Annotated in this window: 42 protein-coding genes and 1 pseudogene (1 of these 43 running past the window's edge); 21 read left to right on the forward strand and 22 right to left on the reverse strand. The window is 41.8% G+C overall.

Annotated elements, in window-relative coordinates; all coding sequences use genetic code 11:
- Positions 1-123 precede the first annotated feature (123 nt).
- Positions 124-348, forward strand: coding sequence for a DUF4926 domain-containing protein (locus JMX48_RS09900; protein ID WP_201537242.1), 225 nt, complete (start codon positions 124-126; stop codon positions 346-348).
- Positions 349-496: 148 nt separating this feature from the next.
- On the opposite strand, the gene JMX48_RS09905 is transcribed toward JMX48_RS09900, so the two are convergent.
- Complete coding sequence (locus tag JMX48_RS09905; RefSeq protein WP_201537245.1) at positions 497-928, reverse strand: Lrp/AsnC family transcriptional regulator; 432 nt, start codon at positions 926-928, stop codon at positions 497-499.
- A 165-nt stretch (positions 929-1,093) separates the two neighbouring features.
- On the opposite strand from JMX48_RS09905, the gene JMX48_RS09910 reads away from it, so the two are divergent.
- The 3 genes from JMX48_RS09910 to JMX48_RS09920 all read left to right on the forward strand — a co-directional run bounded on the left by JMX48_RS09910 (position 1,094) and on the right by JMX48_RS09920 (position 4,830).
- Entirely contained in the window at positions 1,094-2,164 is a 1,071-nt protein-coding gene (locus tag JMX48_RS09910) for an ornithine cyclodeaminase (protein WP_201537248.1), read from the forward strand.
- 190 nt (positions 2,165-2,354) lie between these two features.
- Complete coding sequence (locus JMX48_RS09915; RefSeq protein WP_201537251.1) at positions 2,355-3,314, forward strand: arginase; 960 nt, start codon at positions 2,355-2,357, stop codon at positions 3,312-3,314.
- Positions 3,315-3,414: 100 nt separating this feature from the next.
- Positions 3,415-4,830: a YjiH family protein gene (locus JMX48_RS09920; RefSeq protein WP_201537254.1), complete on the forward strand. Its 1,416-nt coding sequence runs from the start codon at positions 3,415-3,417 to the stop codon at positions 4,828-4,830.
- Between the two features lie 330 nt (positions 4,831-5,160).
- On the opposite strand, the gene JMX48_RS09925 is transcribed toward JMX48_RS09920, so the two are convergent.
- Together JMX48_RS09925 and JMX48_RS09930 are read right to left on the reverse strand one after the other, a co-directional pair.
- The gene (locus tag JMX48_RS09925; protein WP_201537257.1) at positions 5,161-6,438 is read right to left on the reverse strand and encodes a tyrosine-type recombinase/integrase; all 1,278 of its coding nucleotides are present in this window, start codon (positions 6,436-6,438) and stop codon (positions 5,161-5,163) included.
- Between the two features lie 1,299 nt (positions 6,439-7,737).
- Positions 7,738-8,235, reverse strand: a complete 498-nt coding sequence (locus tag JMX48_RS09930; protein WP_201537260.1) for a hypothetical protein — start codon at positions 8,233-8,235, stop codon at positions 7,738-7,740.
- 200 nt (positions 8,236-8,435) lie between these two features.
- Here JMX48_RS09930 and JMX48_RS09935 point away from each other — a divergent pair, with 200 nt between their 5' ends.
- Positions 8,436-9,107, forward strand: a complete 672-nt coding sequence (locus tag JMX48_RS09935; RefSeq protein ID WP_201537263.1) for a hypothetical protein — start codon at positions 8,436-8,438, stop codon at positions 9,105-9,107.
- 127 nt (positions 9,108-9,234) lie between these two features.
- Here the strand turns inward: JMX48_RS09935 and JMX48_RS09940 are convergent, their stop codons facing one another.
- The 4 genes from JMX48_RS09940 to JMX48_RS09955 all read right to left on the reverse strand — a co-directional run bounded on the left by JMX48_RS09940 (position 9,235) and on the right by JMX48_RS09955 (position 13,660).
- Positions 9,235-9,990, reverse strand: a complete 756-nt coding sequence (locus JMX48_RS09940) for a zinc-dependent peptidase (RefSeq protein ID WP_201537266.1) — start codon at positions 9,988-9,990, stop codon at positions 9,235-9,237.
- Positions 9,991-10,152: 162 nt separating this feature from the next.
- Positions 10,153-12,204, reverse strand: a complete 2,052-nt coding sequence (locus JMX48_RS09945) for an autotransporter domain-containing protein (protein WP_201537268.1) — start codon at positions 12,202-12,204, stop codon at positions 10,153-10,155.
- A 95-nt stretch (positions 12,205-12,299) separates the two neighbouring features.
- A complete protein-coding gene (gene rhuM / locus JMX48_RS09950; RefSeq protein ID WP_201537271.1) occupies positions 12,300-13,298 on the reverse strand; it encodes a RhuM family protein in 999 nt (332 codons plus the stop codon).
- 155 nt (positions 13,299-13,453) lie between these two features.
- Positions 13,454-13,660, reverse strand: a complete 207-nt coding sequence (locus tag JMX48_RS09955) for a GDSL-type esterase/lipase family protein (protein ID WP_265088782.1) — start codon at positions 13,658-13,660, stop codon at positions 13,454-13,456.
- A gap of 159 nt (positions 13,661-13,819) precedes the next feature.
- On the opposite strand from JMX48_RS09955, the pseudogene JMX48_RS09960 reads away from it, so the two are divergent.
- The 4 genes and pseudogenes from JMX48_RS09960 to JMX48_RS09970 all read left to right on the forward strand — a co-directional run.
- A pseudogene (locus tag JMX48_RS09960) lies at positions 13,820-15,466 on the forward strand (circularly permuted type 2 ATP-grasp protein); the annotation flags it as partial.
- A 135-nt stretch (positions 15,467-15,601) separates the two neighbouring features.
- Complete coding sequence (locus JMX48_RS14250) at positions 15,602-16,234, forward strand: alpha-E domain-containing protein (RefSeq protein ID WP_413786359.1); 633 nt, start codon at positions 15,602-15,604, stop codon at positions 16,232-16,234.
- A gap of 76 nt (positions 16,235-16,310) precedes the next feature.
- Entirely contained in the window at positions 16,311-17,096 is a 786-nt protein-coding gene (locus JMX48_RS09965; RefSeq protein ID WP_201537277.1) for a transglutaminase family protein, read from the forward strand.
- Positions 17,097-17,137: 41 nt separating this feature from the next.
- On the forward strand, positions 17,138-17,878 hold the full coding sequence (locus JMX48_RS09970) for a peptidase (protein WP_201537280.1): 741 nt from the start codon (positions 17,138-17,140) through the stop codon (positions 17,876-17,878).
- 39 nt (positions 17,879-17,917) lie between these two features.
- Here JMX48_RS09970 and uvrA read toward each other — a convergent pair whose 3' ends face one another.
- From uvrA to yghU, 5 genes are all read right to left on the reverse strand, one after another.
- Entirely contained in the window at positions 17,918-20,473 is a 2,556-nt protein-coding gene (gene uvrA / locus JMX48_RS09975) for an excinuclease ABC subunit UvrA (RefSeq protein WP_201537282.1), read from the reverse strand.
- 250 nt (positions 20,474-20,723) lie between these two features.
- Positions 20,724-21,968: a DUF819 domain-containing protein gene (locus JMX48_RS09980; RefSeq protein ID WP_201537284.1), complete on the reverse strand. Its 1,245-nt coding sequence runs from the start codon at positions 21,966-21,968 to the stop codon at positions 20,724-20,726.
- A 400-nt stretch (positions 21,969-22,368) separates the two neighbouring features.
- Positions 22,369-24,033, reverse strand: a complete 1,665-nt coding sequence (locus JMX48_RS09985) for a DEAD/DEAH box helicase (RefSeq protein WP_201537286.1) — start codon at positions 24,031-24,033, stop codon at positions 22,369-22,371.
- Positions 24,034-24,607: 574 nt separating this feature from the next.
- Positions 24,608-25,873, reverse strand: coding sequence for a DUF1176 domain-containing protein (locus tag JMX48_RS09990; protein ID WP_227687976.1), 1,266 nt, complete (start codon positions 25,871-25,873; stop codon positions 24,608-24,610).
- A 258-nt stretch (positions 25,874-26,131) separates the two neighbouring features.
- A complete protein-coding gene (gene yghU / locus JMX48_RS09995; protein WP_201537288.1) occupies positions 26,132-27,013 on the reverse strand; it encodes a glutathione-dependent disulfide-bond oxidoreductase in 882 nt (293 codons plus the stop codon).
- 310 nt (positions 27,014-27,323) lie between these two features.
- Between yghU and JMX48_RS10000 the strand changes: the two genes are divergently transcribed.
- Positions 27,324-28,700, forward strand: coding sequence for a DHA2 family efflux MFS transporter permease subunit (locus tag JMX48_RS10000; protein WP_201537290.1), 1,377 nt, complete (start codon positions 27,324-27,326; stop codon positions 28,698-28,700).
- 138 nt (positions 28,701-28,838) lie between these two features.
- On the opposite strand, the gene bfr (JMX48_RS10005) is transcribed toward JMX48_RS10000, so the two are convergent.
- The 3 genes from bfr (JMX48_RS10005) to JMX48_RS10015 all read right to left on the reverse strand — a co-directional run bounded on the left by bfr (JMX48_RS10005) (position 28,839) and on the right by JMX48_RS10015 (position 30,493).
- Entirely contained in the window at positions 28,839-29,321 is a 483-nt protein-coding gene (gene bfr / locus JMX48_RS10005) for a bacterioferritin (protein WP_201537292.1), read from the reverse strand.
- 65 nt (positions 29,322-29,386) lie between these two features.
- Complete coding sequence (gene bfr, locus JMX48_RS10010) at positions 29,387-29,875, reverse strand: bacterioferritin (RefSeq protein WP_201537295.1); 489 nt, start codon at positions 29,873-29,875, stop codon at positions 29,387-29,389.
- A gap of 426 nt (positions 29,876-30,301) precedes the next feature.
- Positions 30,302-30,493, reverse strand: a complete 192-nt coding sequence (locus JMX48_RS10015; protein WP_201537298.1) for a bacterioferritin-associated ferredoxin — start codon at positions 30,491-30,493, stop codon at positions 30,302-30,304.
- A gap of 370 nt (positions 30,494-30,863) precedes the next feature.
- Here JMX48_RS10015 and JMX48_RS10020 point away from each other — a divergent pair, with 370 nt between their 5' ends.
- Positions 30,864-31,187 carry an ArsR/SmtB family transcription factor gene (locus tag JMX48_RS10020; protein WP_201537301.1) on the forward strand — a complete coding sequence of 108 codons (324 nt, stop codon included), beginning with the start codon at positions 30,864-30,866 and terminating at the stop codon, positions 31,185-31,187.
- A 119-nt stretch (positions 31,188-31,306) separates the two neighbouring features.
- Here JMX48_RS10020 and JMX48_RS10025 read toward each other — a convergent pair whose 3' ends face one another.
- The 4 genes from JMX48_RS10025 to JMX48_RS10040 all read right to left on the reverse strand — a co-directional run bounded on the left by JMX48_RS10025 (position 31,307) and on the right by JMX48_RS10040 (position 35,254).
- A complete protein-coding gene (locus JMX48_RS10025) occupies positions 31,307-32,029 on the reverse strand; it encodes a sulfate/molybdate ABC transporter ATP-binding protein (RefSeq protein WP_201537304.1) in 723 nt (240 codons plus the stop codon).
- Positions 32,030-32,141: 112 nt separating this feature from the next.
- Entirely contained in the window at positions 32,142-33,074 is a 933-nt protein-coding gene (gene cysW / locus JMX48_RS10030; RefSeq protein WP_201537308.1) for a sulfate ABC transporter permease subunit CysW, read from the reverse strand.
- 1 nt (position 33,075) lies between these two features.
- Entirely contained in the window at positions 33,076-33,960 is an 885-nt protein-coding gene (cysT, locus tag JMX48_RS10035; protein ID WP_201537310.1) for a sulfate ABC transporter permease subunit CysT, read from the reverse strand.
- A gap of 193 nt (positions 33,961-34,153) precedes the next feature.
- The gene (locus JMX48_RS10040) at positions 34,154-35,254 is read right to left on the reverse strand and encodes a sulfate ABC transporter substrate-binding protein (RefSeq protein WP_201537313.1); all 1,101 of its coding nucleotides are present in this window, start codon (positions 35,252-35,254) and stop codon (positions 34,154-34,156) included.
- Positions 35,255-35,492: 238 nt separating this feature from the next.
- Between JMX48_RS10040 and JMX48_RS10045 the strand changes: the two genes are divergently transcribed.
- Positions 35,493-36,083, forward strand: coding sequence for a hypothetical protein (locus JMX48_RS10045; RefSeq protein WP_201537316.1), 591 nt, complete (start codon positions 35,493-35,495; stop codon positions 36,081-36,083).
- Here the strand turns inward: JMX48_RS10045 and JMX48_RS10050 are convergent.
- Both JMX48_RS10050 and sat read right to left on the reverse strand, forming a co-directional pair.
- Positions 36,080-37,141, reverse strand: coding sequence for a sulfate ABC transporter substrate-binding protein (locus JMX48_RS10050; RefSeq protein ID WP_227687978.1), 1,062 nt, complete (start codon positions 37,139-37,141; stop codon positions 36,080-36,082). The two genes, JMX48_RS10045 and JMX48_RS10050, sit on opposite strands and share 4 nt — an antisense overlap.
- A gap of 482 nt (positions 37,142-37,623) precedes the next feature.
- Complete coding sequence (gene sat, locus JMX48_RS10055) at positions 37,624-38,862, reverse strand: sulfate adenylyltransferase (RefSeq protein ID WP_201537322.1); 1,239 nt, start codon at positions 38,860-38,862, stop codon at positions 37,624-37,626.
- A gap of 302 nt (positions 38,863-39,164) precedes the next feature.
- On the opposite strand from sat, the gene JMX48_RS10060 reads away from it, so the two are divergent.
- From JMX48_RS10060 to JMX48_RS10095, 8 genes are all read left to right on the forward strand, one after another.
- On the forward strand, positions 39,165-40,850 hold the full coding sequence (locus JMX48_RS10060; protein ID WP_201537325.1) for a nitrite/sulfite reductase: 1,686 nt from the start codon (positions 39,165-39,167) through the stop codon (positions 40,848-40,850).
- Entirely contained in the window at positions 40,843-41,439 is a 597-nt protein-coding gene (locus tag JMX48_RS10065; RefSeq protein ID WP_201537328.1) for a DUF934 domain-containing protein, read from the forward strand. Before JMX48_RS10060 ends, JMX48_RS10065 begins: the two co-directional genes overlap by 8 nt.
- 63 nt (positions 41,440-41,502) lie before the next feature.
- On the forward strand, positions 41,503-42,141 hold the full coding sequence (locus tag JMX48_RS10070; protein ID WP_201537331.1) for a phosphoadenosine phosphosulfate reductase family protein: 639 nt from the start codon (positions 41,503-41,505) through the stop codon (positions 42,139-42,141).
- A 345-nt stretch (positions 42,142-42,486) separates the two neighbouring features.
- Positions 42,487-43,437 carry an acetyltransferase gene (locus JMX48_RS10075; RefSeq protein ID WP_201537334.1) on the forward strand — a complete coding sequence of 317 codons (951 nt, stop codon included), beginning with the start codon at positions 42,487-42,489 and terminating at the stop codon, positions 43,435-43,437.
- 278 nt (positions 43,438-43,715) lie between these two features.
- Entirely contained in the window at positions 43,716-45,311 is a 1,596-nt protein-coding gene (gene cysG / locus JMX48_RS10080; protein WP_201537337.1) for a siroheme synthase CysG, read from the forward strand.
- A 362-nt stretch (positions 45,312-45,673) separates the two neighbouring features.
- On the forward strand, positions 45,674-45,955 hold the full coding sequence (locus JMX48_RS10085; RefSeq protein ID WP_201537340.1) for an SH3 domain-containing protein: 282 nt from the start codon (positions 45,674-45,676) through the stop codon (positions 45,953-45,955).
- A 76-nt stretch (positions 45,956-46,031) separates the two neighbouring features.
- Complete coding sequence (locus JMX48_RS10090) at positions 46,032-47,642, forward strand: exonuclease SbcCD subunit D C-terminal domain-containing protein (RefSeq protein WP_201537343.1); 1,611 nt, start codon at positions 46,032-46,034, stop codon at positions 47,640-47,642.
- An 84-nt stretch (positions 47,643-47,726) separates the two neighbouring features.
- Positions 47,727-51,572 carry an AAA family ATPase gene (locus tag JMX48_RS10095; RefSeq protein ID WP_201537345.1) on the forward strand — a complete coding sequence of 1,282 codons (3,846 nt, stop codon included), beginning with the start codon at positions 47,727-47,729 and terminating at the stop codon, positions 51,570-51,572.
- 89 nt (positions 51,573-51,661) lie between these two features.
- Here JMX48_RS10095 and JMX48_RS10100 read toward each other — a convergent pair whose 3' ends face one another.
- Positions 51,662-56,509 (reverse strand): NAD-glutamate dehydrogenase, encoded by a 4,848-nt coding sequence (locus tag JMX48_RS10100; RefSeq protein ID WP_201537347.1) that lies wholly within the window; start codon positions 56,507-56,509, stop codon positions 51,662-51,664.
- Between the two features lie 455 nt (positions 56,510-56,964).
- Here JMX48_RS10100 and purD point away from each other — a divergent pair, with 455 nt between their 5' ends.
- Positions 56,965-57,671 carry the 5' portion of a phosphoribosylamine--glycine ligase gene (purD, locus tag JMX48_RS10105; RefSeq protein ID WP_201537406.1) on the forward strand. The gene runs 634 nt beyond the window's last position, so only the first 707 of its 1,341 coding nucleotides appear in the window; it begins with the start codon at positions 56,965-56,967; the stop codon falls past the right edge of the window.

The raw sequence follows: 57,671 nt of genomic DNA on the forward strand, positions 1-57,671 counted from the left end.
CTGCGACCATTTCATAAATTTGAAACCGTTGATAATTCTAGCCTACAGCCAAGGATTCAAGTCCTCACTAGGGTACCACCTTGTTCCGATAAAAACATATTATGAAAAATAAGGCTTAGCACTATGTTAAACATAAATGATGTTATCAAAGTTAGAAAAAATCAAGATTACATCAAAGTAGGCGATGTGGGAACTGTGGGAACTGTGGTACACATATTCGATGAAATTCCTTTTGTATACTTAATTGAGTTTATTGATAGTGAAGGCCGTACAACTGAAATGGCATCTCTAAAAGAAGAAGACATGAGCCTTTATTGGGTTGCCAGCACTGAAACATATTTCGAATAGTTAACCCGATCATTAAACACATTCAGATATATACTAATTCAATCTAAAAGCCCATAAGCATAAAAATCAATTAGCCAAAGGTTCAAGTCCTCACTAAAGAGTTGCATCCTTATATTGTGCTGAACATATTTTCCTGAGTACAGTTATATTAAAAACTCGAAAGTAAGACACTCGTTTCACTATTTAGAATACCTTCAACCTCTCGCACTTGACGAAGCACTTCATCAAACTCACTTAGGGTCGGCGTGTTTATTTCAGCAATAAGGTCCCATGCACCATTGGTTGTGTGCAACTTTACCAGTTCTGGTATGCCTCGTAGTTTTCTGATGACTTTAGATGTGGAGTGTCCAGATATTTCGATCATCATGAGCGCTTTTACAGTTTCTTGATCTAAAGTTTCATGCACTCGAATAGTAAAGCCAAGAATTGCACCGTTAGAGATCAGTCTATCGAGCCGATTTTGTATCGTGGCACGAGATACTTTCAGCCTTTCAGCGAGATGCGAAATAGTGGCTCGACCATCTCCTCTCAACTCTGAGATAAGCTCGCTATCTAAACTATCGTAAATATACCTTCTCATTATATTTCTGACCTACCGTGGATTGTATTTAGCAAAATGTACAGTATGTATTAGCAAAATGCAAAATAATCGTGCTTATTTAGTGAGTTTTTTGCATTTTAACTAACACTCAGCCTTGCTAAGATATTTCAAGTCAGTTACAAAAACTATCAAGGAGCAAAATTAATGTCTAAATTTATCGTATCACCCAAGGAAGGCGTTCCATTCGTTAGTGTACAAGCGATGGCTAAAATGATTCACGATTATGGTGTTGAACAATGTATTACGGATCTAGTAGCTGCTTTAGAGCAAGATTTTCTCCGTTGGGATCAATTTGAAAAATCTTCTCGCTTTGCTTCGCATTCTAAAGACGGTGTTATCGAGTTGATGCCAGTAAGCGATGGAGATATGTTTGCTTGTAAATATGTCAATGGTCATCCAATTAATACCAAACGAAATCTACAGACCGTGGCGGCTATGGGTATCTTGTCTGACGTCGAAACTGGCTATCCTATTTTGCTGACAGAAATGTGTATCCTTACGGCATTACGTACTGCTGCCACATCCGCTATGTTGGCCAAACATTGTGCGCCAAAAGGCGCTAAAAAATTGGCGTTAATAGGAAACGGCGCTCAGTCTGAATTTCAAGCATTAGGTATGAAAGCCATAGTAGGTATTTCAGAAGTTCGTTTGTATGATATTGACTCAGCGGCATCGCAGAAAACGGCTGATAACCTTTCAGACTCAGGTTTAAAAGTCATTGTTTGTCGCACGTTAGAAGAAGCTGTTTTAGGTGCAGAGATCATTACTACCTGTACAGCTGATAAGACAAATGCCACTATTTTACGAGACGATATCATTGAAAAAGGTGTTTATATTAATGCGATAGGCGGTGATTGTCCCGGTAAGACAGAGCTGGATAGCAATATATTAATGCGAGCAGATCGTGTGATTGTAGAGTTTGAGCCTCAAACACGCATTGAAGGTGAGATCCAAAATTTATCAAGCGACTTTCCTGTTACTGAATTTCATCGCATTCTTAAAGGTGAAGTGCAAGCCCGAGAGTCAGCTAATGATCTCATAGTATTTGATGGTGTTGGTTTTGCATCAGAAGATTTTACGGCCTTGGTCTTTTTAAGAGACTTAATCAGAGAGCAAGAAGGGTATGAGATTTTAGATTTGATACCTCAGCAAGCTGATCCTAAAAATCTATATTCGGTAGTGAAAGAACATAGCATGGCGACGAATGAAGCTTAACATAGCGACGAACGAAGCTTAGCACAGTGAAGCATGAAGCTATGGCTATGTCATAAGTGATTGGTGCAACCTTATGTTTCTTATATTAAATCTCTTTGCTATTTTTGCAAGAGATCTAATATAAGAAAAAACTAATTTAATTACTAATTCAAATAATATAGAAAATTTGTTTTCTTTAATGGAGAAAAAAATGACTGATACGATGAAAAATATAAGAATAGTAGAAGTTTATTCGGATATTGCAGGATATAAAAAAGGCGCCTCTTTAGGTATTCAGGCATTGAAAGCGTCATCGAAGGAACTCAATGCAGATTATTTTGAAAAACTGCAATTTGAAAGTATCGAAGATGATAGTAATAGTGAAGGGGAATCACAATTTTCACATGCAAAATATGCTGATGTAATTGAACCAATCATATCTAAGTTAGCACATAAAGTAAAAGATATAAGAAATGAGAATAAATTTCCAATCATTTTAGCTGGAGATCATTCTAGTTGTGCAGGAACGATGCATGGTCTCAAGATGGCGCACCCTGATTCTGAGATTGGTGTAATTTATATAGATGCCCATGCTGACTTTCATTCACCCTATACCAGTGGATCAGGAAATATGCACGGAATGCCTTTAGCAATGGCTTGTGCAATTGATAATTTAGAATGTAAGCGTAATGACCTCTCTGAGAAAGAAAAAGAGTATTGGGAGAAGTTAAAATTTATAGCTTCTGATGAGCCATCAATTAAACCAGAAAATATAGTTTTTTGCGCCGTTAGAGATTACCAAGAAGAAGAAATGGCATTAATTAAAAAACATAAAATTCCTTTATATTCCGTTGCTGAAATAACTCAAAAAGGAATCAGTTCTACCGTAGAAGAAATCTTCAAAAAATTAGAATATTGCGACCATATTTATGTTTCATTCGATGTTGATAGTGTTGATCCTTTATATGTACCAGGAACAGGCACTCCTGCAATGAATGGTCTTTCATATGAGCAAGCGATGCAACTTAATATAGAATTAATTAAAAATGAGAAAGTATGTTGTTGGGAAATGGCAGAAATCAATCCTTTATATAATAACTCAAAAGATGATTCAACTAGAATATTCAAAATTTTAGAAAAAGTCACGCAGTCTCTTTTAAATCATTATTAGTATGGACCATTTAAAACGAGTTAGGATATTCAATATATAGAAATTTATTATATAACATTTTATATGTTGAATAAAAAAGGGACAGGGAGTCAAAAATAATATGGAAATTATTAAAGCTAATACGTCAAGTCAAGATGTTACCAGTGTCAGTAAAAGTACCAGCATCAGAGGTTTTTTAAAATTCTTTATACCATCTATCATAGGTTTAATGGTCTTCGTACTTCCCATTCCCTATGTAGATGGTAAGTTTGTATCATATGCAGAAGGGTTTACCATTCCTATATCTGTACTAAAGGATTATATACAAGGTTACATGAATGAGCTTTTGCCATTATTAGTCGTAATTTCAATTATGACTACATTGATTTGTACTTTATATACTAAAATCATGAAACCTTCATTAATTTTAAATAATGCGTTTCTAAATAATTTGTTGAATGTTACAACACCTTGGCTTGTTATTAGAATGCTTGGTGCATTTTTTGTTGCAGTTACCTATTTTAAGTATGGTTATGAATTTATATATTCAGACAATATTGGGGGTTTGATATTATATGAATTAATGCCAATACTTTTTATCGTGTTTTTTTTGGCTGGATTGTTGCTACCACTATTACTTGATTTTGGCTTGCTAGAGTTTTTTGGTGTTTTATTAAGTAAAGTAATGAGACCTTTATTTGGTTTACCAGGTAGATCATCTGTTGATTGTTTAACATCATGGTTAGGTGATGGAACTATCGGCGTACTATTAACTGATAAACAATTGACAGGCGGATTTTATACTAAAAAAGAAGCAGCAGTTATTGCCACCAGTTTTTCAGCAGTTTCTATTACATTCTGTTTGGTTGTAATTTCTCAGGTTAAACTAGAAAGCTACTTTATCAATATGATTGGAGTCGTTGCTTTATGCGGAATTGTTTGTGCTTTAATAGTACCAAGGTTATTACCTTTATCTAAAATTGAAAATACATATGTAATAGAAAACAGTGATAGAGACCATGAAACCATTCCTAAAGGAGAAACATTATTTACCCACAGTTTACATAAAGCCGTTCAAAAAGCAGAAAAGAGTCCAAGCTTTTTTACGTTCTTAAAAGATGGATTAAAAAACATTTTGGATATGTGGATCGGGATATTGCCTGTCGTTATGGCAATCGGGACTATAGGCTTAATCGTTGCAGAAGAAACCCCTGTATTTGATTATTTAGGTATGCCATTTATTCCATTCTTAGAGTTATTGAATATACCTTTTGCAGCAGAAATGTCAAAAACTATTATGGTAGGTTTTGCAGATATGTTTTTACCTGCTATTATTGGTTCTTCAATAGAGTCAGAGTTAACTCGATTTGTCATCGCTTGCTTGTCAGTTTCTCAATTAATCTATATGTCGGAAGTAGGAGGATTAATTTTAGGAACAAAAATTCCCGTCAGCTTTTTTCAATTATTAATAATTTTTCTATTAAGAACTATTATTTCATTACCAATTATTGCATTATGTGCTCATATGATTTTTTAATAACGTTAAACTATAAATTTAGCTTGGTAAAATAATTTTTTAAATAGAATTTTCTGAAAGCTACCAGCACCATGTCTTAACAAAAAATCAGCAGCAAAAAACCACCTATTAAGGCGGTTTTTTGCTATTAACATTGAGCTAATCACAATAGCATTCACAGCACATCAGTATTTTTTGTTAAACACCAAAGTTACTATAGTCGATCCACTATAAAACAAACACAGTGCTACTGGGATAAGTGTTGCGCCGCCTCTGTCTACGAAGGCACAGCAAGCAAGCAAAATTTGTAAAAGTCACGCGTGATAATATTTGACCTTATTTTATTTAGGATTAACTATATTGAGATAAATTTCGGAGCTTATCTATATAATTCGCCCAAACTTGCATCATTTCTACTCTAATATCTATTTCATCCAGTCGATTATAAGCACCGCCATGCGTGTCCTTTATTCTATGACCCAGCTGTAACTCTGTTACGATATCCGAATAACGTAACTCAGGTTGTTCCATAAGCAAAGTTTTAGCCGATGCTCGAAATCCATGCGCACATTGCACATCTTTGTATCCAAGCCGATGAAATATTTGTACTAGCGTGGCTTTACTAATATAGGGATTGCTTGAAGCGCGCATCGATGCAAATACATACTCTTTGTGGCCCGTGATTGATTGTATTTCTCGTAAGCGCGCGATAACCTGAGTGGCTAATGGAACGACCAAATGCGATACCATATCATCACGACCTTCGCCTTTAGTAGGGGAGAACGCCCATATTTTATTATCCCAATCTATGTCCTGCCAGCGCATAGAACGTAAATCGACACTACGTACAAACAAATAAGGCAGCAAATTCATTGCTTCTCTTGTAATTTTACTTGCGCCTTTAAAATTGGACATGTCGTTTAGGAGAGTGGCAAACTGATCAGGTTTAGTAATCGCTGGTAAATGCTTGCCTGAATTGGCGGGTGCAAGCTCTCCACGAGTATCCACAGCCACATTCTTCTCACAGAGTCCTCTCGCTACAGCGAATGAAAATACCTTTTCAGTATAAAGTCGAGTGCTGGCTCCAACGAATGCTGCTTGATTTTCATTGTTTTGAATAGCTTCACACACAGTCAATATAATCTCGCTGGTAATATCATTCATCCTTAAATCGCCAATCTCACGACACATATATCCTAGACACAAATCCCAAAATTTGAGTGTTGATTCACTAAAAGAAGACTTTTTAGATTTACCTTGATGATAACTCGCTATCTTATTATCTCTCCAGGCTTGTGCAACTTCAGCAAACGTTGCATTTTTTAAGTGAGCATATTTATTCACTTTTTCTTGTTGATGTATAGCCTTGGGGTCAACACCTTTGGCCAGCATGCTCAGTATAGAGTCTGCTTTATACTTAACCTCATGGAGACTAATCTCATCAGCTCGGCCCAGCATCATTCTAGGGCGTTTACCTTCCATGTGTGGATGCGAATAACGGAAGTAATATTCCTTTTTACCATTTGGATAAATACGAACACTTAAACCCGAAATGTCTGAAATACTGACTGAATAGTCTTTATCTCGGCACTCAAGTTTATTGATCTCATTTATATTGTTGACAGCCATTATCTATACCCTAACTATTACATGTAAGATAAATTAAAAATATTCATCTATTAACTTGGAGCTATATTTGTCAAAATAACTATCGTTCATCAAAAGCATTTTATTTATAAACCAGATATACCATTGGACACCAGGGTGGACACTGATATTTTAACATATATACCAAAAGCCCTTTATTTCATAGATACCAAAGACTAATTATCCCCAAGGTTCACTTGGGGATAATTATAGTATAAGGGAAAGAGAGGGAGTAAGCCATGTGTTCATTGATATATATGGCGTTTGAGGTAATAAACCTCAGACAGATTAAAAGCAATCATACTGTTTGTGATCGTTGATAGCGTTGTTCGGTTTATTTACACAAAAAACCATGCTCCTGTACGTGCACAGAATATAAAAATCAGGGTCATAGTACTGTTCTGTGCAAATTTGGAGGGTATCGATTTAGCTCTTTATATCAAAATTTCTTGCAGGAAGTATAGGCGTTAGAAAATACTCATGAGTAATTCAGTAATTTGGAAAGCTTTCAGGTTAATCGAAGTAAAAAGATATTACGACGTGGTTAGGCATGATGATCGCAATGATAAAATATATCGAAACTAGACTTACAGTCAAACTAAATAAAACTATCAGTATTAAAGCCTATATGCGCTCTTAGCCGTAATATAGGGTAAGAAGCATCAAATAGGATTTTAATATTCAATACCAGCTATCAATCTATGGGTAACGGTATTCTACATATAAGCACGTGAAGGCGGACTGTGGTTCAAAGGTATTCACACTAAAGATCCAATCAGCTATCAACGAATACATAATAGCCGATTGGTTTACTAGGTAACGGTTATAGCGATTGAGGTGAAATACCAAATAAACAGCTGATTATAGCTTTTCGCAGAGGCAGATAATACGATGATAAGCAGAACAATTTTATATAAAAGCTTTCTGGGATAGATTAAAGCAAACTAGCATCCAAAAGGACGCCACATTAAATTGACAGGAGAGATAGATTAATAATTAGCTTAGTGATGATTAAAACGATTGCTTGAACAGGCGACACATATTATTTTGAAGCAGTTACCAGTTAATCCGAATAGTATTTTATTAGGCAGTTATAATCCCATAAATATATTAATAGGTACTGTCTATTTAACATAATATACATTATGCGAAAACAAACCAATGGTTTTAGTAGTTAAGTGAATAGCCATTTGTGTCATAGAATTTATATATTTGACCAAGTATTTTTGTTTGCAAAATTATCTTCGCTTAGATATTTTTAAGATCAGTTTCAGCTTTCTACTAACGACAAGTCTCAAGTAAATACTTACGCAAAGTTCTGCCATCTTGATCTAAGATTACATCTGAAATTTGGCAATTAGAACGCTCATCGTCAGAATCACATGACAAATCATAATAGATATCACTCCCTTGCACCAAGCTGACTTGAACCAATCCTTGCTCAGTCATCGAGAATTTTTTGTCTTGGGTGTAATCAGGATCCTGAGAATCCCACAGCACATCATAATCAAGATTGCAGGACATTTGATTTTTATCAAAATAATCCTGTGCTAGCTGCATCGCTGCTTGTAAGTCAGCGTTGGCATATTGCTGTAGCACCGCAGGATTACTCATACCTTGGTCATCGATGTTTTGTTGGTACATCTTTGTAATAGTTGCGATCTTTATATCAGCCATGGCATCTTGCTTCTGAGATGCATTTATCACATCTGCTGTAGCATTACCGACGGTCGTCAGTCCTATGATCAATAACAATGTCAGCGATTTATATATTGGCATGTCGTTCTCTACGAACTTTTATACTATTAATATTAAGGTCTATTACATCATAGCCATATTAGGACTCTGCTGTAATATCGTATCATTCAGGTTTTCCTATCGAAATTGCGCTAGCTTAACGATTTCATGGTATGTTCTTATTTATTCATATTATGCTTCTTTCATCCATACTTAATAACCACTTTGACAAGGATGTGTTTATGACGCTATTTTCTAATTATTTTCAAGAAAAACCATCAAAATCGATTTCCATAAGTCTTTTTGTGTTGCTCGCTTTAACCGTGACTGGTTGCCAATCTGTTTCCAATGCCAGTGATATCATGATATCTCAGTCAACTAGAAGCGCAGTAAACACTGTTTATACGGATATCAATCAGCAAACCCTTAGCCAACAAGCGTTACATATACAGCGCGCACTGGCTAATAAGGATTTTTCTAGAATCACTGATGATATTCATCCCACACGTGGTGTGCGTTTTTCAATGTATGCCTACGTGCGTCCTGAGTCTGATAAAGTCTTTAGCCGTGCGCAATACACACAGTATTTAGAGCAATCCAATATTCGCTTCACATGGGGCGAAAAAGACGGCACTGGTGATTTATTAATCACGCCGCTACCGACATACTTGGATACTTGGGTGGATGGCGAGAAATTCAATGATACGAATATCAGCGCCAACAAGCTTACCAATAATGGTAATTCAATCAATAATTTAAAAGACGTATATCAAAAATCAGAGGTGGTTGAGTTTTATTATAAAGGCACTGAGCAATACGCTGGTATGGATTGGCGTGTACTGCGATTGGTGTTTGATGAGTATCAGGGCAAGCGTTATCTCGTCGCTGTCATTAACGATCAGTGGACGGTTTAAGTAAAAGTGTAAGCATCTGAATGGTCATATAAAGTATGTTGAAAAAGGGCAATGCTTCGTGTATGAAGCACTGCCCTTTTTGTTTCTTTATTTTCTTATATTTATTTTTTAATATGTAATTTTGAATTTATGGTTGTGGCTGAAGTGGACTTTGTTTAAAAAACTTCACCATAATCTCATAAATATCTGGATATGCGTCAACCAACTTTTGCGGCGTCTCAAAAAATACTTCACTGAGCACGGCAAAAAATTCCGCTGGATTGGTGGCGCCATAACGATCTAAACCTGACTTTCGGTGCGTTTGAAAATCTTCAAAATCGCGCGTCATAATTTCTGTCCAACGCGTAGGGTCCATATCAGGCTGCATTGGCGGAAAACCATTAGCACGGCCATTCATCATGTCGAGCTTATGCACAAACTCATGAATAACGACATTGTGGCCATCACGCTCTCCTGAATGTTTGGCATCCTGCCATGACAATATGACGGGTCCACGTTGCCATGCTTCGCCGCTACGGTGCTGACTGCCTTCGTGGACGATACCAAACTCATCTACAGTGGTGCTGTCGCTTTTATATGAACCAGGATAAATGATAATTGACGACCAGCCAGCGTACCATTCAAGACTTAGGTTTAAGATAGGCAAACATGCTTGTAGCGCAATTGATTGTCTGACAGCATCAGTAATTTCAAAACCTTGTGCGCCTACAATCGACTTATCATCCAAAAACAAGGTCGCCAAATCAAACAAGTGGCTTAGCTCGTCTTCATTCAACCTATCCAATATCACGATACGCTCAGCAGCTCGCATCCAGTCTTCATGGGTGAATTCACTACTATCCAGTATGCGCTGCTCACGCCAGTCTTTTATGATGTCAAACATACACTTTATCCCTATTTTTCTTAGTATATAGGCCAGCTGTCCTACACATATTATAGAGATAATCAGTAGTACGCCATTATAATTACTATACTAAAATGTATAAAAAACGCGGCTCATAAATGAATCATGGAGCGGCGCAGGCTGTCATCCATACATTACTTTTTAAAATTGATATTGTAAGCCTAACTGTATTGAGCTGTCTTTATCGTCACGTGCAAAGGTGGTATCGCCATTCAGATAAGCGTAGACATTGTTATGAACCTTGTTGCTAACACTCAGCTCAAAACGTCCATAGTCATCATCTTTGTCTACTTGGGTAATACTAATATCTCTTTTTTGCCCGTCAGCGAAAGAGGTTGTCGATAAACGATCTACTAAACCATCTTCGATGACATGCACATAAGCAAGTTTGCTTTGAAGCTTGGCGGGCGTACCCATTAAATCAAAACCATACTGCAACTGGTAACCGAGCTCTGAGTCCCATGCCTCACTAGATGTGCTGTCAATTTTGAGGGCTGTGCGAGAGTTGGCATCGCCACTCGTGTAGCCGTCTATGTCGGTATCACTGTAGTTCAAACCTAAAAAAGCGCCATGAGCGACATTTTTCTTGATAAGAAAATTGTAGCCAAGCTCATTGTAAGCACTAAATACATCTGCATCAGCATTACCGCGTTCGCTATTATTAATAATGTTGATACCATCATTGCCATCTAGTCTGACGGTGCTATTAACATCTAAATCATGTTTAGATAAGCTTATAGAAGTCGTATTCCACCAAGCCTTATTTTTACCACCCAGTAACGAGTAGGCTTGAACGCCATAGCTGGTGTCTTTTTTAATACCGTTTTCTATAGTTTTATTGTTTTGATTGGCCGCTTGTAGACCAGCACCAACACGCCAGCTAGGTTGCACAACGTATTCACCATAGATGCCAATATTGGCGCGAGTACCTTCTTGCACGTTATCAGAATCAACATAGCTTTGAGAGCCGTCTACCCAAACCTGAGTACGCGAAGCATCAAAGGCATCATTGTTATCAGCGGCAGGTAAAGCCAAAGCATTGGCACGCTCAAGAACCGCTGAGTGCGAATCAGCAGCACTGTCCTTTAAGGCTGCACCCATCCTGTTTTGTAGGTTAAGCGCGCTTTTGTTTGCGGCAATGATGTCAGCATTGGTTTGCTCAACAATCAATTTGCTAATGATACGCGAATAGTCACGCATTCTTTGTGCTATGCGTTCTTCACCGAATGCAGAAGTAAGCACGTCCTCATTGTCTAATTCGGGATTATGCCACGTATAGCCATCTGGGATATTCGGATTTTCCGTTTGTGTGTAACCATCATAATCAGGCCCAAGACCCCAGTTGGTCGCCTCAAATCCGACGACGGGCATCACATTATCAAAAGACTCCTGATCGCTACAACAGCCAACGCCATAAGGTTCATAGGGTTCTGTCGCGCCTGGTGCAATGATGGCTGGATTGACGTCGAGTGTGATACCAAGCTCTTTTGCAATACGCAGCGCATTTTCACGCAGTCCTACATTGGCAGCCACTTCATTGCCGCCATCGTCGTAAGCATTTCGTCCTGCATTGGCATACATCTTATCGCCTGTAATCAAGCTATCTAAGTTAATCATACCCAGTGCTGTCGATTTTTCTGCGTTAGTGAGCTGATCAACAAACGCCTTTGAACCATTGAGACCGCCCTCCTCTGCACCAAATGCCACAAACTGAATATCATGTTCTGTGTCAATGCCACTCAGGTTATTGGTCAACTCAGTCAAAACGCCAGACCCAGAAGCATTATCGTCCAATGCCTCTAGATTTTCATAGTTTGGATAGGCTACTGCAGAATCATAATGTGCGCCGACAAATAGCGTTTTATTGGTATCAGCAATACCTTTTTGGGTCACGATAATGTTATTACTCGTTAATGTTTGACCACTAAATAAACCGCGAGGTGCGACAAAATTAAACGTTTGACGATCGACTTGATTGTTACTGCCATCGATGGTCATACGTTGCTGCATATAGTTAGCAGCTTGGAATTCTTTATCAGATCCGGTATAGCGACCAGCATAGTCGCGCGCAAGCGTTAACGCCGTTTCTTTACCATAATCACCGTATTGGGCTTCTGCAAATGTTTGTGAGCCTGTAAGTAGTGTCAGCGCAGTGACAACTGAAATCGTGAGCGGTGATAATCTATTATGCAAACTGTTTCTCCTTGGTTAATGAAATGTAATCGACACTAAAAAATAACTCAATTAAATGTGATTTACAAGAAAAAGAAACAACGCATTTTTTAAAATCAAACCTCCAACGACAACATATTCATAATCAACTTGATCAAGGTTTCTTTTTGATTCGGGTCAGACTCAGCGACTAACAAGGTCAAAGCAGCAAGACCTGTGTTATTGATCACCATTTCACCTTTATCATTGAGTAAGCGTCCGTTACGATGTAAAAAATCTACAAACAAAAAAGCCCCACTGCGCTTATTACCATCAGTAAAGGGATGGTTTTTCACCATAAAATACAATAAATGCGCCGCTTTACTCTCGATAGTTGGATAAGCAGGCTCCCCAAACACCGTTTGCTCTAGATTACCAAGTACGCTACTCAAACCGTCACCACGAGGCTTAGCAAACAACTCAGTCGCCGCGCCTCTACCGATTAGCTGTGATTTTAGGTTATTGAGTGCGTCCATTGCTTCAGTTGGGCTGGGTAATATGCCGCCTTCCTGCCCTGCTGGATCATCCAATAGACCCTCGTCATAGCGCTGCAACCATAAAAACGTCTGTGTATAGCGACTGATTATTTCAATCAAGCCGCGCCCTTCATCGGTATTCAGCTCAGGGCTTTGCGCTGTTTTTCTGATAAGGTTTAACGCTTGCTGCAATTCATTGGAGTTTTTATCAAAGCGTTGTTGGTTGAGCGTATATCCTTGCACCAAGTATTCACGTAAGCGCTGGGTTGCCCAAATGCGGAACTGAGTGCCTTTTTTGGAGTTGACACGGTAGCCCACAGAAATAATGGCATCTAGATTATAAAATCGAATATTACGACGGACTTGTCGCTTACCCTCCTGACGAACTACCGAGGATTGCTCGGTAGTTGCTTCCGAGTCCAACTCACCTTCTTTATAGATGTTTTTTAGGTGCAAACCAATCGTATCAGAGTCTTTTTCAAACAGCGTGGACAATTGTGCTTGCGAGAGCCACAAAGTATCATGCTCTAAGCGAATCTCAATCTGTGTCTGTCCATCTGCACTTTCGTATATCTCTACTTTTACCGCATCATCATTCATAAAAAGCTCTCGTCCCGTAATATCATACTGTGATCTATAGACTATTGTTGTCTTCATAATTTATATTACGGATGCTTGTCCGTTATCACAAAACCTGTCTTTTAATAAACCAATAAAAATAACGATATCTTAAGTTATCTGAATTTTAATTATATTTATAATGATAGAGACAATACCAAATCAGGTGATTGTTTGATAATGTCATCTACTCGGGCCAGCACATCGGCGGATGTATCACCATTAACTCCTGCATTCATCACTTTCCACTGACTCAAATCGGCAAGGACCGCAGGATAAGCAGTCTCTATGCTAGCGCTATAGCCATACGTCAGCGAATCCCCCAGTGCTTTAAAGTTATTCAATACCTATTATCTAACTCTTGTTGTATATTGTTTCATATACGTTGTATAGTTAATTAAGAGATACATTACCTGTTGGGCGAAATACAAGTGTTACCCTGCTTAGTATAGACAGAGTATTTATCATAAAGTATAACTTTAACAAGGATGCGTGAGGTACTTATGAATAAAAAATCATCTCAATCCCAGTCTCAGAGCCAAAATCAATCTCAAGAAGACCAGTCAATAGGTCAAATCAAAGACCAAAGTCAGAATCAAAATAAGGATATAGCTACCTCCGAGGCGAGTATAAAAGACAAGGATAGCGATTCAGAACAATCGCAAAGCCAATCGCAGAGCCAATCACAAAATCAGTCGCAGGATACGCCCGCCAAAGATTTAGCAGACACGCCTCCATCACGAGCACCAAGCTTTGATGAGCTCCAAACGGATAAAGGCCAGTATCGTCCAGTTGCACAAGCCGTTGGCAATTGGCTTGATAACATCAACATGGATGCGCTCAATTATCTAAACGAACAAGCAGAAAACATCTTTTACCGCAAAGGGGTCACCTTTACAGTCTATAGCGATGCCAAAAACATCGAGCGTATGATTCCGTTTGATATTATTCCACGCATTATTGCCGCGAGCGAATGGAAACAAATAGAGGCAGGCTGTAAACAGCGTATCACCGCTCTCAATGCTTTTTTGCATGATATCTACCATGACCAAGCCATCATGAAGGCAAATATTGTACCTGCCAGCTACGTCTATGCCAGTGGCTGCTATGAACCGTGGATGATGGGTATTGAGCTTGATAAGCCCATTTATTCGCATATCAGCGGTATTGACTTGATTCGAGATGAGACCGGTAGATTTTGTGTCTTAGAAGACAATCTACGCACCCCATCAGGTGTCTCATATATGCTTGAGAGCCGCAATATATCAGAGACACTATTATCAGATATATTTGCTGACACTCCGATTATGGGCATCAGTGATTATCCCAACCGTCTCAAAGCCTGTCTTGCCAGCTCAACATCCAAATATGATCCACAAGTCGTCATTTTAACCCCAGGACGTTTTAACAGCGCCTATTATGAGCATGCCTTTTTAGCACATGAGATGAATGTGCCACTCGTCCATGGTTATGATTTGGTCGTTGAGGACAGCAAAGTCTACATGCAAGGCATTCGCGGCAAGGTACAAGTCGACATTATTTATCGCCGCATTGATGATCCATATCTTGACCCGTTAGCCTTTCAGTCTGACTCTATATTGGGTGTGTCGGGGCTAATGAGTGCTTATCGTGCGGGCAACGTGGTTATCGTTAACGCCCCAGGTACGGGCATGGCTGATGATAAAAGCTTATATCCTTTCGTACCAGATATGATTAAGTTCTACTTAAATGAAGAGCCTATCTTACCTAATATCAAAACCTATCAGTGCCGTAAGCCCGACGAGCTCAAATATGTGCTCGATAATCTAGGCAAGCTTGTGGTAAAAGAAACGCAAGGCTCAGGTGGCTACGGGATGCTGATTGGTCCAACGTCGACTAAAAAAGAGATCGAAGAATATCGCTTACGCTTGCTTGAAAACCCAGCGGGCTTTATTGCCCAACCGACTATCTCACTATCTACCAACCCTACTGCCGTGAGCGACGGTATCGCGCCGCGTCATATTGACTTGCGTCCCTTTATTCTCAGTCATGGTGATGGCACCGTAGACATTGTACCCGGTGGTCTGACACGCGTGGCAATGGTTGAAGGCTCTTTGGTCGTCAACTCATCACAAGGCGGCGGCATCAAAGACACTTGGATCATTGATGACAGTGATTTAGACAGCCAGCCAGCTGGTAAGGGCGCGTCTTTATCATCAGTAGAGGTCAATGCTTCAGGTCATGCGAACTACTATAATCGCGTACAGCCCTTAGAAACAGGCTATGAGAGTTTAGATGATGCTCCCATGATACTGCTACTATCTACCGCCAGTCACTTAATATGGCTAGGTCGATATAGTGAGCGCCTGTATTACTATGACGATGTCATGAAACAACTCATCAAAGGTGATCTCAAAAAATCACAGATCAAACACTTAATCAGTCACTTAGGGTTTGGTGCTGATGAGGAGGAATCGACTAGAACCATAAAAGCGCAAATGATGTCTGATTTGGAACAAAACATCATACCCAATATCGTGCAATCAATTGAGGATAATGTACAAGAGGCCAAAGGTGTCATTGGTAAAGATACCGCTGAGTTATATAACTTGATCAAGCGACTATCAAGTGCCGGTACTTATCGGGCCGCGACCTTGCAGCTACATGCGTGTAACGCTGCAATGAAACAAGAGCATGCGACAGTGACGTGCTTTTGGCAATTAGGGCGTCATTTTGAGCAGCTTGAGCGTGCCGTCTTGTTAGAGGAGGACTCAATAGAAGTCAGCCTTGAATTTAAGCACTGGATTAATGAGTTGCCGGAGAATACGCGCTGGCGTGAGCTTATCCGCTTGACCAACCAGATGATCAGATCCAAGAAATTTAGTGATTTTGCGCTGATTAGTAAAGAGTTTAATCTCATACTGCGTCAAGGTGTCTAGCCAAAAACTAATAATAATCGCTCATTGAGACATATGAAATAAACAGAAAAATAGAAAGACGCTATGAGGAAATACCATGAAACTTCAAATCAGTCACCAAACGAACTATTATTACGATGAGCTGGCGCAGCGCAGTGTACAGTATATACGCATGACACCCATGCAAATGCCGCACCAAATCATTCATAAATGGGATGTAATGCTTCCTAAAGTGGCGACCAACCAAAAGGACGGCTTTGGTAACGACTGGCTCACGCTGAGTCGTAATGAGGCGCATAACAACTTACAAATGCAAGCGTCAGGCATCGTTGAGATCAATACCGAAACCAAACGCTTAGAGGATATGGATCATGTTCCCTATCTGCTATTTACTGTACAAACCCCATTGACTAAATGCTCACAAGAGATGCGCGAATTTGCAGCGCCATATCTAAAAACTCCCACCCATGACAGCCTAAAATCAATGGCAAATGCGCTTATCATGAAAATGCCCTTTGTCAAAGACGTCACGCATGTGGGTACAACCGCTGCTGAGTCTTTTGCGACAAGTGCGGGCGTGTGCCAAGACCATACGCATGTATTTTTAAGTGTCTTGCGGGATCAACAGATTCCAGCCCGTTATGTGTCAGGTTATCTGTATGACGACACCGAAAACCATATGGCAAGCCACGCATGGGCTGAGGTTTGGCTAGATGGCTACTGGTATACGTTTGATATCTCAAATCAGGCATTTACTCCAAATTCACATGTGTATGTGGCCATTGGGCGAGATTATCTTGATACTGCGCCTGTCCGCGGCGTACGAATGGGTGGCGGCTACGAAAATCTTTACAGTCTTGTATTGGTCACAAAGCTACCATAACGTACGCTATTTTTATTACGTTTATTCATTAAAGGTATTTTATGACTTATTGTGCTGCTATTCGTCTCAAAGAAGGGATGGTTTTTGCTAGTGATACCCGTACCAATGCAGGAATTGATCATATCTCAACCTTTAGAAAGCTGTACCAATATGGCGTTGAGGGCGAGCGCTTTATGGTACTACAAACTGCTGGCAGCTTGGCGACCTCGCAAGCGGTATTCAACAAACTACAAAATGATATTGACCAGCGTGTTGAGAGCAATCTCAATACAGTAGCGACGTTGTTTGATGCCGCGCAAATGGTTGGTGAATGCATGCGTGAGAAGATGAATCATGCAAAAGCGGTCGCTAATGCTAATGTTGATGGTGCCTTTACCAGCTCGTTTATGCTTGGTGGTCAAATTAAAGGGCAGCCCGCTGAGCTATACATGATCTATCCTGAAGGCAATTGTATTAAAGCCACTGAGGACACACCATTTTTTCAGTTGGGTGAGAGCAAATACGGCAAACCAATACTCGATCGCTCCGTCAAATACGATACCAATGTCAATCATGCAGCTCGTGCGTTAATGCTGTCATTTGACTCCACGATTCACTCGAACCTATCGGTCGGCATGCCGATAGATTTCGTGCTTTATAAAAATGACAGTTTAACCCTGCCCAAAGGTCGCCGTATCGATGAACATGATGAGTACTTTAATACGATTCGTCATCAATGGTCAGAGGCGTTACGTCGCACTTTGATTGAATTGCCCAAATGCCCTGACAATTATTGGGGATAAATTTTATCTGAGTATCAGACCCAATTTGAAGACTCGTTATTACACCAATAAAAACGGTGCCGTACGACTGTCTTTTGATTGGGCAACGTCACTTGGCGTGCCTTGAGCGACAATTAACCCGCCCGCATCCCCCGCTCCTGGCCCGATATCGATAATCCAATCGCTGTTGCTGGCGACTTGCATATCATGCTCAACCATGATGACAGTGTTGCCAGCATCAACGAGGCCATTTAATTGCGTCATCAACATAGATACATCGGCAGGGTGTAGACCTGTGGTTGGCTCATCCAATATATAAAGCGTGTCGCCGCGTTGTATGCGTTGTAGCTCGGTCGCAAGCTTGATACGCTGTGCTTCGCCGCCTGACAGCTCAGTGGCTGGCTGGCCCAGACGTAAGTAACCAAGCCCAACTTGTAGCAACGCCTCTAATGCACGCAAAATAGGTGCTTCATCGACAAAAAACTCATGAGCGGCTTCAACCGTCAAATCTAATACTTCAGCAATATTTTTATCTCGATAAGTAATCGCCAGTGTTTCATCGTCATAGCGTTGACCGTGACAAACCTGACAAGGCGCATAGACGCTCGGTAAAAACAACAGCTCAACACTGACAAAACCTAAACCTTCGCAATTTGGACAGCGTCCTTTTACCGTGTTAAATGAAAAGCGACCCGCATCAAAACTATTTGCTTTTGCTTGTTTGGTTGCCGCAAACAGCTTACGTACGTGATCGAATAATCCAGTATACGTGGCCAAATTAGAGCGCGGCGTACGTCCAATGGCTTTTTGATTGATATTGATAAGACGACGTACGTGTTCCATGCCAGCAATGATTTCACCACCTGTTACCGAATCAAGCTCCTGTTCAAGCAAATCGGCTTCACCTACAGGTGCTTCCTCAACGGTTTTTTGCCCCAACGCCTCATTGATAAGCTCAACCAACGCTTGACTGACAAGACTTGACTTTCCCGAACCTGACACACCAGTGACACTCGTCATAATTCCAAGCGGAAATGCGACATCCAACCCTCTTATGTTGTTTCGTTCGATGTTTGCCAGCTTTAGCCATGCGGTTGGCGATCTTGTACTGGGTTTCGTCTGAACGTTAGCAGCATCGGTAAAGAGATATTGACCTGTATGCGACTGAGAGACATCACGCAGTCCCTCAACAGGCCCACTATAAACAATCTCACCACCATGCGTACCAGCTTTTGGCCCGACATCGACCACCCAATCTGCGTGTCTAATAACGCTAACATCATGTTCGACCACAAACACAGAGTTACCGGCCGCGATTAGCTCAGCCAACGCGCTGAGCAAGGCTTGAGTGTCTGCAGGATGCAGACCTGCCGATGGCTCATCAAGGACATAAACCACACCAAAAAGCTGCGAGCGGATTTGTGTTGCCAGTCGTAGGCGCTGTAGCTCACCAGGAGATAGCGTCGGTGTCGTACGCTCCAGCGATAAGTAACCTAACCCAAGCCTCGTCAGCGCCTCCACACGGGAGAGGATATCACTGGCAATACGCTGAGCAACGATGGCTTTTTCGCGGTTTGGTGTTGTATCAGCTACTTTGGTGCTAGCTGTTTTCTCTAATTTTAATGCCAGTTCAGTGAGCGTTAGCTGTGACAGCTCGCCAATATCCAATCCTGCAAATTTGACTGACAGTGATTCTCTTTTTAACTTTTTGCCATGGCATTCTGGACACACAGATATCTGCATAAACTGTGAGACGCGTTTTTTGGTACGCGGGCTTTGGGTCGTCGCAAAAGAATGCAATATGAAATTTTTGGCACTGGTAAAAGTCCCCATGTAGTTTGGTTTTTCACCATTCTCAATCGCTTCGCGCGTTTGCTCGATATTGTATTCAGGATAAACAGGCACCGTGGGTGTCTCATCAGTAAACAAAATCCAGTCGCGGGTTTTTTTTGGTAGTGTGTGCCAAGGCTTGTCAATATCATGACCCAGCGTGGTTAATATACGGCTAAGATTTTGACCTTGCCACGCTGGTGGCCATGCTGCGATCGCACGCTCACGTATACTCTTGGTGTTGTCTGGCACCAGTAATGCTTCTGTCACCTCAAACACGCGGCCAATACCCGAGCACGTCGGACAAGCACCATCTGGCGTATTGGGTGAAAACGCATCAGCATACAACATATCTTGATCTGCTGGATACTCGCCAGCTCGTGAATAAAGCATACGCAAACCATTGGAGATAGTTGTCACACTGCCAACGGAGGAGCGAACCGAAGGTGTGCCTCGTTGCTGCTGTAAAGCGACAGCGGGTGGCAACCCTTCTATCGCATCGACATCTGGCTCATCGACCTGATCAATCAGCCTTCTGGCATAGGGCGACACTGAATCCAGATAGCGACGCTGCGATTCGGCAAACAACGTTCCAAATGCCAATGAGGATTTGCCTGAGCCTGATATACCTGTAAAGACCACCAGCGCATTGCGAGGCAAATCAACATCAACGTTCTTTAAATTATGAACACGTGCTCCTCTGACCTGAATATGATTGCTAGTATTATTGTCGTTAAGGTGGCTGTTAATTTTGTTAAAAGTGGGGTTTTTATCTGTATTAGTCATAAATTTATTATTCCTTGTAAATCATTTTTTATTATAAAAATATTTATTGAATGCTAGGGCATGTCAGTCAGTAATTGATAAGGAGGGTAACACGTACTTCTTAAAGTTAAAGGCTACCGTTACGTATTACTAGCACAGATAGACAAAACAATAACTTGCGTCCTCTTCAGTTTGACAATACTAAAAAACCCGCATCAATGCGGGTCTTGTGTAGTAATGGTGATAATGCAGCGCTATTAATTTGAATGTGCTATCCCACTACCAGTCGCATCATTTGCGTACTGATGTAACCGCCAAATGTGCCCACTGCATAGCCAAGAATTCCCAAAAATACACCAACGGGTGCAAGCGACGGATGAAATGCCGTCGCAACGATTGGCGCTGATGACGCACCGCCCGTATTGGCATTGGAGCCCACCGCCAAAAAGAAAAACGGCGCACGAATCAATCTAGCGACAGCGAAGATAATAACGACATGAATACTCATCCATAAGAAGCCGATTAGCAATAACCGCCACTGTGAGACAATACCCGCTAGATTGATCTGCATACCAATAGCCGCAATTAATATAAAGATAAATACTGTACCCATTTTGGAGGCACCAACGTGATCGAGTCTACGAATTTTAGTAAACGAAAAAATCACGCCTATCAAAGTAATAATCACCACCATCCAAAAAAATGAGCTGGCAAAGCTGTATTGTACTGCCCATTTGTACGGCGCAAAAAAGGCAGCAATTTGCCCTCCGAGAAAGTGTGCCACCCCTACCATGGCAAAGCACAAACCAAACATCACCATCAAATCATTTAAGGTAGCAGGACGAGCATGATCGCGCTCATAGCTCTCAACGGCTCTAATTACTTTATCAATACTACTCGTGTCTGCTCTTAAAAATCGATCAATCTTAGCGCTGTGCTTGGCCATAACCAAGATTGCTAGTAACCACAATGAAGCATTGGTGGCATCTACCAAAATCATCATACCAAACAAATCGTCGCTAACTCCAAACAGCTCCTTCATGGCCGCTTGGTTAGCCGCGCCGCCGATCCAACTGCCTGCCACTGCCGAAAATCCGCGCCATAGCGTATCATCCGTGAACATCTCAGGCGACACCCACTTAGCTATGCCTAAGCTAATAGGCCCACTAATGATAATGGCAATACTGGCAGCGAAAAACATGGCAATCGCTTTCCAGCCCAATCCCAATATTTTAGGAACATCCATCGATAACGTCATCAACAGCAAACTTGCTGGCAATAGATAAGTCGCGGTAAAACCATAAATCTGCGAGCCAACGCCATCAGCGAAGACACCTAAACTGTTTAGCGTTGCAGGTATAAAGCAGCAAAGAACAATACCGGGTAATACCGCATAAAAACGACGCCAAAATTTGTTCGGTAAGCCTTGGGTATAAAAAACCAAGCCAATAATGGCCATAATGATGCCAAATGCTAAAGGCAAACTATCAATTGCTAAACTTGAGGTGGCAGGCATCAGTGTGCTCCGAAACAGATAACTGGCAAAAGTGAATCAGTATAGACAAGGCGAAAAAAACACGCAAGCCACTATCTCGTATTTAACATCTCAGCGTGTCTCTTTTATTTTAAACCTTAGTCAGGTCAATATAAAAAAGATATAACGGGTCGGGGATAAGTTTTTGTCGCCTCTGTCTGCGCAGGCATAGCAAGCAAGAAAAATTTGTCGCCGTCATACAGTAGAGTGTCTTATATCCATTTTATTTAATATCGACTATGACGATAGTAATCGTTATTAATATAAAACCATCAAACGCAAAAAAGCCAGATAACAAGTATCTGGCTTTTTTATACTAGGTTAGTTGGTTAAATTAGAAGCTTCGATTGAAAGCCTTTATTAACCATTAACAATAGCGTTATTACGAGTTGTTACCACGGTTGCCGCCGTTTGAACGACCTTGGCCACGGCTGTCAGAACGACCTGCTGGACGACCTTGGCTGCCACTTGGACGACCGCGACCAGTTGCTGCACGCTCACCGCGTGGAACACCAGTGCTATCACCACGGCTTGGGCCACCAGTGCGCTTGCCTTGATACGGCTTGCCACCTGAACGCTCATTTGGCTTGCCTGACGCGTCACGTGGTTTGCCTTGATAACCGCTGTCATTGCTGGCGCGTTGACCAGTAGGTGCGCTGTCGCTTGAACGACCACGAGCATTAGCAGGATTGCCTTGATAGCCACCACCCGCGCGACCACGGCCTTGACCATTACCGCCGCCATTAGAACGACCGCGACCACGGCCACGACCATTGCCTTTATTTTCGCTAGGAACATAAGTCTTCTTAGGCTCCATGCCTTCGATGATACATACTTCCATTTTACGATCTAAATAACGGTTGATAGCATTTAGCTGTGGACGATCATCCATGCTACATAAGCTGATAGCGATACCAGTACGACCAGCACGACCACAACGACCGATACGATGGACGTAGTCTTCCGTTTGACGCGGTAAGTCATAGTTGATGACATGTGAGATAGCTGGTATATCTAGGCCACGAGCGGCAACATCTGTAGCTACTAGGATTTTAACTTTACCATTACGCAAGTCTTGCACGATACGGTTACGCTTGCTTTGTGGCAAATCACCATGTAAGAAGCTTGCTTTATGACCCGCTTCTTGTAGCTGTTTGGCCAGTTTTTCAGTGCTACGTTTGGTAGCAGCGAAGATAATGATTTGTTCCATATCTTGCTGGCAAACGATTTTGTCAAGCAAACGGTTTTTGTGATCAAAATCATCACAGTAGTACACTTTTTCTTCGATGTGTGCTGATTCAACTTTGATTGATACACGCTCAGGGTTCTTTGTGAAGCTTGCAGCGATTTTGCCTACTGGGCCATCCCAAGTTGCTGAACACATAATCGTTTGACGATCAGTCGGTGCTGCACGTAGGATATCACTGATATCATCAGCAAAACCCATGTCTAGCATACGGTCAGCTTCGTCAAGTACCAAGACTTCTAGGCTTGATAGATCAACGCGACCTGCATTGATATGGTCAAGTAGACGACCAGGCGTTGCAACGATAACTTGCACGCCTTTTTTCAGAGCAGTAATCTGACCATTGTATGGAGCGCCGCCAACTAATGGCACGCAAAATAGACCGCGCATATCTTTAGAGTATGTACGCACGCTGTCATGTACTTGCTGAGCAAGTTCACGCGTTGGCGTCAAAATAAGCGCTTTAGTCAGTTTGTCAAAGCTAGTCGCACGGCTCAAACGATCCAATACTGGAATAACGAATGCTGCTGTTTTACCACTACCTGTTTGTGCAGACAATAGTAAGTCACGGCCCGCTAGAGCGAAAGGAATGGCTTGTTCTTGAATTGGTGTTGGATTGGTATAGCCACTGCGATCAAGCGCAGTAAGAATCGGCTTAGCAATGCCAAGACTCGTAAACGTGACTGTGTTCTCTTCAGTGGCGTCAGTAGCAGCCGCTTGAGTATTGGTGTCAGTGTTTGGAGTATCAGTGCTTTCGATGATGCCGTTTTCAGCGGCGATTGCAGATAAGATGTCAGTCATGGGAATCCTTGGTAAGTATAAGCTGCTGTAAATTCAGCAAGCTTGATGCATACCACTGATAACCGTTCACCACGCTGCCTTCATTGAAGAATTATCGGACCACATAAAAGTGTCGATAATCAGAGACCAAGCCAATAAAGCTTAGAGTCTCTACAATAAATGCGTTCGTGCTGTCTGACGTATTTTGGTGGTAGTGCCGAGTGTCTTATCCTTGTTTGATATAAGCGCATTATTAATACTTTGTCCAAAGCAAATAAAGGCGAACAACAACCAATCTAGACCAAATTTATAGGCTAGTAGATAAGATATGAGTCAAAAATAACGGATATTTCTATAAAATGTTATTTGAGTACACAAAATCATCGGCAACAATTACTTATGGTCATCCTAGACCCAAAATCGCAGGCGATGTTATCAATCTCATAATTCACGAAAGCCTAAGCTAACGTGGCGACGCAGTATAGCATAATAAAAAACTATCTGTACCTATTTTTTTAATTACTGTAAAAATAAGCCTGATATTGTGAATAATGACCGCTGTAAATAGGTGACTTAATGAGTCAGTTATTCACAGCTATTGCGCCACTTTCACCTCAGTGACATAGGTTGGTAGTTGCCATGCGCCGCCCACTTCTATTAAGCGGCATAGTCCAGTCGTGCTTTCATGGCTCTTTTCAAATGCTTTGCCTGTCCATACCCATTCTTCTTTGGCTAAGCAATCACCAATACCTCGACCTCTTTGTACAGAAGTGATTCGGCCTTTATCGTAGCCTGTCGCGCTGGTGGTTACCAAGTTTGGTTTATAAGGCTTGCTATCATTGATGACCCATGCACCTGTGCCTACATTATAAGCCCCTGTCCAACATTCATGCTGTACTAGAAGTTGCGTACCATTGAGGCGATTGACAAGCCAAGGCGATTTATCTGATAAATTGGGGCAATCATCATCGACATTACTCATACTGCTTTTCATCAATGCGGTTAGCTGAGAAGCCCGCATAACAAACTTCTTTTTATTACTAGAGACCACTTTTGGATCAGGCATTACAAATCGTAGGATGGGCGCCGCCTTAGGTAGCCGTACGCTACTATTGGGCTTAGAGACGCTATCCTTATCAATAAAGGCGCTTGGCGTCCCTACTCGGCCTTGAGCTTCGTCGGCTTTTAGCATAACGGCACTAGCCCCTTTATCAGAGAGCTGCCAGCGGGAGTTACGCAGTACCAGCTCAATTTTACTTGATTTGGGCAGAGCATCTAGTAGCGCCGTTATTTGTGTGGCAGTTAGTTCGGCGTCGCCTGAAGAAGCTGAAAACATTTTGGTTTCGCCATAATCTTTATCATTGATAAACAATGACATACGGTGACGATCACCCAGTTTCATTAACGCTTTAGACGAGCTTTCTTTAGCACCGCCAATCTTTACTTTTCCCTCCACGCCAGCATTTGCACCTGCGCGGCGTACGAGTAATATCGATACAGGGAATTCGCTATCATTTTCTGATTGATAGCCTGCCAACCGACAAGTCAGGGTGTTATCACAGGCAACCTGCCAGTCTTGACTAACAAATTCGACACCTGAACTTGCCATACTTGCTGTGCTAAATAAAGCCATACTTATTGCAGCAAATGTCGATAATAGTATTTTAGGTTTAATCATTAATAGTGGTATCTTTTTTATTTTTTTAGAGTTGATGGTTCGGCAAGTCATGTAATAGGACTTTAAGTATCCATAAATAGGTATAAATTGACGGTCTTGAGTGGTAACGGTACTGGCAAAACCTGAGCCAGCATTCCTTACTGGTAAGGATAAATTTTTTAGCTTACGGTTATGAGCTTTCATAGCTTTTACTCTTTAATAAAAGTTACTCTTTAATAGAAAGGGTATAAACACCTGTCTATTCCGATAGCGCACTACCATCTTAACGCATTGATGTTTCTATTTGTTGTACTAAAGTGATATTTTGTAAATAAATCAGATGGATCTTTACTCTAATAGGTCATATACAGAATAGCAATGAATTTAATAAAAATAAGGCCGACAAGCGAATATCTTCTCTTGTCGGCCTTATTTTTATACCTGTTTACTAACAATCGTTTTTTAGTCGATTGGTTTTAAATGCAAGTCTACCGCACGTTTGACAGCTGGACGTTCAGCAATTTGTATCGCCCAACGTTTTACATTTTTGTAGTCGTCTACTTGCAAGAATTCTGCTGCATCGTATAGTTTGCCAAGTACCAATTGCCCATACCACGCCCAAATAATCATATCAGCAATATTGTAATCTTCTTCATTATTGCCGCACATGTATTCATTGTCTTTTAGATGAATATCGAGCACATCAAGCTGACGTTTGGTCTCCATCGTATAGCGGTTGATCGGATATTCTAGCGGTTCAGGGGCGTAAGCATAAAAATGTCCAAAGCCGCCGCCTAAGAAAGGCGCACTTCCCATCTGCCACATAATCCAAGACAGACAATCAGCCCGCGCTTTCCCTGCTGATAGTGGTATAAATTTGCCAAACTTTTCTGCTAAGTACATCAAAATAGCGCCTGACTCAAAAATAGCAATGGGCTCATCGGTCTCGCTATTTTTAGCGTCAGCGTTTGACGCACTATTAGAGTGATCAACCAAGGCTGGAATTTTTGAGTTGGGATTTATTGCCACAAATCCTGAACCAAACTGGTCGCCTTTAGAGATGTCAATTTTATAAGCATCGTACTCAGCGCCTTTAACACCAAGCTCAGCCAATTCCTCTAACAGTATATTTGCCTTGACACCATTTGGCGTATTCAAAGAATACAGCTGTAAAGGCGCGTCACCGACTGGTAGCTCTTTCTCATAACGTGCGCCAGCGGTTGGGCGATTGATGCCTGAGAACTTACCACCGTTGTCTTTATCTTGTACCCAAACCTTTGGTGGTACATAGGCGCTGTTTTGTTCATTATTATCGTTGCTAGATTTATTATTATCTTGACTCATAACATAACCTCAATTTATTTTTTTTGATTCACATTTATAATGTTAGTGATAACGCTACTAACACCACTTATATTCTTTGAATGAAATCGTTGCTGAGGGTTTACTATAACGAGAACTGACCCCTATGTTAAAGCCCTCTCTTGTAATCAATGTTATCACACAGCGTTTCGTTGTTTGATGGCGTTGGCTTTGAAGGATCAAACACACCCTATTATGATTCATTCTTTTTTATACGACTGAGCTCCTATTGCGGCTCAGTCGTATACGCTATTTTTGCTTATTTTATGATGAAATATCTAATGAGATTTACATGGTAACGCTAACCCCAACACAAGATAAATATCTACCCTACGTGCTAGCGGTGGCGCTATTTATGCAAATCTTAGACGCCACTATTTTGAACACAGCACTGCCACAAATGGCACAAGCGCTCGGTGAGTCGCCACTTAAAATGCAGTGGGCGGTCATCAGCTATGCGTTAACCTTGGCCATTTTTATTCCAATTAGCGGGTTTTTAGCAGACAAATATGGCACACGTCGTGTGTTCTTATCGGCGATTGTGATTTTTTGCATTGGCTCATTACTCTGCGCTATTTCTCCCAATTTAGACTTCTTAATTGGCTCACGTATCGTACAGGGTATGGGCGGCGCGATGATGACGCCTGTTGCCCGTTTGATCTTGGTCAAATCTTACCCACGCAATAAGCTCTTGACGGTGATGAATTTTGCCGTTATTCCGGCATTGATTGCGCCTTTAGTGGGTCCGTTATTGGGTGGTTATTTAGTAGAGTATGCCAGCTGGCACTGGATATTTTTGATTAATATTCCAATGGGAATAGCTGGGTTTATACTGGGTAAAAAACTTGTGCCTGCATTATTTGAGGATACCAAACGTCTAGATTGGATAGGATTTGGCTTATTTGGCAGCGCCGCTTTTGGATTTACTTTAGCCGTTGAGTTTGGTTCAAAAACAGGGAATGAGTTATATGGTTTATTGCTTGCTCTCATTGCCACAGTGCTAGTCGGTGCTTATATTTGGCATGCCAAGCAACGGAAAGCCGCGTTATTTCCTTTAAGCTTATTTGGCGTACGCACCTTTCGAATCGGCATTGTCGGTAACCTATCGACGAGATTTGGCATTAGTGCCGTACCTTTTTTATTACCGCTATTGCTACAAGTGGTTTTTGAGTACTCACCTTCGCAGGCGGGTTGGTTGCTCACGCCCATTGCTGTTGGTGCGTTAGGAATGAAGCCATTTGTTAGTAAGATCATTCAGCGTTACAGCTACCGTAAAGTGTTGGTTTATAATACTTCATTATTGGGTATCTCTATTATTGTATTGGCGCAGTTCAATAATCCTTCGCAATGGCTATGGTTTGTGCCTGTATTAGTCCTCATGGGTGCCTGTAACTCGATGCAGTTTAGCGCGATGAATACCATTACAATCGGCGATCTACAAGGCACACAGACCAGCAGTGGCAATAGTTTGATGGCAGTCAACCAGCAGCTCGCTATTAGCTTCGGTATTGCTTTTGGCGCCGCCCTACTAAATCTATTACGTGACCGTCTACAAGTAGATACTCTGACGGCATTTCATTTTACCTACTGGACACTTGGCATTCTTACCATACTATCGGGTCTACATTTCTTGCGTTTGAAACCTGAAGATGGACGTGGGCTTTATTGATTATTGATGACTTAAAAATTTCAAATTCACAAAATCTGGGTGTAAAAAAGCCAGCGGTTCATTTATTTATCTAATATCTAAATAAATGAACCGCTGGCAAGTTTAAATCACATTACTGACAATCACATCATTAAGCGATTAAGGTGCGTCATCATCATTGATTTGTGATTGGATGTATCGCTCTACGCCTATGCTTTCAATCAAGTCTTCTTGTGTTTCTAGCCAATCTTGATATTCTTCATTGCCATCTTTTAAGGTGACCAATAAATGACGAGAAACATAGTCAGATTGTGTCTCACATAATGTAATAGCATCGGTGATAATAGCGAATTTTTGCTTTTCTAAGCGTAGATTACAGTCAATAATCTCTGGTACATCTTCGCCTACCATCACTTTGCCCAGTTCTTGCAAGTTTGGCAATCCGCCTAACAATAGAACACGAGCAATCAGCTCATCTGACCACTTCATTTCAGCGATAGATTGTTTGTACAACGAATCATTAAGTGATTCTAATCCCCAATGACGGGCGATACGTGCATGCAAAAAATACTGATTGATCGCAATTAACGACTGTCCCAGTACCTTATTTAGCGCGCGAATGACTTCTTTATCCCCTTTCATTATCTCTCTCCTTACGTATTTATTATTTAAGCGACATCGTATTACTATTCATATCTATCGTGATATTAAATAAGGTTAGGAGTGACTTCAGCCATTTGGCTTTGTAGATAATTGGGCAGACCAATCATAGTGATAAGGCGCAACTGTTGCTCAAGCCAATGAGCATGATCTTCTTCGGTGTCTTTTAGCTGTACAACTAACATCTCACGAGTGACATAGTCATGCTCTGCTTCACAAAGAGCGATACCGTCTTTTAAATGCTGCTGTACTTGATACTCTAAATCAAGATCCAGTTGCAACATTTCAGGGACAGTAGTTCCGATATGAATGGCATCGACGGTCATTTTAGGCGTGCCGCTCAGCATCAAAATACGGCGAATGATCGCTTGGGCGTGCAAGGTTTCATCTTGCATCTCATGATTAATGCGGTCATATAATTTGCCATAATGCCACTCAGCATACATTTCTGAATGTATAAAGTACTGATCACGAGCAGCAAGCTCACCACCTAATAAAAAGTTCAAATAATCGATGACTTTTTGGCTACCTATCATAACTTATGCTCCCCTATTTAGATTTTACAGATTGCTATACTTTCATCATTAACCATATTATGGTCATAATGTCAGTAAACTGACGATTAAAAATCAGAATCGATAAAATGTCTTACTACATTAGACAAAGATAGTAGCATATAGGCACTTGTATGGCTTGTAATGTTAAGAACTAAGAATAAGATGCTAGTTGAGAATCATAATTAGCTAGCATCATTATCGCCTAACGCTATGGATTACAATACTCAATATAAGAAGATAAGGCAAAGTAATTTTGTTAGAGTCTATCAGAGACTGTTATCTAAGCAGCGCGACTTATCCTTTAAGCATAATAAGCGAAGGATAAGGGCAAAATATGGAAGGTGTAGTACTGAATGGAGAGGCGTTTAAGTGGTCAGAAGTAGAAAATCTATAAGCCGATAATAATCAAACAGCATACGCTAAATCATCTAATTTGGCATGGTGTTCGTCTAGGTAATCATTGACCATAGGCTCACAGCAGCCGCAGCAAGTCGCAACATCGAGGGTAGCTTTTAGACCATCAAGCGTATCAATACCTGAAGCAATCGCGGCTTTGATTTGCTTTTCTTTTACGTCGTTACAGATACATACGTACATAGACTGGCTCCTCTGAATATCACTATTCAATAACTGCTTTTTACTGCTTGTGAATGTAAAGCGGCGATAATGAGAGTCATTGGTTTGTTATCTTCCTTAGCTAACCACTCAATATCGTGCTTATTGCTGTACGTATAATAACGATAATTATTATCATTTGCAATAGTATTTGACTATTATTTATTCATAAAATATCGTTACATTACAGACAGATAATTAATGTAAGTGAATGTGGATATATATGTGACTGAATGGTATGAAAGGTATTAAATTGGCGACGAACTGTAATTTAGCTCATTTTTTAATCGATTTTGTAGATAACTGCTGTTATATTGACTGCTTATTAATAAAGCTTCATTGGAATTACTCTATGTCTGATAATAATTTTGCGATACGACCCATTGAGTTATTTAAAGTATTATCTGATCCTACCCGTTTAAAAATATTTCAAATTCTTTTCAAAAAAGAAGCACGCTGTGTCGGTGAGCTGGTAGAAATACTGGATCAGCCACAACCAACGATATCGCGTCATTTGAATCATTTAAAGAAACTGGGTATTTTAAGCTGTGTCCGTGATGGCACATGGATGTGGTATGAAGTAGCAGGTGATTTACCAGAATGGTGTAAAGATATTTTAGATATCACCTATCAGCAAATATCAACCAAAGAGATTGATATGCCAAAATCTGCTTAACTTCTAATATTGATATCCTCCATTGATATCGAATCAGACATAGCTTGATGCATAAAAAAGACCTATCATTATATAGGTCTTTTTTATTGTCGTAAGTAGGATTATAACGAGAAACATGGTTATACCAAGTCTAAGAAATCACTGATAAAGGCATTGGCTGGTTGGTGTATCAGCTCCTCTGATGTCCCTACCTGCTCTACTCGTCCTTGGTTCATTACGACAATCTCATCAGACACTGCACGTGCTTCTTCTTGATCATGCGTCACCATAATGCTGGTAATACCCAATTCATGATGAATGTTCTTTAGCCAAGTGCGCAGCTCTTTACGCACTTTGGCATCTAACGCGCCAAAAGGCTCATCAAGTAGCAACAATTTTGGCTTGACGGCAAGTGCTCGTGCCAGCGCAATCCGCTGACGCTGCCCGCCTGACAATTGGTGCGGATAAGCATTGGCGACTTGTGGCAATTGGACGAGGTCTAATAGCTCTGCCACGCGCTTATTAATATCGGCCTTGCTGGGTCGCTCGTTTTTTGGCAAAAGCGTCAGCCCAAATGCGACATTATCCGCGATGTTTTTATGCCGAAACAGCGCATAATGCTGGAACATAAAACCAATATGGCGTTTTTGCACAGGCGTATCAGTCACATCCAGATCATCAAACAATATTTGTCCAGCGTCGGCATATTCTAAACCTGCAATAATACGTAGCAAAGTGGTTTTGCCACAGCCCGACGGCCCCAAAAGCGTGGTCAATTTACCAGTTGGTACGGTGATATTGATATTGTCTAACGCAGTAAAATCACCAAATTTTTTATTAACGTTGCGAATCTCGATGCTCATAGTGATATCTCTTATTGTCTCTTTTGGCGTATCGTGGCAGCTTGCTTTAACGACGACTAATTGCTTAATTATTAAATGAGTAATGGCTTAAGCCCTACTACTGACTCAAATACTACGGCTCATCTTGACTGGTAGGAGACGTTGCATTGGCACTCACTGGCAGCTCAGGCGCACTTGCCAACCGCTCGGACTTAGCAAACTTACGCTCTTGTAGCTTTGTCATGACCTGCTGAATCAGTAAGGTTACTAGTGCTAGCGCAGCAAGTAAGCTCGATAAGGCAAAAGCGGCGGTAAAGTTATAATCGTTATAAGCAATCTCAACCAATAACGGCATGGTGTTGGTCTCACCGCGAATGTGACCTGATACCACGCTCACCGCACCAAACTCGCCCATCGCCCGTGCATTGGTCAAAATCAAACCATAAAGCAGCGCCCATTTAATGTTTGGTAAAGTCACATGCCAAAAAGTCTGCCAACCTGAAGCGCCCAAGGTCAGAGCCGCTTGTTCCTCACTGTCGCCTTGGGTCTGCATGAGTGGAATCAGCTCACGTGCCACGAATGGGAAAGTGACAAATAGCGTCGCCAAAACAATACCCGGTACCGCATAAATAACTTGGAAGCCCATGCTTTCAAGCCAGCCGCCAATAGTGGAATTGAGTCCAAATAACAAGACAAACATCAAGCCTGCAACAACAGGTGACACGGAAAATGGCAAATCGAGCAAGGTGGTGACCAGCTGCTTACCTTTGAACTGATAACGCGTGACCAACCATGCAATGGCAATGCCCATAATCATGTTAATTGGCAAGACGATAGCAGCCGTAATCAATGTAAGCTTGATGGCTTCTAATGCCTCTGGATCGACAAGCGAGGCAACATAAAGCTGCCAGCCGCCTTTGAAGGCCTCGTAAAATACGGCAAGCAATGGCACGACCAACATGATAACCATAAACAATACAGCGATGACGATAAAGGTACGGCGTATCCATGGCGTATCTTTGGTTGCTGGGTTGCTTTGGTAGTCATAACTATTGGATATTTGCATGTTAGCGAGCTCCTACGCGGCGCGACAGCTTCCACTGTACAATGTTGATCGTCAATAAAATGACAAATGAGATCAGAAGCATAAATAACGCGACAGCAGAGGCACCTTGAACATCAAATTGCTCCAGCTTACTGATAATAATGAGCGGTAAAATCTCAGACTGCATCGGAATATTACCCGCGATAAAAATTACCGAGCCATACTCGCCAGTCGCACGCGCAAACATCATGCCTGCACCCATCAATAACGCGGGTAGCAGCTCTGGCAAAATAATCTTACGAAACGTGGTTAAGCGATTGGCGCCCAATACCGCTGACGCTTCTTCAAACTCAACCGATAACTCTGCTAATACAGGCTGAACGGCGCGGACAATAAAAGGGAAACTCACTACCACTAAGGCGAGCCAAATCCCTATAGGCGTAAAAGCGACCTGAATATCAAACTTTGCGAACCATTGCCCAATTAAACCGTTAGGGGCATAGAGAGTGGCAAGCGAGATACCTGTGACGGCGGTTGGCAAAGCAAATGGTAGATCAACTAAGGCATTGATCAATGACTTACCCCAAAACTCATAACGCACGAGTACCCATGCAACCAGCGTACCAAACACCATATTGGTGAGCATGGCTAAAAATGACATCCACAAGCTCAACTTGATAGCAGCGGTGACTTGCGGCTGTGTAATGGTCTCCCAAAAGCCAGTCCAGCCCATTTGTGTTGTGGTATAGGCCATCATGGCAAACGGCAGTACCACCAATAAAGATAAGCTAAAGACAGTAATACCCATGCTCAGGCCAAACCCAGGCATCACATTGCGTTGACGCAAGCGTTTCAGCCACCCTTTTTTAGCAAGGGGTTTGCTGGCAGAAGAAGATGTTGCACTCATAGTGATGTCCTATTGCCGAACTGATGGTACTTATCGTAAGACCATGTTGTATCAAGTTTATGATTGGTTCGTCTATTTCATAAAGAGCCATGTTATAAAGGACATAGCGCAGAACGCCATGTCCTTTATGGGTGTTTTCATGACTTACTGCATGACGTTAACTGGTAGCGCAGTAGTTTTGCTTAGACCATGATTACTGCGGTGCGTTGATGGCTAGCTGGTCGAACACGCCGCCATCGCTGAAGTAGGTGCTCATGATCTCATCCCATGACCCAAAAGCATCATTCGGACGGAAAGTATCAATTGGCGGTAATTTGTCACCGTTTTTGTCCAGAACACTTTTGACACTAGGACGTAAGTACAGATCGGCCGCTAACTGCTGAGCAGGCTCGCTCCATAAGTAATCAAGATAGGCTTTTGCGGCCGCCGTTGTGCCTTTTTTGTCAGCCACTGACTTTACAATCGCCACTGGGCTTTCTGACTTGATAGAGTATTTTGGATAAACAATATCTACTTTACCGGCACCAAAATCAGTCGCGGCAAGGTTGGCTTCGTTCTCAAAAGTCACCAAGACATCACCGATACCACGCTGAACGAAAGTGGTCGTAGCGGCACGCCCACCACTTTCATAGACTTTGACGTTTTTGAGCATATCTTTCACATAAACTTTGGCAGGGGCTTCTTCGTTATTAAAAGCATGAAGACCATAACCTAATGCACCTAAAAACGCATAACGACCATTGCCCGTCACTTTTGGATTGGCCATGACAATTTCAACACCGTCTTTGGTCAAATCTTCCCAATCGTTGATGCCTTTTGGATTGCCTTTACGCACCAAAAATACAATCGTGCTGGTAAATGGCACGGCATTGTCTGGGAATTTACTTTCCCAATCTGCTTCAACCAAACCCTTTTTCTCAAGTAACTCAATGTCAGAGCCTTGATTCATGGTTGCAACATCCGCCTGCAGACCATTGGCAACAGACAATGCTTGTTTGCTTGAGCCACCATGTGACTGTTTGATTGAGATATTGCTGTCTGGATGTTCGGTTTTATAATGCTCAACGAATAGCGGGTTGTAGTCTTTATAAAAGTCGCGTGCCACATCATAAGAAACGTTCAGTAGCTCGATATCTTGCTTTTCTGTGGTTGAGGCAGTGCCATCAGCACTCGCCGTCGTCTCTGCCTGATCGCTATTACTACAGCCAACAAGACCCAAGGTTAATGCAACGCCTGCGATGCTAAAGACGTTAAGTGTTTTGCTTTTTTGTTGATAACGCGCGGCGTCTGTCATAAAACCCTCAAAGGTATCGGTTAAGTAATAGTAGTATGCTAACAGCGCCACCTTATTATGTTTAATGATGAATATGCGTATGTTATTGCCAAAAAGGAATAATGATTATTGACTTTCGCTAAACCATAGATCATTTATCCTAAAATTGCTATTTGGTAATTCAATTAATCATTCCATGTTATATTTTTCGACTATAATCGACTTATAAAATAATTCTATATATACAGGGAAATAATGAATGAATTTAGAGAAGTCAGCCGCCAGCGATCTAACTCAGCCACCACCATTGCCACTACCTTTAACACCTGAAACCCCTATATTTTACGTGGTTGCTAAAAAGAAGTTTTTCATCTTGTTTATAGTTACTTTTAGCTTTTACAGTTATTACTGGTTTTGGAAACAGTGGAACATACGGCGAAAAGCCACTGGCGAAAAAATGTGGCCTATAGCACGAGCAATTTTTGCTATATTTTTTGTTTATAGCTTATTTGAAGAAATAGAACTAGCTGCCAACAAGGTGACAAGCACTGCTAATCCGCGATTACATATCGCTGCTGTGGTATATATTATTGGGGAAGTTTTATTTAAGTTGTTGGACAAGATCTCTCCAATTGCGATCGTATATTTGGCATCTACTATATTGCTGGTTGGTGTCATGACATTCAGCACATGGCAGGCACAATCTCAGGCGAATATCGCAAGTTTAGATGCCAAAGGCAAAAGTAATAGCGGCTTGACTCCTTTGAATTACATTTGGATAGCACTTGGTACATTACTGTGGTTGCTCATTATAGTCGGAACATTCATTGAACCATTCACTGAGATCTAAAGTTTACTTGCCAGCTGATCAAAACGCCCGCCATCTACAAAGAATGTGTCCATAATTTGTGGCCAAGAGCCAAAGACGGTGACAGGATCAAAGGTATTGATGTCAGGTAAGGTGTCTTTGTGGGCCGCCAGAACTTGCTCATTGTTAGGACGCATGTACATCTGCGCCATTAGCTCCTGTGCTGGCGTCTCCCATAAACCTTTTAGATAAGCATTGGCAGCCTCAGTCTTGCCTGCTTTATCAGTGACCGCAGTCACTACGGCAACGGGATTGTTAATCAATACAGAATAGCTGGGGTAGACGATATCGACTTGACCTTTGGCAAATTGCTTGGCAGCCAAATGGGCTTCGTTTTCGGTCGTAATCAGCACATCGCCTAGGCCACGCTGGGTAAAGCTGGTTGTCGCGGCACGCGCACCATTGTCATAAGTGACCACATTTGCCAGTAGCTTCTTCATAAAGTCATCGGTTTTGGCATGGCTTTGCGGGGTTTCTTTGAATTGGTGCAGCCCATAGCCGTAAGCACCCAAAAATGCATAGCGCGCTGTGCCGCTGGTTTTTGGGTTTGGTGTGACGATATCAATGTCATTGCGGGCTAAGTCTGACCAATCTTTGATGTTTTTTGGATTACCATTACGTACCAATAGCACCATCGTACTGGTATAGGGCACAGCGTTATTTGGTAAAGCTTGCTGCCAGTTAGTAGCCACCAAGCCTTTTTCGACCAACAGATTCATATCACTTTCTTGGTTAAAGGTCACCACATCGGCTTGCAAGCCATTAGCAACGGACAATGCCTGTTTACTTGAGCCGCCATGCGACTGTTTGACGTCTACTGTACTGTTCGGATTATTTTTCTGATAGTCTTCACTGAACATCTCGTTATAGTCTTTATAAAAATCACGCGACACATCATAAGAGACATTTAATAGGCTGATGTTTTTTTGGTCACCCGCAGTCGTCGACGCGCCCTGTGTTTTGGCCTCATTTGAGCCACAGCCTGTCACAAGCAGGGTCGCTGCCATGACACCACTTATAGTGAGCATGCGCGCTGGCATGCCTTTGTTAGCGCTAAGACGTTGAGGACTCCGGACGTTGCCGCGATGAGATAAGGACTGAATACTTTTTTGAGTAATTTTTTTAGTGATGGATTGCATAAATATTCTCGATAACGTTAACAGAACCAATTTTTCAAAATATCGATAAGGGTATAAAACCGATAACGCTTTGATTGCGGCTCTATGGATAATGAAAACCATGCTAGCAGTTTGTTTGAAAAAGGTTTAATGACGAATCAGCTTATCGAGTGATGAACTTGGCATAAGTAATTTTATTGATTGTTTATGCAGCCTCATAATAACTAAAGATTTTTGAGATGAAAAAGTTCAAGTTATTCAGGTGCAATAGCAAGTCCTCTGTTAATAATGAATTGATCCATTAGATAATTAGATAATAAAAAAAAGGATCAGATAATAAATCTGACCCCTTTTATCATTTCTTAATGTCTTATTCTTTAATAATAAGACATATAGCACATTATTTATACAGCAGAAGCGCCAGTGAGCTTGACCTCAGCACGTTCTTCTTTAGCGATACCTGCGTAGTAATCACGTAAAATCTCTAATACTTCTGGACGGCTAAAGTTCTCTGGCACCTCTTCATCTTCTGACAGTGCTTTACGCAGTTTCGTACCAGAAACTTTGACATGCTCAGAGGCATCATGCGGACAGGTTTTGTCAGAGGCCATGGCATTACAAGCATTACACCAAAACGTCCAGCCAATTTTTAGAGGTTGGGTAATCAAATCGTCTTTACCGACCTGCTCAAAAATAGTTTGCGCATCAAAGGCACCATAATAGTCACCAACGCCCGCATGATCACGACCAACAATCAGATGGCTACAACCATAGTTCTGACGGAATACGGCATGCAATAGCGCCTCACGTGGTCCAGCATAACGCATGTCTAATGGATAACCAGCCTGAATAACCGTGTCTTTTCTAAAGTAATTATCAATTAAGGTTTTGATGGCTTCTTGGCGCACTTCTGCTGGAATGTCACCTGGTTTTAACGCGCCTAGCAATGAATGAATCAATACGCCGTCACAAATCTCGATGGCAATCTTAGCCAAGTATTCATGCGAGCGGTGCATCGGGTTACGAGTTTGGAAGGCAGCGACCGTTTTCCAGCCATTCGCATCTAAGATCGCGCGCGTTTCAGCCGGTGTTTTGTAGATTTCTGGGTATAGGGTTGGGAACTCACCTTCACTCAATACCTCAACACTGCCTGCGACATTGACATCATCTTGGCTCAATACTTGTTGAACGCCTGGATGTTCCGAATCTGTCGTCGTGAATACCTGCTGACACTCATGCGCTTTATCAATGGTATAGGTTTCTTGAACCGTCAGGATACCCATTATTTCGCCATCTTGTGCCACCAAGGCGACTTTATCACCTTGATTTAGACTATCGGCGGTCGCTTTTGGCGCAGACAAAGTGATGGGAATCGGCCAGAACAAGCCAGCGTTGTCTCCACTTTGCAAGCGCATGTTATCAACTACGCCCTGCCAATCGGCTTGACTCATAAAGCCATTCAATGGCGTGAAGCCGCCAATACCAAACATAATCAAATCACCGCGCTCACGTGAGCTTAGGGTAATGGTGGGCAATGTGCTGGCAAGTTTCAGCGCTTGAGTGCGGGCATCGCCATTTAATAATAGTGGCTTAAGCGCAGCGCTGCCATGTGGCGGAACGAGTTTTGATGTGGTCTGAGTCATAGGAATGTTAAAACCTTAATAAAGGAAAAATAAGAGATAACGCAAGAAGAAGCTAAAAGCCGAAGAGAATGTGCCAATAATCAGACGTTAAATTTGATAAGCATAGGCTACCTAACTTTCTTTATGAAAATTTATGCTGTGTTTGGATATGGATATGTCTGAAAGGAATTTATGTTTATGGAGGCAAGCTTATATGATGGTAAGCTGAATTATTCATAATGCGATTGGCAATAAAACCTATTACACACGCAAATCATTTTCGTCGCTGCCTTTAAGCTTAAAAACAAAACTGAGATTACGTCATGTATCAATATAATTACGCTGACCAGACTTTGGTAGAGGAACGAGTTGCTCAATTTCGCGACCAAACCGAGCGATTTTTGGCAGGCGAGCTGCCAGAAGAGCAGTTTTTGCCACTGCGTTTGCAAAACGGTCTTTATATCCAGCGTTATGCGCCGATGTTGCGCATTGCGATTCCTTACGGTCTTTTTGCGACTTATCAATTACGCAAATTGGCAGAAATTACCCGTAAATATGACAAAGGTTACGGACATTTCACCACTCGTACCAACATTCAGCTAAATTGGCCAAAACTTGAAGAAGTGCCAGACATTTTGGCAGAGCTGGCCTCGGTACAGATGCACTCTATCCAAACGTCTGGCAACTGTATTCGTAATACCACGACCGATCCTTATGCTGGCATTCACCAAGAAGAGATTGCCGATCCGCGCCCTTATTGCGAAATTATTCGCCAGTGGTCAACCTTTCATCCTGAATTTGCTTTTTTGCCGCGTAAATTTAAGATCGCTGTGGTTGGTACTGCCAATGACCGCGCCGCGACACAAGTACATGATGTCGGCCTACATGTAAAAACCAATGAGGAAGGTGAGCTTGGTTTTGAGGTGTTGGTTGGTGGTGGATTGGGACGTACGCCAGTGATTGGTAAAGTAATCAATGAGTTTTTGCCACGTAAGCACCTGCTTAGCTACTTAGATGCTATTTTGCGCATCTATAACTTACATGGTCGCCGCGATAATAAGTTCAAAGCACGCATCAAGATATTGGTTGAGAGCATGGGCGGCCCAGCCTTTGCCAAGTTGGTCGATGCCGAGTGGCAAGCGCATACCAAAGACGGCGCGCTAACCCTAACCGATGCCAATTTTGCGACTGCCAGTAGCTTTTTCACTGAGCCTGACTACGCGGCTTTTGATGCGCTACAAGTTCAGTCAGAGCTACAAAAAACGCTTGAGAGCGATAAAGATTTTACCAATTGGTATACCCAAAACACTGTGGCACACAAAGTTGCCGGTTATCGCGCTGTGGTCATTTCTTTAAAAGCGGGTGTGGTAGACGGTCGCTACGTGCCATCAGGCGATCTTAGCGAATCACAGATGGATGCACTTGCTGATCTGGCCGATAAATACAGCTTTAGTGAATTGCGTGGTACCTATCAGCAGAATTTGGTATTTGCAGATGTGCAAACCAATCATTTGTATGAGCTGTGGCAACAACTGTCTAAGTTGCATTTAGCCCGCGCCAATATTAATACGCTAACAGACATGATCGTTTGCCCTGGTTGGGACTATTGCTCACTTGCCAATGCCACAACCCATAATATCGCTGAGCAAATCGAAAAACAGTTTAATGATCTCGATTACCTATATGACTTGGGTGAGATTCGCCTCAATATGTCGGGCTGTATGAATGCCTGTGCCCATCATCATACGGGCGATATCGGTATCCTTGGCGTCGATAAAAAGGGCGAGCACTGGTATCAAATAAGTCTTGGTGGCAATTCCAGCAATGATGCCAAAATTGGTAAAATATTGGGCAAAGCAGTGCCCGCGACAGATGTGGCTATTACGCTACAAAAAATATTAGACGTCTATATAGAGCAGCGCGTGAGCAATGATCATGACGTAGAACGCTTCGCTGACTTGGTCGATCGTGTTGGCATCGCACCTTTTAAGGAGAAGGTCTATGGGTAATCATCATGTGTTAGACAGCGATGGTATCGATATCAGTCAAAACGACACATGGTTGGCGCTTAGCACCGACGAGCTACCGGATGGTATTGCTTTATCACATATATCGCTAGTTGAATTACTACAGAAACAAGAAAAGCTCGAGATCGTACTGCCGTTTACTGATTTGCTCGATAATAAAGGCAAAATCGCTGGCGGGTTATTACAACAGTTACGTGAATTAGTGCACCAACATACCAGCCGTGTTGGTGTTTGGGTCACGTCTGATAGCGATACGGATGTATTGGTTGGTGTGCCAGAGTTTTTATTACAGCAAGAACTGATCGTGATTCATGTCCCTGTTTTTACCGATGGTCGCGGATTCAGTTACGCTCAAACTCTACGTCAAATCGGTTATCAAGGCGAGATTCGTATGGCGGGCAAGTTTGGCCGTGATCAAATTGCTTATTTGCTACGTGCGGGCGTCGATAGCTTTGTGCTTAGTGAGCACGATATGCAATCTATCTCTGATATCAGTCAAGCATTTAATGCGCTTGCTAGCAGTTATGATGGCCGAAATGCCGCCGCGTTACCGATGTTTTCGGGCGCTTAACTTTATTCCCCCTCTTATTTTAATTTAGCTATTTTTATATTAATAACCATTAAGGAACGTACCATGAGCCAATTACACCCAAATCTAGATATCGATCAAGCCAACCAAGAGCTACAAGGCAAGTCGCCAGAAGAAATCGTGGCATGGGCATTAACTCAAGCGGAAAACCCAATCATCACGACCAATTTCCGTCCTTACGAGTCAGCGATATTGCATTTGGTTGCCAAACAACGTCCTGACATCACGGTATTGTGGGTTGATTCAGGCTACAACACCGATGCGACGTATCAATTTGCCAATAAGGTCATCCGTGATTTGAACTTAAATGTTGTCACGTATATTCCTAAGCAAACAGCCGCTTATCGTGATGCGACCATGAACGGTATCCCAGGTATCGATAATCCGCAGCATGACGAATTCACGGATCAAGTAAAGCTTGAGCCGTTCCGTCGTGCCTTAACTGAGCTAAAGCCTGATGTGTGGTTCAACGCTATTCGTAAAGATCAAACAGAGTTCCGTCAAGGTCTAGACGTGCTTAGCTTATCAAAAGATGGTGTGTTAAAAGTTGCGCCATTATTTGAAAAAACAGACGCCGATCTAGATGTCTATCTTGAAGAGCAAAGCTTGCCAAATGAATTTGACTACTTTGATCCAACCAAAGTAGAAGAAAGCCGTGAGTGTGGTTTGCATACCCAGTTGTAGACAAACACCGCGTAAGAGATAGTTTTAAGAAAAAAGAAGCGATGATTTTAATGTCATCGCTTCTTTTTTGTGTTTATTATAGTATTTGATACGGCAACGTTATACGGTTTGCGTCAAATACAGGCCTTTTACTTTTCATCAATATTTATTGAGCAATAGCGCATTATTAGGTGGTAAATTGCCTCTTTAACGCTTTTATGCCATTTTTTAACGTTTTTTTTACTTTTTATCGTATAACATTGAGTTATTCTATGGCTTGCTGTCGAGATCTGCCCGTCATTAGGCCCAGCCCTTAAAGCTAAATCACGAATGCTTTTGTTGCATTCATTACTATGGATATCTGTTATGCCCTCTAAAAAAAAGATCGATTCACTCTACGAAAAGCTTCATGATAAATTACCGGCAGTCGGTAAGGTAGCCTCATTTTTGACAGGCGCTGGTGTCCTCACTGCCAATAGCGTGGCTGTTGGTTTGCCCATCTGGACTTTTGGCGCGGTGAAAGTATTAACGGGCTCAAAACGCGCTGATGACGCACTAATTGAGATCACTAAATACTGGATTAATAGTAATAATGCCGTTATTGATCATGCGCTACCCCACAAAGACTGGCGTATTACCCTGCCTGAAGACCTTAGCGAGGACAAACAATATCTGCTGGTGAGTAATCATCAGTCTTGGGTCGATACCAGTATCGTGCAATATATCAGCCAAGACACACTACCTTTAACGCGTTTCTTTACCAAGTTTAACTTGATCTACATTCCGGTCATTGGTCAAGCGTTTTACTTCTTAGACTTTCCCATGATTAAGCGATTTTCTCCCAAAGCGATGGCGAAAAACTCAGAACTTAAGAATAAAAATTTGATTGAAGCCAAGCGCGCGTGTCGTCAATTAAAAAACAAACCCTTTGCCCTACTCAACTATTTGGAAGGCACGCGTTTCACTTCAGAAAAGCACGACAAGCAAGAATCCCCTTATCAGCATTTACTAAAACCGCGAGCTGGCGGTTTGTCATTAGCGATCAATGCATTAGGCGCTCAGTTGGATTCTGTTTTAGACATCACGATTGTGTATCCAGATGGCACGCCGGATTATGATGATTTGTGGAAAGGTAATATTCGTCGTTTGGGCGTTGATGTGACTCGTTTGAAGATTCCTGATGAATTATTTGCGGCAATTATGGATGGCGGTTATGACCGCGATGAAGCCACCAAAAAAATGATGTTTGATTGGTTGGAAGATATCTGGCAACAGAAAGATGCCCGTATTACTAAGATGTTGAGCGAATTCGAGTAAGCTTTAAGCAGACGGTTAAATATCGTTTATTGTTTTTTCCACCTCGATGGTGTACTCTTTTTTAAATACAGACAATTAGGGCACCATCAATAATATATTTTCATAATTAACAAATATTTATCCACCAATTATCCAGTCTCTCTATTCCCTTTCTCACCAAAAATCACTATTATCATGACAAAAACGAATATGCTAATGCCAATTCACTACGTGAGAGTACCTCTGCAATCCCTCATAATGACGGCATCTCTTCAATAAAATCAATAAATGGTGACGCTATGAACACCTTCCCGCTATTTTTTAAACTAGAAGACCGCAAAGTGCTTATCGTGGGTGGCGGTGAAGTGGCACTACGTAAAGCCGACTTGCTCAGTCGCGCAGGCGCTTGTATTACCATCCTTGCGCCAAATATCAGCGATGAGATACAAGAATTATTAAGCCCTACCAAATACGAAGCCAAGCATGAATTGGTTTATGAAAATTATAATAAAACCTATATGTCAGGCGCTCGCGTCATTATCGCTGCGACTGATGATGAGACGCTGAATCATCAAATTCATGCCGATGCCACCGCGCTGAATATTCCTGTAAACGTCGTCGATACCCCGCATTTATGTGATTTTATTTTTCCGGCGATTATAGATCGCAATCCAATCGTGATTGGCATCTCATCCAATGGCAAAGCGCCAGTGCTCGCCCGTCTATTGCGTGCCCGTCTTGAAACCTTGATTCCACAAGGCTACGGAAAATTGGCCAAGCTGGCAGGTGATTTCCGCGCTGAAGTCAAAACCAAAATACCTACGCTCACCGGACGTCGGCAGTTTTGGGAGCGTGCATTTGAAGGCCAAGTAAGTCAGCTGATGTTTGCTGGTAATGAAAAAGAAGCGGCCGCGCAACTGCAAGCCGATTTAGATAGTACCGCAGCCGCTATCAATAAAAAAACGATAGCAGCTCTAGCGTCTGCCTCCGTCATCTTAGACGAGACAACAGAAGCGCAAACGGCTGTAGGTGAAGTTTATATCGTAGGTGCAGGTCCAGGTGATCCAGAATTGCTCACGTTTAAAGCGCTGCGTTTGATGCAACAAGCAGATATTGTCTACTATGATGCGCTGGTATCACCGCAAGTGTTAGATCTATGCCGCCGTGATGCCGACAAGGTATTCGTTGGTAAAAAACGCAACAACCATGCCGTAGCACAGCTCGGTATCAATGAATTATTGGTCAATAGTGCCAAAGAAGGTCGACGTGTGGTGCGACTAAAAGGCGGCGATCCCTTTATTTTTGGACGCGGCGGCGAAGAAATTGAAAGTCTGCGCGCCCACAGTATTCCGTATCAGGTCGTACCCGGTATCACGGCGGCCAATGCAGCGGCAAGCTATGCAGGTATTCCTCTGACTCATCGTGACCATTCGCAATCAGTGCGTTTTGTCACTGGATTTTTAAAGGCAGGTGCGCCTAATAACGACTTTAAAAGCTTTTTAAATATCGATGAGACCGTCGTATTTTATATGGGTCTTTATTCGCTGGCACGCTTGACCGAAGGCTTAATTGACGCAGGACGCAGTAGCGATACTCCAATTGCTATCATATCAAATGCTAGTATGGCCAATCAGCAAGTATTGACTGGCACACTTGCAACCATTGTTGCCAAACAAGAGCAAGCACAATTACCAACGCCTGCCCTACTTATCATGGGCAATGTAGTCAGCTTACATCACGATTTGTCTTGGTATAATCAGGATAATCAAAACAGTGATACCAGCGCGGATAACTGGTTACGTGAAGGCTCCTTTGCTACCAATAAAAATACAAAACCGTCTGCACGCCAGCAAGCACATGCGCTATCGATGGTCGCTAATTTGGCTGAACAATAGCGCTCTGAGAGTCTAGTGCCATTAGCGATTGATTAAAATATCATGAAAATCAAAACCACACAGATAGATTATCTAGTGTGGTTTTTTATGGCTTAAAATAGTTATGTTATTTTATAGTCAGCTGAAAATAAAATCGTTATACGAGCTTAAATGCGCTATTGGTATACATTTTCCTTACTTGCTACTATCACAGAGGCTGCGCAAAATTCATTCCAGTCGCGCTGTGTTCTTCTTATAGTGCATCGACTATACTTAAAATCATAAAATATAAAGTTGACTTAAGTTGTATAAAAAGTGCTATCATTTTTATAAATATTATGGTTTTTCATCAATAGCATTTATTAAATTTAAGGAGAATGAGCATGACATTCACTAAGACATTATTAGCATTGTCATTTTTATCTTTATTATTCATCATGCCAGTCCAAGCCCAAACTTGCAAGGTGACTGATCCAACAGGAAGTCAGCTTAATGTACGCAGTAGTGCCGCGGGCAAAGTGACAGGAAAGTTGAGTAATGGCAAAGTCGTCTATATCACAGATCTAGATTATGACGATAAAGGCAAGCCATGGGTTTTAATTTTTGATGCCAAAAACGATAATTATATTGGTTGGGTTTTTAGAGAATTTGTCAGCTGTTATTGATAATACCTGCCCCAGCAAATATTAAAAATTCTTGCTAAAATAAAGACTTCTTACTGCCAATTATTATTGCTTAATTATGCCCATATCTCATATTGATCCACCCGTATCGTCAGACACTCGCACGATACCCTTAACGGTTCTACACACGTCCGACTGGCACTTAGGGAGAAGACTGTATGGGCGATTGCGCTACAGTGAATTTGAAGCATTTCTAAATTGGCTGCAAGATACTATTACCAACCAAAAAGTCGATGTATTGATCGTTGCTGGTGATATATTCGATACTATGACACCTAGTAATAAAGCTCAAGCGTTGTATTATGAGTTTTTGGGTCAAGTCTCAAAATCATGCTGCCAACATGTCGTCATCGTCGCAGGTAACCATGATTCCCCTACCTTCTTGGACGCGCCAAGCAATGTTCTCAAGTTCTTAAACGTTCATGTTATTGGTACTGCTTGTGAGGATTTAGATGATGAGGTGTTGGTATTAGACGACGCAAAAGGCAATCCCCATTGTATTATTGCTGCTGTCCCCTATCTGCGTGATCGTGATGTGCGCAGCAGTCAAGCTGGCGAGTCAGGTCAAACCAAAGATGCCAATGTTATCGCAGGTATCTGCGCCCACTATGATGAAGTCGCTCATATTGCCAAAACCAAACAAGCCCAATTAGTCAAAGTACATCAACGTCATATTCCTATTATTGCCACAGGGCATCTATTCGCTGCTGGCGGCAAAACCACCGATGACGATGGTGTTCGTGAGCTTTATGTCGGCTCGCTCGGTAAAGTATCAGCAGATATGTTTAATGAAAGCTTTGATTATGTCGCCCTTGGGCATTTACATGTACCGCAGCGTGTCGGTGGTCGTGAGAGCATTCGCTATTCAGGCTCGCCCATCGCCATGGGCTTTGGTGAAGCCAAGCAACAAAAACAAGTATTGCTCGTACAGTTCGTTGCCGCGCTAAAGGATTCTGATAAAAATAATTTAGATTCAGAAACCATAGCTGAAAATGCTTTAGAGCACTCTGAGGTAGATTCTACAGACACAACAGTAGTACCCACAAAAGAAACGGTTAAAAAGGTGGTGGATCAAGCAAATAGCTTCATGGATGATTTATTTGGCTTTGATGAGTCAACAGAAAGTGATAAATTAGCAAATCCTACTGCTACTGCCAAAGAAAACACTATCAATCTGCAAGATCAAAATATCAAGCAAACATCAGCAAGTTCAGCCACTTCTAATATAACTGCAACAGTATTGCATCAAGAAGATTTGAATCAGATGCGAGTAGTTTCTTTACCAATCCCAAAATTTCAACAACTGGCACAAATATCAGGCGACTTAATAGCAATCGAAAAAACGATTCAATCGCTTAGCCAAACTGAGTCCATTTGGTTAGAGATTATCTATACAGGTGATGATATCGTCAGTGACTTACGTGAACATATTCAGGCGATAGTAGATGGCTTACCGTTTGAGGTATTGAAAATTAAGAATACGCGTATTTATAACAAAGTCCTTAATCAACCGCAAGCTTCTGAGACGCTACAGGATTTAGATGAAATGGACGTGTTTGAGCGGTGCTTAACGATCAATGATGTGCCTGACTCGCAAAAAGACTTATTACGCGATGCTTATGGACAAATACTTTACAACCTACATCATGAGGACAGTCGGGCGGAATGATATAACTGATATTTCATCATCCAGCTCTTCTCACACCTCTCAAATTCTTGTATTTTCTAACACCACTAATCATAAGATTCATCCATGCGCCTAATCGAACTCAGACTCAAAAACCTCAATTCTCTAAAAGGCGAATGGCACATTGATTTTAGTGACGCCGCCTTTGTCAATGAAGGCATTTTTGCCATTACTGGGCAGACAGGCGCTGGCAAGACCACTATATTGGATGCCATTTGTCTGGCGTTATACAGCCAAACACCAAGATTGGGTGATATTACTGGTTCGACAAATGAGATTATGACGCAAGGCATGGGCGAATGCTCAGCAGAAGTCATCATCGAGATAGACACCAAACGATATCAATGCTCATGGTATCAACATCGTGCTCATAAAAAAGCCAAAGGCAATCTATTACCAATTAAACATGAGATTAGTGAAGTTAAAACGGGCAAAATTTTAGAAGAAAAAAAATCAAAGACATCGGCCTATATCCAAGACTTAATAGGTATGGATTTTAATCAGTTCACCCGCTCAATCATGTTGGCACAAGGCAGTTTTGCCGCTTTTTTAAAGTCAGATATTGGCGATAGAGCAGCCATTTTAGAGAAAATAACAGGTACAGATATCTACGCCAAAATCTCATTGAACGTCCATGAAAAAAAACGCGATGAGGAAGAGGTTCTTAGTAAATTACAATACGGTTTAGATGGCTTGATGCTGCTAGACACTGACGACGAAAATGCGTTAAAAGCCAATTTACAGTCTCATCAAGACGCTCAATACAAACAACAAAAAACCATTCAAGACTTGAGTGAAAAGATTAAATGGCTTGATAGCGTTGCAGAGTTAACAGAAAAATTAAGTACTTACCACAACGACCTAGCGCATGCTCAGCAAGCCAAGCAAGACTTTATAGATGATGCCAAGCGGCTAAGCGCTGCCAATAAAGCACTGGAGATTGACAGTCAGTTCAGCCAATTGGTTTACAGTCGCGATCATCTAAAACGTTTGCAAAACGAGCAGCAGCAGATTAATCAGACGTTACCGCAGCAGCAAGATAATGTAAAGCAAGCATCCACACATTTAAAACAAGCACAGAATAGTGCACAAGCATCTGATGAAGAATGGCAGTCTGCCTCGCCTAAGATTAAACGAGCACGCGTACTTGATGCAGACATTGCACAGCTAACGCATACCTTCAAAGACACTCAGCAAAGTCAACAAACCCTAACGACCAGCACCCAAGGATTACGTCAGGAGATAGGACAACATCAACAAGATGCTGATGCGACTCAAAAAAAATTGGTGGTCATAGAGCAGCATCTTAATGACGCAACTGCCCTAAATGATATCGACAGTGATATTGCCAACTTTAAGGGTCATTGTAGTCGCCTAAAACTACTTCTACAAAACAATGCGGTCTTGGCCAATGACAACTTGAGCCAAAAAAATCAAATAGCACATCACCAAACCAATCTCGATGTCTTGCAGCAACAGCAAGGGGTAAAAAATACTGCAAAAACAGCAGCGCAGGATGATTTGACGTCAGTGCAACAACAGCAAGCCGCATTAATACAAGCGCAGTCCTTGACTGATATACGAGACGAGCAAGAGCAGATTGATACCCTTGGTAGCCAACTTGAACAAGTCCACTTCAAGACTCAACGACTCAACGAGCTTAGCGTACAATCTAATAAAATAGAGGCAGATTTTCCTGTCCTCCATGATGAGCTTGCAACAATCGCTAATGCTATAAACCGTAACGAGTCAGCCATTAACGACGCTAAAGACAAGCGTCAAGACAAACAAACCCAGCTACATTTACTACAAAAAGTTGCCAAATTAGAAGACTATATTTCTGATCTAAAAGATGGCCACCCTTGCCCGCTATGCGGTGCGCTAGAGCATCCTTATAGTAAAAATCAGACGCATTTAGCGCAAGATAATGAAGTAACTCAGACGCAGCAACAGATAACAGCGCTGGATGCGACCATAGCTGATTTAGACGAAACCCTATCCGAGCTGCGCATCAATCAGGCGACCAAAGAACATCGAATGAAAGAGCGCCAAGAGCAGCAAAGATTGCTTGATGACCAAATACAACAATTAGATGCGGATATCAGCCAGTTAATTACTGCAGCATTAAGCAAAACAAAATCTCCGTCTATTACCACAATGATACAACCGCTGGCGCAGATGGATACTCAGGCAGATACATTAGCGTTGCTAGATAGCACAAGAGATGCGCTTGCGACACGTAAAAATTCTCTAAAAATGACGTTGTCTCGCTACGAGACACTTAACGACTCACTCAACACGCTTCGTCACACAATAGACGGTATAGAGAAAGAGCAATATAAGCTGGCAAGTGATATTAGTGAGATTGAAAATAATATCAAAGTCAGCTCCTTGACTATAGACAGTATCAATAAAAAGTCTAATGACAATTTTTCTGAGTTAAAGGTTCTGCAAAATGCCATATCACAGCTACTAACAGAATATTTATTTAATAAAAAATTCGCTGACAAGTCTCAGTCAGACTTGGCGCCTTCATTTTCATTACAACCACTGACAGATAGCATCGATAAGCAAGTCATACTAACCGAAGCGGATTATGATCCACATATTGATACACTGCGTCAGTATCATAGCGCCATTTTAGACCTAAAGAATCAGCTCAACGGTTTTAAAGAGGAACGACAAACTCTAAAAACAGTACTTGATCGCTTAGAAACACAAATCGAAACCAAGCAAACTCAGCTTGATAAAGAGGAACATGCGCTTAGTAAATTCGCTCTATTATTGACAGAAAAAACAGCCGCACTTGAAAAATTAAAAGCAGATAGACATGATGTCTTTGCTGATAACAACCCTGAAGAAGAAGACAATCGCTTACGAGCGGCGCTAGAACAGGCACAAACTACGCACGTTTATGCACAAAGACAGTTGGATAGTGCTGAATACACGCTCAAACAATTACTTGATAAAAATAAAAACGTGACCGAACAGATAACGCCAGCAATCGATATGCTTGATAACCAAGAAACTGTTTTTCAGTCAGCGTTAATTGCTTCTGATTTCATTGATGAAGCTGATTTTACTGCAGCCCGTCTGCCTATTGATGAGCGTAATGTACTCAGTCAGCAGCAGCAACATATCGACTATGCGTTAAAGCAGGCGCAATCTTTATTGGCCGATACCCAAAAAGCACTCAAAGATAAACAGGCCAAGCCGCCTACTACCGATAATAGAGAATCGCTCATCCAAAGACAGGTACAAGTACAAGATGAGGTCAATACGCGGATTGAAGCGATTGGTGCGATAAGTCAGCAGCTCAAAGCCAATGATGAGAAAAAAGATAGCCAGCAAGCACAGCATGATGCCATTGGTGCTCAAAAACAAAAATTACAAGTCTGGCAGCAACTGCATAAATTGATTGGTTCATCTGATGGTAAAAAATACCGTACCTTTGCCCAAGGTCTTACCTTTGATCTGATGGTCAATCAGGCCAATACCAAACTGCATAAAATGAGTGATCGCTATCTATTGATTCGCGATGACGACAGTCCGCTTGAGCTTAATGTAATTGACAACTATCAAGGTGGTGAAATTCGCAGTACCAAAAACCTATCGGGTGGTGAAGGTTTTATTATCAGCCTAGCACTAGCGCTGGGACTTTCGCAGATGGCCAGTCAAAATATTCGCGTCGACTCGCTATTTTTGGATGAAGGTTTTGGCACACTTGACGAAGAGTCATTGGATATTGCGCTTGATACGCTGACCAGCTTGCAACAAGAAGGCAAGTTAATCGGGGTAATCTCGCATGTTCAGGCATTAAAAGATCGTATTTTAACTCAAATTAAAGTTGAAAAACTTTCAGGCGGCTTTAGCCAGATCACAGGCCAAGGCTGCCAAAAAATCGTCAATTAAAACGTCATTATTTATTGAACAATAAAAAACCACCGCTAATGAATAACGGTGGTTTTTATTAACAAGCTATTTATAAACCATAGACCGGCTTATTTAGTCACTAGACCACTAAGCTCACTCATCAATACTGAGAGTGTTGATAAGCTCACCTCACTGTTTTCATCGTTACTATAAAGGTCATCAAGTTTACGCATTTCGTTCTCTACCGATGCCAGCTGATCTAAATGACGTGAGCGCCATTCACTAAAAGCTTGCTTCGCATCTGGTTTCGACAACACTACATCCATAAGCAGACGCAAGCTACGTGACAACTCATTTACTAATGCATGGCGGGCACGGCGATCCCAATAATTTTGCTGCGGTAAGCTGGCGATATTATCCATCATCCAATCTAGTTGCAATACTTGATACGCTTCAAAGTATAATGTTGCAATCTCATCGACAGGACGCTCATACTGCTCTGCAAGCAGTGCTGCATCAAGCGCATCGACATGATATGGCAGCATTGCAAACAACGCTGCATCAATATTAGACAGATCTTTTTGCATCAAGCTCGTGGTATCTTCCTGCAAATATTGTGCAAATTGCTGCTCAATAAAACCGCCTGACTTGGTGAGTTTTTCAACACTGTTACTAAAGCGGCTAATCATGTCAGCGACTTGCAAGTCTTGACCAAAGGCATTGATAAACCAAATCACACCACGTTCAAGCGCATCACGCAGACGCAGCTCAAGATTTAGTAGTAACTTAGCATCGACTTGATTGTCCAGCGCTTCAAGCGTCTTCCAAGCTTTTGACACATTAAAGACATCACGGCTAATCGCATACCCACGAATGATGGTAGCTAGTGATTGGTCTGTCTCCTCAAAAAGGCGGAACAACGCTTCAATACCTAAACGATTGACCACACTATTGGTCAAATAAGTACTGATAATTTCACGATGCAAACGATGCTCAGTCATCTCATCAAAGAAGCGTGAGGCCAGCTCATCAGGGAAATACTTGCGTAGCTCATTGATAAAGTATGGATCATCTGGCAAATCAGATAACAACAAGTTGTCATAAACCCACATTTTGCCATAAGCCATCACGACTGCGAGCTCTGGATTGGTCAGACCAGTATCTGCTTTTTGGCGTTTTGCAATTTCTTCATCTGATGGCAAATATTCGATGGCGCGGTCAAGACGACCCTCACTTTCTAACATCTGAATAAAACGCTGATGCTCGCTCAAATTTGCTGCCGCAACGATCTGGCTAAGCTCAATCGCTTGTGGCTGTAAGTAGTTTTGACGTAATACCAGCTCTGCCACATTATCAGTCATGCTTTCTAACAGCTCATTACGCTGCTTCAAAGTCATGTCACCTTGTTCGACGACTTTACCAAGTAAGATTTTGATATTGACTTCGTGATCCGAGCAGTTAACGCCGCCTGAATTATCAATGGCGTCAGTATAAATGCGGCCACCCGTTTGGGCGTATTCGATACGTCCTTGCTGGGTAAAACCTAAGTTACCGCCTTCGCCTACAACGGCTGCACGCAGCTCATTACCGTTGATACGCAGCGCGTCATTGGCACGGTCACCGACGTCAGCGTGAGTTTCGTTAGCGCTTTTGACATAAGTACCGATACCGCCGTTCCAAATGAGATCGACAGGCGATTTCATCAACGCGGTGATTAAATCATTGGGTGCTAACTTGTCTTCTTTAATATCAAAAATTGCCTTCATCTCTGCACTGATGGCAATGGTTTTGTCTTGACGTGAGAATATACCGCCACCTTGGCTAATGAGTGATTTTTCATAATCTCCCCACGATGAGCGAGGCATCTCAAACAAGCGGGCGCGTTCAGCGTAAGAAGCTTCTGTGTCTGGATTGGGATCGATAAAAATATGCAGATGGTTAAAGGCTGCAACCAGCTTGGTATGAGTTGAGAGCAGCATACCGTTGCCGAATACGTCTCCACTCATGTCACCAATACCAACCACGGTAAAGTCATCACGGTTCTGAATATCCATGCCGCGCATACGGAAGTGACGCTTGACCGACTCCCAACCACCGCGTGCTGTGATGCCCATCGCTTTATGGTCATAACCTACTGAACCACCAGAAGCAAAGGCATCATCAAGCCAAAAATTATATTCTGCAGCCAAGGCATTGGCAATGTCAGAGAAAGTGGCAGTCCCTTTGTCAGCAGCAACGACCAAATATGGGTCATCTTCATCATGACGCACGGTATTGGCTGGCGGGACAATATGACCATCGACAATGTTGTCTGTGATATCAAGCATACCGCGTAAGAACGTCTGATAACAGGCGATACCTTCGGCTTGGAACGCTTCACGACCATCTGCCATGGTTTTGTTTTTGACGATAAAGCCGCCTTTTGAACCAACAGGGACAATAACCGCATTTTTTACCATCTGTGCTTTGACCAAACCAAGCACCTCGGTACGGAAATCTTCCATACGATCTGACCAGCGCAGACCACCGCGAGCCACTTTTCCACCACGTAAATGCACCGCTTCAACACGCGGAGAATAAACAAATATCTCAAACATCGGTTTGGGTAGTGGTAAGTTTGTAATGTCTGCTGCCAAGAATTTAAACGACAGACGATCTTTGCGTAGACCATCGGTATCCGTCTGATAGAAGTTGGTGCGTACCATGGCGTTAATTAAGTCTAAATACCAACGTAAGATACGGTCTTCATCTAGGCTATCAACATCTGCAAGGGCGACGTTAATCTGTTCTTGAATTGTCGCTGTCTGCTCTGTGCGGGCATCTTCACTGTATTTAGGATTCATGCGCGCATCAAACAGACTGCATAAGGCCACACTAATATCACTATTTTTTACGACAGCTTGTTGAATATAAGCACTAGAGAACGGTGCTTTTGCTTGCATCATATAGCGTGATAATGCTCGAAGTACGACCACATCATAAGTATCTAACTTGGTAACTAATACCAACTCATTGAAAGAGTCACTTTCAACTCGTCCTGCCCAAATTTGCTTTAGACTGTCTTCAAACTGACCGCGCACCACTTGCATGTTGACGGTATCGACATGTTCTAAAGTCAACTCATACTCTTGCATCCAAATAGGCTGCTCTGGTAAGTCAAACTCATAAGTCTGAGCAGAAATGACCGACACCCCGAAGTTTTCAAGGATTGGCAATACTTTGGACAAGATAACCGGTTGCTCACGACCATAAAGCTTAAGATGTAGCTGATTTCTTGCGTCACCTGTTGACTGATACAAATGCCAAATCATTGGCTGCTCTGTGGTCAGTACTGCTAAACGTTTGGTATCTTCAACGGCAGTACGAGCATCAAAACGCTCTTGGTAAGCGGCAGGAATATAGTTTAAGAAGCGACGATTTAACGCATTGGCTTGCTGCTCACCTACATTATCGAGCAACACTTTTTGATAGCTGTCATTCCACGATTGCATTAGTGCCGATAACTTGGCTTCAAGCGCTTCTGTATTGACGTCATTTACTTGACCTGGCACTGTACGTACATGAACATGGACACGAGCGTGAGCAGATTCGTTGAACTCAGTCGTAAAGCCTGATGATGTCCCGCCATAAGCTTCTTTTAGGACGTTTTGTACTTTGATACGCAGCTCAGTATTGAACTTATCACGCGGAATATAGACCAAACATGAGACAAAACGCTGATAATGATCAATACGGCTGAACAGACGTAGACTCTTTTTGTCTTGTAATTGGCTGATACCAGAAACAATAGGATACAGCTCTTCTACGCTGGCTTGAAACAAATCATCGCGCGGTAAGGTATTAATCACGTGCATCAGCTTATGATGCGCGTGTCCATCACGTGGTAATTCTGCCATCTTCATAATTTTATTGGCTTTTTCACGCAATAGCGGTATTTGCTGTACAGTAAGCTGATAAGCTTGTGATGTCAAAAGACCGATAAATCGATATTCACCAACCAGTTTGCCATTGTCATCAAACTTATGAATACCCAAAAAGTCCATATATACTGAGCGATGTATAGGCGATACACGGCTTGATTTAGAAAGCATCAATACTCGCGGTTCAGTCAATAGCTGCTTTAACATCTTAGGTAGCTGGGTAAAGCTTTCTGATAACTTATCTTGTTCAGCACCACGCAATAGACCAAGGCCACTATTACCAATGGCAAATAAATCTAAATCAGCAGGTTCAGCATCGACTTCAACAGCTTGGCCTCCTTCTAAACGGTATTCGCGGTAACCCAAAAATATAAAATGATCGTCCAATATCCAATCTAAGAAATTTTGTATTTCTTGCTGCGAATAAAATACTTCTGGTAATGGCTTTTTGGATAGCTCAATTTGAATATCAGTGAGCTTGGCACGCATCTCTTTCCAATCACCGACGACAGTATCTAGCGTATCGATTTTGGTTAACAGCATTTTTTGTAGTGCTTCCAAGTTTTCAGAATCTTGGTAAGCAATTTCGCAATGAATCAAAGACAAATGAGAGATCGCACTTTCATCTGCGCCTTTAATATTTGTGATTTGTCCGTCATCATTGCGCTCGACGCTAATAATAATATTATAAGTACGATGAACGTCGATACCTTCTGCTTCAAGACTCATCAAAATAGTATCGACTAAGAATGGTCTGTCATAAGCAACAATCTGGATGACAGTATGTGAGCTATGAAAATGCTGCTCTTCTGCCATTGGATTTAGCACAGTCAGTTGTGGCTTACTACCATCATAGGCTTTGAGTAGCGTAAAATGATGTAATGCCATACCTGCCAAGTCAGTATTGCTGATGTTTTCAGCGGTCTCTTGGTATAATGGTTCATAATAACTATGAATAAAGTGGTCAAATAATGATTTATCTTTTTGTACATAACTGGTAGCAATATCGCTTATCTGGCTTATGCGCTCTTTTGCGATACCGAGAGAGTTTGGCATGTCCTTCGTCCTTTTTTACAGGTTTGGTTTAGCATTTATTGGTGTTTATTAATTCGTATTATTACTGGCATCGTATGAATACATATAATATTACTCATAATGCGAAGCAGTATATCCATTTACGCAAATTATTCTATTTTTTCTTACTTTTTTTAAGTTTTTCTCCTTTTTTTACCCTTATATCGTAAGAATATGAGCAATTAGGATTTAATACTATTAATCTAGTGAAGTGTAACGCACATAAGGCGCGAGCTAAAGCCTACAACATCATTTCATGAATCAGCAACATGCCGATAACATTTATTAATGAGACAAATGTTTATTTATTGGTGATTAATTGCTGGCAAGTGGATACTCGTGGTAATCGGTACAGATTTTTTGTTAGAATATACGCCTGTATTTAAGAGTGTATGACTCACTCATTATTAACTTTAATGCTAAGGGTAAGACGTATGATGAATATTTTGGTGATTGGTTCAGGTGGTCGTGAACACGCACTAGCTTGGCAATGTGCAAAAGATGAGAATGTAAAAAATATCTACGTCGCGCCTGGTAATGCTGGTACTGCCCTTGAATCTAAATGCCAAAACGTCGTATTGGAATCTACCGACGCTAATGAGCATAGTGCGGTCATAGCGTTTTGCCAAAATAATGCTATTGATATGGTCATTGTTGGACCTGAAGCACCTTTAGTCACTGGTATCGTTGATGCTTGCCGTGATGCTGGTATCAAAGCTTGGGGGCCGACGGCGTACTGTGCACAATTAGAAGGTTCAAAGACCTTTGCCAAAGAATTCATGGCACAGAACAATATTCCAACAGCCGCTTACCAAGGTTTTACGGACGCAGACGCTGCCAAAGCCTATATTAATGAGCAAGGTGCACCAATCGTTATCAAAGCAGATGGGCTTGCCGCTGGTAAAGGCGTCATCGTTGCAGAAACTATCGAGCAAGCACATGAAGCAATCGATGACATGCTTGCGGACAATAAATTTGGTGATGCTGGTAGCCGTGTAGTGATTGAGCAGTTTTTGCAAGGTGAAGAAGCCAGCTTTATTTGTATGGTCGATGGTGAAAATATTTTACCCATGGCAACCAGTCAGGATCATAAACGCGCTTTTGAAGGTGATACAGGACCGAACACAGGCGGCATGGGTGCTTA

It is taken from the genome of Psychrobacter immobilis, from assembly GCF_904846225.1.
Taxonomy (GTDB): Bacteria; Pseudomonadota; Gammaproteobacteria; order Pseudomonadales; family Moraxellaceae; genus Psychrobacter; species Psychrobacter immobilis_F.

Excerpts from the sequence above, each read along its gene's own strand:
- bfr (WP_201537292.1), bottom strand. The coding sequence starts at position 29,321 with ATGAAAGGGGATAAAGAAGTCATTCGCGCGCTAAATAAGGTACTGGGA.
- JMX48_RS10020 (WP_201537301.1), top strand. The coding sequence starts at position 30,864 with ATGTCTGATAATAATTTTGCGATACGACCCATTGAGTTATTTAAAGTA.
- JMX48_RS10085 (WP_201537340.1), top strand. The coding sequence starts at position 45,674 with ATGACATTCACTAAGACATTATTAGCATTGTCATTTTTATCTTTATTA.
- JMX48_RS09970 (WP_201537280.1), top strand. The coding sequence starts at position 17,138 with ATGACTTATTGTGCTGCTATTCGTCTCAAAGAAGGGATGGTTTTTGCT.
- JMX48_RS09920 (WP_201537254.1), top strand. The coding sequence starts at position 3,415 with ATGGAAATTATTAAAGCTAATACGTCAAGTCAAGATGTTACCAGTGTC.
- JMX48_RS09900 (WP_201537242.1), top strand. The coding sequence starts at position 124 with ATGTTAAACATAAATGATGTTATCAAAGTTAGAAAAAATCAAGATTAC.
- JMX48_RS10050 (WP_227687978.1), bottom strand. The coding sequence starts at position 37,141 with ATGCCAGCGCGCATGCTCACTATAAGTGGTGTCATGGCAGCGACCCTG.
- bfr (WP_201537295.1), bottom strand. The coding sequence starts at position 29,875 with ATGATAGGTAGCCAAAAAGTCATCGATTATTTGAACTTTTTATTAGGT.
- rhuM (WP_201537271.1), bottom strand. The coding sequence starts at position 13,298 with ATGAATGATGATGCGGTAAAAGTAGAGATATACGAAAGTGCAGATGGA.
- JMX48_RS09905 (WP_201537245.1), bottom strand. The coding sequence starts at position 928 with ATGAGAAGGTATATTTACGATAGTTTAGATAGCGAGCTTATCTCAGAG.
- JMX48_RS10100 (WP_201537347.1), bottom strand. The coding sequence starts at position 56,509 with ATGCCAAACTCTCTCGGTATCGCAAAAGAGCGCATAAGCCAGATAAGC.
- JMX48_RS10025 (WP_201537304.1), bottom strand. The coding sequence starts at position 32,029 with ATGAGCATCGAGATTCGCAACGTTAATAAAAAATTTGGTGATTTTACT.
- cysT (WP_201537310.1), bottom strand. The coding sequence starts at position 33,960 with ATGAGTGCAACATCTTCTTCTGCCAGCAAACCCCTTGCTAAAAAAGGG.
- JMX48_RS10060 (WP_201537325.1), top strand. The coding sequence starts at position 39,165 with ATGTATCAATATAATTACGCTGACCAGACTTTGGTAGAGGAACGAGTT.
- JMX48_RS10070 (WP_201537331.1), top strand. The coding sequence starts at position 41,503 with ATGAGCCAATTACACCCAAATCTAGATATCGATCAAGCCAACCAAGAG.
- JMX48_RS09940 (WP_201537266.1), bottom strand. The coding sequence starts at position 9,990 with ATGTTTGACATCATAAAAGACTGGCGTGAGCAGCGCATACTGGATAGT.
- JMX48_RS09965 (WP_201537277.1), top strand. The coding sequence starts at position 16,311 with ATGAAACTTCAAATCAGTCACCAAACGAACTATTATTACGATGAGCTG.
- JMX48_RS09990 (WP_227687976.1), bottom strand. The coding sequence starts at position 25,873 with ATGAAAGCTCATAACCGTAAGCTAAAAAATTTATCCTTACCAGTAAGG.
- JMX48_RS09985 (WP_201537286.1), bottom strand. The coding sequence starts at position 24,033 with ATGACTGACATCTTATCTGCAATCGCCGCTGAAAACGGCATCATCGAA.
- JMX48_RS10040 (WP_201537313.1), bottom strand. The coding sequence starts at position 35,254 with ATGACAGACGCCGCGCGTTATCAACAAAAAAGCAAAACACTTAACGTC.
- cysG (WP_201537337.1), top strand. The coding sequence starts at position 43,716 with ATGAACACCTTCCCGCTATTTTTTAAACTAGAAGACCGCAAAGTGCTT.
- JMX48_RS10090 (WP_201537343.1), top strand. The coding sequence starts at position 46,032 with ATGCCCATATCTCATATTGATCCACCCGTATCGTCAGACACTCGCACG.
- JMX48_RS09980 (WP_201537284.1), bottom strand. The coding sequence starts at position 21,968 with ATGCCTGCCACCTCAAGTTTAGCAATTGATAGTTTGCCTTTAGCATTT.
- JMX48_RS14250 (WP_413786359.1), top strand. The coding sequence starts at position 15,602 with ATGATACTGCTACTATCTACCGCCAGTCACTTAATATGGCTAGGTCGA.
- JMX48_RS09915 (WP_201537251.1), top strand. The coding sequence starts at position 2,355 with ATGACTGATACGATGAAAAATATAAGAATAGTAGAAGTTTATTCGGAT.
- JMX48_RS10075 (WP_201537334.1), top strand. The coding sequence starts at position 42,487 with ATGCCCTCTAAAAAAAAGATCGATTCACTCTACGAAAAGCTTCATGAT.
- uvrA (WP_201537282.1), bottom strand. The coding sequence starts at position 20,473 with ATGACTAATACAGATAAAAACCCCACTTTTAACAAAATTAACAGCCAC.
- JMX48_RS10065 (WP_201537328.1), top strand. The coding sequence starts at position 40,843 with ATGGGTAATCATCATGTGTTAGACAGCGATGGTATCGATATCAGTCAA.
- JMX48_RS09935 (WP_201537263.1), top strand. The coding sequence starts at position 8,436 with ATGACGCTATTTTCTAATTATTTTCAAGAAAAACCATCAAAATCGATT.
- JMX48_RS09930 (WP_201537260.1), bottom strand. The coding sequence starts at position 8,235 with ATGCCAATATATAAATCGCTGACATTGTTATTGATCATAGGACTGACG.
- sat (WP_201537322.1), bottom strand. The coding sequence starts at position 38,862 with ATGACTCAGACCACATCAAAACTCGTTCCGCCACATGGCAGCGCTGCG.
- JMX48_RS10095 (WP_201537345.1), top strand. The coding sequence starts at position 47,727 with ATGCGCCTAATCGAACTCAGACTCAAAAACCTCAATTCTCTAAAAGGC.
- JMX48_RS09925 (WP_201537257.1), bottom strand. The coding sequence starts at position 6,438 with ATGGCTGTCAACAATATAAATGAGATCAATAAACTTGAGTGCCGAGAT.
- JMX48_RS10000 (WP_201537290.1), top strand. The coding sequence starts at position 27,324 with ATGGTAACGCTAACCCCAACACAAGATAAATATCTACCCTACGTGCTA.
- JMX48_RS10045 (WP_201537316.1), top strand. The coding sequence starts at position 35,493 with ATGAATTTAGAGAAGTCAGCCGCCAGCGATCTAACTCAGCCACCACCA.
- JMX48_RS10015 (WP_201537298.1), bottom strand. The coding sequence starts at position 30,493 with ATGTACGTATGTATCTGTAACGACGTAAAAGAAAAGCAAATCAAAGCC.
- yghU (WP_201537288.1), bottom strand. The coding sequence starts at position 27,013 with ATGAGTCAAGATAATAATAAATCTAGCAACGATAATAATGAACAAAAC.
- JMX48_RS09910 (WP_201537248.1), top strand. The coding sequence starts at position 1,094 with ATGTCTAAATTTATCGTATCACCCAAGGAAGGCGTTCCATTCGTTAGT.
- cysW (WP_201537308.1), bottom strand. The coding sequence starts at position 33,074 with ATGCAAATATCCAATAGTTATGACTACCAAAGCAACCCAGCAACCAAA.